General features: G+C 59.8%; 49 protein-coding genes and 1 tRNA gene (1 of these 50 running past the window's edge). 22 read left to right on the top strand and 28 right to left on the bottom strand.

The features are described 5' to 3' along the window. On the top strand, positions 1-193 hold the 3' end of the coding sequence (locus OXI69_14350) for a UvrD-helicase domain-containing protein (GenBank protein ID MDE2667322.1). It extends 2,018 nt beyond the left edge of the window; 193 of the gene's 2,211 nt are visible here — the last part of the coding sequence; its start codon lies beyond the left edge, outside the window; its stop codon occupies positions 191-193. Here the strand turns inward: OXI69_14350 and OXI69_14345 are convergent. Further along, the gene (locus tag OXI69_14345) at positions 165-1,688 is read right to left on the bottom strand and encodes a hypothetical protein (protein MDE2667321.1); all 1,524 of its coding nucleotides are present in this window, start codon (positions 1,686-1,688) and stop codon (positions 165-167) included. The two genes, OXI69_14350 and OXI69_14345, sit on opposite strands and share 29 nt — an antisense overlap. A gap of 829 nt (positions 1,689-2,517) precedes the next feature. On the opposite strand from OXI69_14345, the gene lon reads away from it, so the two are divergent. After that, the gene (lon, locus tag OXI69_14340) at positions 2,518-4,977 is read left to right on the top strand and encodes an endopeptidase La (protein ID MDE2667320.1); all 2,460 of its coding nucleotides are present in this window, start codon (positions 2,518-2,520) and stop codon (positions 4,975-4,977) included. Positions 4,978-4,987: 10 nt separating this feature from the next. On the opposite strand, the gene OXI69_14335 is transcribed toward lon, so the two are convergent. Next, entirely contained in the window at positions 4,988-5,833 is an 846-nt protein-coding gene (locus tag OXI69_14335) for a hypothetical protein (protein ID MDE2667319.1), read from the bottom strand. A 361-nt stretch (positions 5,834-6,194) separates the two neighbouring features. Here OXI69_14335 and OXI69_14330 point away from each other — a divergent pair, with 361 nt between their 5' ends. Continuing rightward, the gene (locus OXI69_14330; GenBank protein ID MDE2667318.1) at positions 6,195-6,734 is read left to right on the top strand and encodes a TlpA disulfide reductase family protein; all 540 of its coding nucleotides are present in this window, start codon (positions 6,195-6,197) and stop codon (positions 6,732-6,734) included. Here OXI69_14330 and OXI69_14325 read toward each other — a convergent pair. From OXI69_14325 to tsaD, 3 genes are read right to left on the bottom strand one after another with little or no spacing between them, the layout of a single operon-like run. Next, positions 6,718-7,755, bottom strand: a complete 1,038-nt coding sequence (locus OXI69_14325; protein ID MDE2667317.1) for a peptidylprolyl isomerase — start codon at positions 7,753-7,755, stop codon at positions 6,718-6,720. The genes OXI69_14330 and OXI69_14325 overlap by 17 nt on opposite strands. 20 nt (positions 7,756-7,775) lie before the next feature. Next, positions 7,776-9,104 carry a threonine synthase gene (thrC, locus tag OXI69_14320; GenBank protein MDE2667316.1) on the bottom strand — a complete coding sequence of 443 codons (1,329 nt, stop codon included), beginning with the start codon at positions 9,102-9,104 and terminating at the stop codon, positions 7,776-7,778. 41 nt (positions 9,105-9,145) lie between these two features. Continuing rightward, positions 9,146-10,237 carry a tRNA (adenosine(37)-N6)-threonylcarbamoyltransferase complex transferase subunit TsaD gene (tsaD, locus tag OXI69_14315; protein ID MDE2667315.1) on the bottom strand — a complete coding sequence of 364 codons (1,092 nt, stop codon included), beginning with the start codon at positions 10,235-10,237 and terminating at the stop codon, positions 9,146-9,148. Between the two features lie 146 nt (positions 10,238-10,383). Here tsaD and rpmB point away from each other — a divergent pair, with 146 nt between their 5' ends. Then, entirely contained in the window at positions 10,384-10,575 is a 192-nt protein-coding gene (rpmB, locus tag OXI69_14310) for a 50S ribosomal protein L28 (GenBank protein ID MDE2667314.1), read from the top strand. A gap of 31 nt (positions 10,576-10,606) precedes the next feature. Here rpmB and OXI69_14305 read toward each other — a convergent pair whose 3' ends face one another. From OXI69_14305 to OXI69_14290, 4 genes are all read right to left on the bottom strand, one after another. Then, on the bottom strand, positions 10,607-10,993 hold the full coding sequence (locus tag OXI69_14305) for a RidA family protein (protein MDE2667313.1): 387 nt from the start codon (positions 10,991-10,993) through the stop codon (positions 10,607-10,609). 20 nt (positions 10,994-11,013) lie between these two features. After that, positions 11,014-13,167 (bottom strand): bifunctional (p)ppGpp synthetase/guanosine-3',5'-bis(diphosphate) 3'-pyrophosphohydrolase, encoded by a 2,154-nt coding sequence (locus tag OXI69_14300; protein ID MDE2667312.1) that lies wholly within the window; start codon positions 13,165-13,167, stop codon positions 11,014-11,016. Positions 13,168-13,731: 564 nt separating this feature from the next. Continuing rightward, entirely contained in the window at positions 13,732-15,192 is a 1,461-nt protein-coding gene (pabB, locus tag OXI69_14295) for an aminodeoxychorismate synthase component I (GenBank protein ID MDE2667311.1), read from the bottom strand. A gap of 99 nt (positions 15,193-15,291) precedes the next feature. Continuing rightward, entirely contained in the window at positions 15,292-16,164 is an 873-nt protein-coding gene (locus OXI69_14290) for an FAD-binding oxidoreductase (protein ID MDE2667310.1), read from the bottom strand. 217 nt (positions 16,165-16,381) lie between these two features. Between OXI69_14290 and OXI69_14285 the strand changes: the two genes are divergently transcribed. Next, positions 16,382-17,428 (top strand): alcohol dehydrogenase catalytic domain-containing protein, encoded by a 1,047-nt coding sequence (locus tag OXI69_14285; protein ID MDE2667309.1) that lies wholly within the window; start codon positions 16,382-16,384, stop codon positions 17,426-17,428. Between the two features lie 5 nt (positions 17,429-17,433). Here OXI69_14285 and OXI69_14280 read toward each other — a convergent pair whose 3' ends face one another. The 4 genes from OXI69_14280 to OXI69_14265 are packed head-to-tail and all read right to left on the bottom strand — an operon-like array spanning position 17,434 to position 24,498. Continuing rightward, positions 17,434-19,782: a DUF1549 and DUF1553 domain-containing protein gene (locus OXI69_14280; protein ID MDE2667308.1), complete on the bottom strand. Its 2,349-nt coding sequence runs from the start codon at positions 19,780-19,782 to the stop codon at positions 17,434-17,436. A 43-nt stretch (positions 19,783-19,825) separates the two neighbouring features. Next, positions 19,826-20,332, bottom strand: coding sequence for a hypothetical protein (locus OXI69_14275; GenBank protein MDE2667307.1), 507 nt, complete (start codon positions 20,330-20,332; stop codon positions 19,826-19,828). Between the two features lie 48 nt (positions 20,333-20,380). Then, positions 20,381-21,835, bottom strand: coding sequence for a DUF1501 domain-containing protein (locus OXI69_14270; GenBank protein MDE2667306.1), 1,455 nt, complete (start codon positions 21,833-21,835; stop codon positions 20,381-20,383). A gap of 53 nt (positions 21,836-21,888) precedes the next feature. Further along, positions 21,889-24,498, bottom strand: coding sequence for a PSD1 and planctomycete cytochrome C domain-containing protein (locus tag OXI69_14265; GenBank protein ID MDE2667305.1), 2,610 nt, complete (start codon positions 24,496-24,498; stop codon positions 21,889-21,891). A gap of 186 nt (positions 24,499-24,684) precedes the next feature. Between OXI69_14265 and mqnE the strand changes: the two genes are divergently transcribed. Beyond that, complete coding sequence (mqnE, locus tag OXI69_14260; GenBank protein MDE2667304.1) at positions 24,685-25,770, top strand: aminofutalosine synthase MqnE; 1,086 nt, start codon at positions 24,685-24,687, stop codon at positions 25,768-25,770. Positions 25,771-26,362: 592 nt separating this feature from the next. Here the strand turns inward: mqnE and OXI69_14255 are convergent. Continuing rightward, a complete protein-coding gene (locus tag OXI69_14255) occupies positions 26,363-26,746 on the bottom strand; it encodes a DUF309 domain-containing protein (GenBank protein MDE2667303.1) in 384 nt (127 codons plus the stop codon). 88 nt (positions 26,747-26,834) lie between these two features. On the opposite strand from OXI69_14255, the gene OXI69_14250 reads away from it, so the two are divergent. Then, positions 26,835-27,749 carry a redoxin family protein gene (locus tag OXI69_14250; protein MDE2667302.1) on the top strand — a complete coding sequence of 305 codons (915 nt, stop codon included), beginning with the start codon at positions 26,835-26,837 and terminating at the stop codon, positions 27,747-27,749. A gap of 155 nt (positions 27,750-27,904) precedes the next feature. Here the strand turns inward: OXI69_14250 and OXI69_14245 are convergent, their stop codons facing one another. Together OXI69_14245 and OXI69_14240 are read right to left on the bottom strand one after the other, a co-directional pair. Beyond that, positions 27,905-28,534, bottom strand: coding sequence for an MBL fold metallo-hydrolase (locus OXI69_14245; GenBank protein ID MDE2667301.1), 630 nt, complete (start codon positions 28,532-28,534; stop codon positions 27,905-27,907). A gap of 13 nt (positions 28,535-28,547) precedes the next feature. Beyond that, positions 28,548-29,822, bottom strand: a complete 1,275-nt coding sequence (locus tag OXI69_14240; protein ID MDE2667300.1) for a serine hydroxymethyltransferase — start codon at positions 29,820-29,822, stop codon at positions 28,548-28,550. 379 nt (positions 29,823-30,201) lie between these two features. Between OXI69_14240 and OXI69_14235 the strand changes: the two genes are divergently transcribed. Further along, a complete protein-coding gene (locus tag OXI69_14235; GenBank protein ID MDE2667299.1) occupies positions 30,202-31,917 on the top strand; it encodes a proline--tRNA ligase in 1,716 nt (571 codons plus the stop codon). Positions 31,918-31,968: 51 nt separating this feature from the next. Here the strand turns inward: OXI69_14235 and OXI69_14230 are convergent, their stop codons facing one another. Both OXI69_14230 and OXI69_14225 read right to left on the bottom strand, forming a co-directional pair. Further along, positions 31,969-33,369, bottom strand: coding sequence for a hypothetical protein (locus OXI69_14230; GenBank protein ID MDE2667298.1), 1,401 nt, complete (start codon positions 33,367-33,369; stop codon positions 31,969-31,971). Then, complete coding sequence (locus tag OXI69_14225) at positions 33,359-34,534, bottom strand: serine hydrolase (protein ID MDE2667297.1); 1,176 nt, start codon at positions 34,532-34,534, stop codon at positions 33,359-33,361. The genes OXI69_14230 and OXI69_14225 overlap by 11 nt, the downstream gene beginning before the upstream one ends. A 211-nt stretch (positions 34,535-34,745) precedes the next feature. Between OXI69_14225 and OXI69_14220 the strand changes: the two genes are divergently transcribed. The 4 genes from OXI69_14220 to OXI69_14205 all read left to right on the top strand — a co-directional run bounded on the left by OXI69_14220 (position 34,746) and on the right by OXI69_14205 (position 38,175). Next, complete coding sequence (locus OXI69_14220) at positions 34,746-35,336, top strand: sigma-70 family RNA polymerase sigma factor (GenBank protein ID MDE2667296.1); 591 nt, start codon at positions 34,746-34,748, stop codon at positions 35,334-35,336. Between the two features lie 74 nt (positions 35,337-35,410). After that, positions 35,411-36,094: a zf-HC2 domain-containing protein gene (locus OXI69_14215; protein MDE2667295.1), complete on the top strand. Its 684-nt coding sequence runs from the start codon at positions 35,411-35,413 to the stop codon at positions 36,092-36,094. Between the two features lie 471 nt (positions 36,095-36,565). Beyond that, on the top strand, positions 36,566-37,453 hold the full coding sequence (locus OXI69_14210) for a Cof-type HAD-IIB family hydrolase (protein ID MDE2667294.1): 888 nt from the start codon (positions 36,566-36,568) through the stop codon (positions 37,451-37,453). A gap of 53 nt (positions 37,454-37,506) precedes the next feature. Further along, the gene (locus OXI69_14205) at positions 37,507-38,175 is read left to right on the top strand and encodes a lytic transglycosylase domain-containing protein (protein MDE2667293.1); all 669 of its coding nucleotides are present in this window, start codon (positions 37,507-37,509) and stop codon (positions 38,173-38,175) included. 262 nt (positions 38,176-38,437) lie between these two features. Here the strand turns inward: OXI69_14205 and OXI69_14200 are convergent, their stop codons facing one another. Beyond that, complete coding sequence (locus tag OXI69_14200) at positions 38,438-39,037, bottom strand: class IV adenylate cyclase (GenBank protein MDE2667292.1); 600 nt, start codon at positions 39,035-39,037, stop codon at positions 38,438-38,440. 312 nt (positions 39,038-39,349) lie between these two features. Between OXI69_14200 and OXI69_14195 the strand changes: the two genes are divergently transcribed. Beyond that, a tRNA-Gln gene (locus OXI69_14195) sits at positions 39,350-39,423 on the top strand. 92 nt (positions 39,424-39,515) lie between these two features. Here the strand turns inward: OXI69_14195 and OXI69_14190 are convergent. The 3 genes from OXI69_14190 to OXI69_14180 form a co-directional block, all read right to left on the bottom strand. After that, complete coding sequence (locus OXI69_14190; GenBank protein ID MDE2667291.1) at positions 39,516-39,935, bottom strand: hypothetical protein; 420 nt, start codon at positions 39,933-39,935, stop codon at positions 39,516-39,518. A 193-nt stretch (positions 39,936-40,128) separates the two neighbouring features. Next, positions 40,129-40,302: a hypothetical protein gene (locus tag OXI69_14185; protein ID MDE2667290.1), complete on the bottom strand. Its 174-nt coding sequence runs from the start codon at positions 40,300-40,302 to the stop codon at positions 40,129-40,131. A gap of 1,014 nt (positions 40,303-41,316) precedes the next feature. Then, a complete protein-coding gene (locus OXI69_14180) occupies positions 41,317-42,045 on the bottom strand; it encodes a pyridoxine 5'-phosphate synthase (GenBank protein ID MDE2667289.1) in 729 nt (242 codons plus the stop codon). Between the two features lie 851 nt (positions 42,046-42,896). Here OXI69_14180 and OXI69_14175 point away from each other — a divergent pair. The 5 genes from OXI69_14175 (at position 42,897) to OXI69_14155 (ending at position 47,929) form a co-directional block, all read left to right on the top strand. Beyond that, positions 42,897-43,454, top strand: coding sequence for a hypothetical protein (locus OXI69_14175; GenBank protein MDE2667288.1), 558 nt, complete (start codon positions 42,897-42,899; stop codon positions 43,452-43,454). 55 nt (positions 43,455-43,509) lie between these two features. Further along, entirely contained in the window at positions 43,510-44,517 is a 1,008-nt protein-coding gene (locus OXI69_14170; GenBank protein MDE2667287.1) for an exo-alpha-sialidase, read from the top strand. Beyond that, a complete protein-coding gene (locus OXI69_14165; protein MDE2667286.1) occupies positions 44,514-46,049 on the top strand; it encodes an Nramp family divalent metal transporter in 1,536 nt (511 codons plus the stop codon). Before OXI69_14170 ends, OXI69_14165 begins: the two co-directional genes overlap by 4 nt. A 15-nt stretch (positions 46,050-46,064) precedes the next feature. Beyond that, positions 46,065-47,072 carry a sugar phosphate isomerase/epimerase gene (locus OXI69_14160; protein MDE2667285.1) on the top strand — a complete coding sequence of 336 codons (1,008 nt, stop codon included), beginning with the start codon at positions 46,065-46,067 and terminating at the stop codon, positions 47,070-47,072. A gap of 134 nt (positions 47,073-47,206) precedes the next feature. Beyond that, on the top strand, positions 47,207-47,929 hold the full coding sequence (locus OXI69_14155; GenBank protein ID MDE2667284.1) for an MBL fold metallo-hydrolase: 723 nt from the start codon (positions 47,207-47,209) through the stop codon (positions 47,927-47,929). Here the strand turns inward: OXI69_14155 and OXI69_14150 are convergent. Then, positions 47,912-48,697 carry a TIM barrel protein gene (locus OXI69_14150; GenBank protein MDE2667283.1) on the bottom strand — a complete coding sequence of 262 codons (786 nt, stop codon included), beginning with the start codon at positions 48,695-48,697 and terminating at the stop codon, positions 47,912-47,914. The two genes, OXI69_14155 and OXI69_14150, sit on opposite strands and share 18 nt — an antisense overlap. Positions 48,698-48,919: 222 nt before the next feature. Here OXI69_14150 and OXI69_14145 point away from each other — a divergent pair, with 222 nt between their 5' ends. Beyond that, positions 48,920-49,693, top strand: a complete 774-nt coding sequence (locus OXI69_14145) for an aldolase/citrate lyase family protein (GenBank protein ID MDE2667282.1) — start codon at positions 48,920-48,922, stop codon at positions 49,691-49,693. 26 nt (positions 49,694-49,719) lie between these two features. Here the strand turns inward: OXI69_14145 and OXI69_14140 are convergent, their stop codons facing one another. The 5 genes from OXI69_14140 to OXI69_14120 form a co-directional block, all read right to left on the bottom strand. After that, positions 49,720-50,571, bottom strand: coding sequence for an aldo/keto reductase (locus tag OXI69_14140; GenBank protein MDE2667281.1), 852 nt, complete (start codon positions 50,569-50,571; stop codon positions 49,720-49,722). 5 nt (positions 50,572-50,576) lie between these two features. Next, positions 50,577-51,821 (bottom strand): CoA transferase, encoded by a 1,245-nt coding sequence (locus OXI69_14135; protein ID MDE2667280.1) that lies wholly within the window; start codon positions 51,819-51,821, stop codon positions 50,577-50,579. Between the two features lie 2 nt (positions 51,822-51,823). Beyond that, entirely contained in the window at positions 51,824-52,603 is a 780-nt protein-coding gene (locus OXI69_14130; protein ID MDE2667279.1) for an enoyl-CoA hydratase-related protein, read from the bottom strand. A 254-nt stretch (positions 52,604-52,857) separates the two neighbouring features. After that, positions 52,858-54,309, bottom strand: a complete 1,452-nt coding sequence (locus OXI69_14125) for an ATP-binding protein (GenBank protein ID MDE2667278.1) — start codon at positions 54,307-54,309, stop codon at positions 52,858-52,860. 26 nt (positions 54,310-54,335) lie between these two features. Further along, on the bottom strand, positions 54,336-55,040 hold the full coding sequence (locus OXI69_14120; GenBank protein ID MDE2667277.1) for a response regulator transcription factor: 705 nt from the start codon (positions 55,038-55,040) through the stop codon (positions 54,336-54,338). Positions 55,041-55,273: 233 nt separating this feature from the next. Here OXI69_14120 and OXI69_14115 point away from each other — a divergent pair, with 233 nt between their 5' ends. From OXI69_14115 to OXI69_14105, 3 genes are all read left to right on the top strand, one after another. Next, positions 55,274-55,819 carry a Spy/CpxP family protein refolding chaperone gene (locus OXI69_14115; GenBank protein ID MDE2667276.1) on the top strand — a complete coding sequence of 182 codons (546 nt, stop codon included), beginning with the start codon at positions 55,274-55,276 and terminating at the stop codon, positions 55,817-55,819. Between the two features lie 161 nt (positions 55,820-55,980). Next, positions 55,981-56,571, top strand: a complete 591-nt coding sequence (locus OXI69_14110; GenBank protein ID MDE2667275.1) for a hypothetical protein — start codon at positions 55,981-55,983, stop codon at positions 56,569-56,571. A 196-nt stretch (positions 56,572-56,767) separates the two neighbouring features. Further along, on the top strand, positions 56,768-57,671 hold a 904-nt coding region (locus OXI69_14105), incomplete at its 3' end, for a M48 family metallopeptidase (protein MDE2667274.1).

Here is a 57,671-nt window from a genome sequence, read left to right as displayed (position 1 = left end):
CCTGGCTCCACGGAAAACGGCGATTGAAGTCGGCCGCTTCAAGCAGGGCCAGACGGTTCGCCACCGAAAGTATGGCATCGGCAATGTGATCCGTTGCCAGGGCGAGGGAGATGACTGCAAGCTTACCGTGCTCTTTCCCCGCCACGGCTTAAAGAAGCTCCTGGTCAAGTATGCAGGCCTGGAACGGGTTTAGACGGGAGGGGCCGGCCCAGGAGTCGAATGACCAGCAGACAAGCTGCCACTCCGCATGGAATCAGTACCCAGGGGGATACCCCCAAACCCACCGGAAGGTAACCCAAGAGCAGAGCCACCGCCCCCACGGTGCAGGCATAAGGTAGTTGGGTCCGGGTGTGGCTGACCACGCCGACCCCGGCGCCCGCGGCTGACAAAACCGTGGTATCGGACAGAGGCGACATGTGGTCTCCCAGGGAGGCACCGGCAAGGACGGATCCGGTGGCTGCGTAGAGGACGATACCATCGTTGCCTGGACCCAGGGCGACCCCCAGAGGGAGGATGATGGGGATCAGGATCCCCATGGTGCCGAATGAGGATCCTGTTGAGAAGCTCGTGCCGGTCGCCAGCAGAAAGGACAGGCTGGGCAGTATCCAGGCAGGCACGGTGGCCTGCAGCAGTGAGGAAAAATAGGTGGCCGTTCCGGCTTCCTCAAGTGCATTGCCCAGCGTCCAGGCCAGATAGAGAACAGTCAGTGCTCCCAGGATTGAACGAAATCCGCCCCCGACGGACCGGAGTAGACGGTGCAAGGAGTGTAATTTCAGTTTGAGGGAGGAAAGGGTGGCAAAAACGAAGGCGGCAGTCGAGCCTACCAGGATGGCTTGAAAGGGATCCGAGTTTCCGACGATCTCCAGAACGGTGACCGATCCGCCGGCGCTGACCGTACGAGACCAGCCACTGAGAACCAGCGTGGCGACAGTCAACAGGACCAGCAGGCCGATGGTGGTCAAGGCAAGCCAGGCCAACCCTGGATCCGGAGTGGGCTCTTGCAGATCCCTTTGGGATTGCGGTCGTCGGGCAGCCTCGAGTTCCACCCGGGCCATCGGCCCGAAGTCTCTGCCGGTAAAGGCAATACAGGCTACAAAAGCCAGGGTGAAAATGCTGTAAAAGCGAAAAGGGATGGACTGCAGAAAGACAGAGAATGCGGAGCCCGGCGCCTGCAAGCCTTTCAAGGCCTTGTCGATGAGGTCCAGCTCGAAACCGATCCAGGTGGAAATTACCGCAATCGAGGCGATGGGAGCAGCGGTGGAATCGACAATGTAGGCCAGTTTCTCACGAGAAATACTGCAGCGATCGTAAATTGGGGCAAACGACTTTCCGACAATCAGACAGTTGGCGTAGTCGTCGAAAAAAACGACCAATCCGGCCAACCAGCTTGTTCCCATCAGACTCCGGCGCCGGCCGCTCAGGTTTCCCATTCGAAGAATCAATGCCGTGACAGCGCCGCTGTCGGTGAGGATGTTGGCCGTGGCGGCGACCAGAAAAGAGAAGATGACGATGGCGGCATGACTCTGGTCGAAAACGGCGGAAAAGAGATAGCGGTAGATCGCTGCCAAGGAGCCGCCAGGATCGCCTCCCTGAGCCACAAGGGCGCCCGCGACCACACCGATTCCCAATCCAAGGAAGATTTTGCGGGTGAGAAGAGCTACCGAGATCGCCAGCACTGCCGGTAGCATTGATTCCGGCCCTGCGGTCAAAGGGGAATCGGTGCTCATGAGCGAGAACTGTGTTGCATCGCGGCTCCGTTTGCTGCTGCCTCGAAAGAGTCAATCGCCCGCCCTGCCGGGCGGTTCATTCGAGAGTGAAGCACTAAACCTTCACGGCCAATTGGGAACAAGGAACATGTTCCCTCAATCCGGTTTTCTATGAGCTTTTTGCAAAATTCGCAGTGGGGCAGGTCATCTTGCCGGCAAACCTGAGGTTCTACCTTATTCAATATTGGGTGCGACCCGGAGAAAAATGCTGTCTAACCACAAAAAGCACAATAGTCACAACCAATATTTTTGTGCCTTTTGTGGCCATTCCCATTAAACGTCCCGCTACCGAATTTTGCTAAAGGCTCCTATGTCAATTTGTTGAACATGGATTCACAGGATAGTCAGGACTAGAGGCTACGTCACAGGGAGCGGGCTCGCTCCATGATCGGGTTCGTGTTTGAGCTGTTCCATGAGTTTGGAGGGGGGGCTTGGAGTGCTTGTTGACGCATGGGCTATCGTTGAACTCAAGAGGGTGGTAACTCTCGCCCAATAATCCTGTCCATCCATGTTAACCATCGACTCATACTTGGCTTTGAACCGGTTTCCCGGCACCGCGGCACTGTTTCAGTTCAGTATTCTAGCCAGGATGGGCTTCAATCGAACAAGCAATGAAGGAAAAAAGAAATCCAAGAAGGTGTACGAAGAACCACGAACGGGCACCAAGCCAGGGACTTCTTGCTAAGATGAGAATTGTCGCCGGTTCCGGAGCGGGCTTGGCAATCCTGGAACTGAGGCGCGGAGGAAGTCGATGAGCAATGGCAAGCGAGGATCCGGTCCTGAGGACGTTGTCGCCAACGGCGCCGACCCAAGAGAGTACCCCGACCCCGATCAAGAGGCCGACTCCGAACCATCCAGGCAAGAGGATTCCGGACTGGTGCTCGCCACCAAACTCTTGCCCTCCAGGATCCCGATCCTGGGGGTGAGGCCGCGGCCATTCTTCCCGGGGCTTCCCGTCCCTCTGGAGGTCACGGGAGAAGTTCCTCTGGCGTCGCTGAAGAAAGCGGTGGAATCCTCAGATCAGACGTTGGGGTTGGTGCTCCTCAAGGATCCGGAAGCCGAGGAAAAGCCGGAGAATCTCCATCGGGTCGGTGTGGCGGCCAGGATCGTCAAGGCTGTCCAGGTCGAGCCGGAGGTCACCCACGTGCTGGTGAATTGTCTGGAACGCTTCACTGTCCGACAGATGGATTTGGGAGAAACGGGCCTGTTTGCCCAGGTGGACTATCACTACGCTACGGAACTATCGATCAACCTGGAGCTCAAGGCCTATTCGATGGCCATCGTGTCCAGTCTCAAGGAACTGGTCAAGCTGGACCCGCTGCAATCCGAGGCCATCAAGTTGTTCTTGAGTCGGTCCAGCCTGGAGGATCCCGGGAAATTGGCTGACCTTGCCGCTCATCTGACAACGGCAGAGGGTCGGGAACTGCAGAAGATTCTGGAGACGTTTGATGTTCGCCACCGGATCGATCGGGTGCTGACCCTGCTGCGAAGAGAGGTGGATCTCTCCAGGCTTCAAAAAAAGATCACCACGCAAATTGAAGAGAAGATTTCAACTCAGCAAAGAGAGTTTTTTCTCAAGGAGCAACTCAAGGCGATCAAGAGAGAGTTGGGTCTGGAGAAGGAAGGGAAAACGGCCGAGATCGAGAAGTTCGAGGAACGTTTGCAGTCGCTGAAGCTGACACGCGAGGTCCGGACTTCGATTGAAGAGGAACTGGGCAAACTGAAAATCCTGGAAACCACCTCTCCGGAATATATGGTCAGTCGGAACTATCTGGAGTGGCTTACCGTGCTTCCCTGGGGGAGGCACAGTCGCGATTCCTATGACCTGGGCCGTGCGCGAAGGGTGCTGGATCGAGACCACTACGGTTTGGAGGACGTCAAGGAACGAGTCCTGGAATTCATAGCCGTCGGCAGGATGAAGGGAGATATCTCCGGGTCGATCATATGCCTGGCAGGACCTCCTGGGGTGGGCAAGACGTCCGTAGGGAAGAGCATTGCCGAGGCACTGGGGCGCCGCTTCTACCGATTTTCCTTGGGAGGCATGAGAGACGAGGCGGAAATCAAAGGGCACCGCCGCACCTATATCGGAGCGATGCCCGGGAAATTCATTCAAGCGCTGAAGACCGCCGGCACCTCCAATCCGGTCATCATGCTGGACGAAGTCGACAAGATCGGTGCTTCATTCCGGGGCGACCCTGCCTCGGCCCTGCTGGAAGTCCTGGATCCGGAGCAGAACGCCAGCTTCCGCGACCACTATCTGGATGTTCCCTTCGATCTGTCCAACGTCCTGTTTGTGGTGACCGCAAACCGAACCGATACGATTCCATCGCCGCTCTTGGATCGTATGGAAGTGATCCGGCTCTCAGGGTACATCCTGGAAGAGAAACTGGAGATTGCGAGGCGCTTCCTCATTCCCAAGTCGATTCGCAACCACGGTTTGACGCGGACCCAAATCGGTATTCGAAAGGCAGCACTGCGCTCCATGATCGACGGCTATGCGCGCGAGGCCGGAGTGCGCAGCCTGGAAAACCTGATCAGGAAGATTGCCCGCAAGGCTGCGCTTGAGTTGTCTCGGGACTCAGACAGAAAGATTGTCGTCACGCCAAGGAATATCGAAGCCTACCTGGGAAAACCCATCCACAAGGCGGACGAACTTGCACCGCACGCCCCCGGGGTAGTGACAGGCTTGGCCTGGACCAGTTTGGGTGGTGTGACCTTGCAGGTGGAGGCAACAGCCGTGGCCAGCCGGCGCAAGGGATTCAAGCAGACGGGACAACTGGGAGAAGTGATGGTTGAGAGTTCCGAAATAGCCTACTCCTACATCATGTCACGAGTTGCGGATCTGTCGGACGATGTCGAATTTTTTGACCGGCACTTCGTTCACTTGCACGTTCCAGCCGGTGCCATTCCCAAAGACGGTCCCTCCGCAGGGATCACCATGGCCACGGCTCTGGCTTCGCTGGTCCGGAAAAAACCGGCCAGCCAGGGCATGGCCATGACGGGCGAGTTGACGCTGACCGGGCGAGTGCTGCCGATTGGTGGAGTAAGAGAGAAGGTGATCGCAGCGCGGCGGGCCGGTCTGGGCCATTTGATTTTTCCTGAAGGCAATCGCAAGGACTACGAGGAACTTCCGGACTATTTGAGGAAGGGTCTGTCCGTGAATTTCGCCGACCACTTCGACGACGTCTGCCGATGGGCACTGACCGGGTGAGAAATGCGGACTACTTCGGCAGGGTATTCCTGAACCGGTCGATGGTCTTGGAAACGGCTTCAAGGAGGGGCGGGGAAGGAGTAGTCAGAGGATGACGGGTCTGAAAGGTGTGGCCGGCATTTTCGACGATATGGAAACGGCAGAGTCGGGGATCGGCACATTGCCACAGGCGTTCACCTTCCGACAACGGCACCCGGCGGTCCTGGCGGCCGTGCAGAAACATAATGGGAATGGTGGATTCTCTCACAGCGTTCAGGACCTCCAAACGGCGATCGTTGCGCTCCAGCGCCTCCAAGGCAGCCACCCTCATTCTCAGAGGCGCTAGGTGCTCCTCCCTGGGGACCTCCAGAAATCCCTGCTTTCGCCAGCGCCGGCGTGTTTCGGTATCGAACCGATCAAAGGTGCCAATGGCTCCCCAGGTGACGATCGATGCTATCTGCCGCACCTGGCGCGATAGCAGAATGGCGTAGCTTCCACCTCGACTGTGTCCGATCACTCCGAAGGCATTCAGGCGCATTCGGTCGGCCAGAGGCACCTTCCCCAGCAACAAGGCATCCACCACCAGATCCCAATCCCGCAGTTCCTGAGTGGTTGAGTTCCTGGAGAATCCCTCCGGATCGTCAATCTTCCAGGGATTGTCCTGGATTCCCGAAAGCGCGTGGTTGAAGGTGATGGCGGCGAATCCGGCTTCGCTCAGACGCCGCCCCAGGTAAGGGAAGAATCCCCAGTCCTTGAAGCCCAGAAACCCGTGCGCCACAACGACCGGAGTGACGATCCCCTTGCCCTCCCGAATGCGGAGGGTGCATCGCACCTTCAACTGGTTGAAGTGGCTAAGGGTGAAGTCGGATTCGATCAAGACAGGAAGTGGCCGCTCTCAATCCACAAAGGGATGGAATGGACAAGGAAGTATCCACATCGTGGCCGGGGTGGGTACATCGCCGGGAGTATACCATGAGACTCCGGCGGCATGCCCGGCGCCAGGGGGATGGCACGGGGACGGCTGACGCTTTGGAACAGTAGTATGGGACAGAACACCAGCGGCCGGCGTTGCCCGGGGCTAGGGGATGGGCTATGCTATGAGAGTCCGTACGGTTCGGATTGGCACCTGTTTTGGCTGGGAGCGGTTGCGTCGGTCCCCACTCTTGCCAATGACGATGTCTCCTCCTCCCCGACAAACCCCCAAGCGGGGCCGGTCCGACGGTTGATCGGAGGTGGAAGTGTTGCGGAATCGATGGTTTTTTGCGATTGGGCTGGCGATTGCCCTATACGCCGCAGGGGGCTCCTGGGCCGTGTCGCTGCAGAAGAAGGTGGAGACGGAGCCCGCCCCTTACTTTATTTTGCCCACCTGGGATGGCCAGGTCATCAAGTCAACGAGCCTGAAAGGGCAGGTCGTGTTGATGGCCTTCTTTCAGACCTGGTGTCCGGATTGTCAGCGCACCAACCCGCTCCTGGAAAAACTGTATCGGAAGTACAAGGATCGGGGGTTTGTGGTCCTGGGGATCTCCCATGATCGGGGAAAAGCCAAAGATGTCGAGCCCTACATCAAGAAGTACGGGTTGACCTATCCCATCCTCCTGGGCGACTTTTCCATCGCCATGAATTACGTCAAGGTGTCCCCACAGCGCCCCAACTTCAGCATTCCCTACCTGGTGCTGGTGGATCGAAAGGGGAACATCGTGGGTCGATTCGTGGAGGGCAGGAACGAGGAGACCCACGACCTGAAGAAACTGGAAGAGCGCATCACTCCGCTGCTTTAGCGGGGGCGCTAAATTCGACCCGGGTTTCGAAAAAGGAGGGGTCGATAACGATGCCGTGCTTAAGCCGCATTTGTTGATACCAGTCCTCCAGCTTTTGATTCCGGATGCGCGCCTGGATCTCAGGGTGGGCTTCGGCCAGGCTCATCTTCCTCTTTTCGTCCAGCTTCAACAGCGCAAATCCCATGGGCGTTTGCACAATCGGGCTGAGGTCCCCCGGCTCCAAACTGAACAGCAGGTCAACCTCGGGCGGAGTCACCAGGGTCTTGTTGGGTAGTCCGCGGCGCACGATACCGGTGTCTCCGCCGACGCCGGAGGTCAGCGGATCCTCGGAATGCCTGGCGGCCATGACCTCGAAGTCGGCTCCTTCCTGAATTTCCCGGCGCAGCTTCTCCGCCTTGGTCCTGGCTTCCTCGTCGGACAAGATCTGATCCTTGGGTCTGTTGTCGCCAAAGAAAACGTTGGAAGCCTCCGAGCGGATGACCAGCCGGCGGCCTCTCACCATGTCGAAGACGGCGCCATTTTCCTGGTAATAGCTCCCGACCTCCATGGCCGAGACCGCCAGTTCCTTCTTCAACTCGTTTTCCGCCGCCTTCATGAGCAGACTCTCCTTGAAGAGTGCCAGGACTTGCTTCCGGTCTTCGTCATCCTTGATCGGCAGTCTCCCCACCCGGTTTTTTTCCAGCATGGCCTGGAATTGGCGAATGGTCTGCTCGACTTCCGGCCGAGCGTCCAAGCCACGTTTCCTTGCTTCCCGACTGTACAGCTTGGAACGGACGATGTAGTCGGCAAAGGCCTGCTTACCCGCCGGTTTCGAGAACAGGGAGCGCTGTTGCGGAGGCAGCAGTCGGAGCATGTCGGCCACCTGTGCCCGGGTAAGCGTCTCGTCTCCAATGGTGACAATGGCCTTGTCGGCGGCAGCGGCGGACTCGCCTTCGGGCTGTCCAGGGACAGGCGTTCCGGGAGCGAGGCCCAACATGAGGGTGAGGGATAGGAGAACGGTTTGGGTTGTTAGGGTCAGCATGTGTCCTCTCTGGCTTGACACTACAGATTCAGGATCTTCAGGATCTCTTCCTTGTCGGCCCTTACTTTGATGGGGGCATTGGCAAAGGTGGAGCGCACCTTGTCTTTTTTCTCCAGCAGCTCGTTCCTGTAGGTTGCCTCTTCATAAAGGGAATCCTGATGGTAGTTGGTGGCATAATCGGGGTCCTTCAGCAGATTGCCGGTCAGGACCGCCACCACGTCTTCCTCGGGATCGATTTCCCGCGTCCCGATCAATTTCCTGATTCCGGCAACTGTGGTGGCGGAGGCGGGTTCGCAACCGATGCCGTCCCTGCCGATCATGGCCTTGGCATCGGCAATATCCTGCTCGCTGACAAAATCGCACCATCCCTGCGTCCAGTCCATGGCACGGACCGCTTTCTTCCATGAGACCGGATTGCCGATCTTGATGGCGGTGGCCAGGGTGTGGGCCTCGACACGGACCAGCCTGGGGGAATGGTAGATCAATGTCTGGTAGAGAGGATTGGCCCTCTGGGCCTGGATGATGGTGACCATGGGCATCTTCGGGATAAAGCCCAAGTCGTGCAACTCCTTGATGGCTTTACCGAAGGAGGCGCTGTTCCCGAGGTTTCCCCCGGGGACCACGACCCTGTCGGGCACTTGCCAGTCGCGCTGGCACAGCATCTCGATGATGATCGCCTTTTGTCCTTCCAACCGAAAGGGATTGATCGAATTCAGCAGGTAGACGTCGGTCTCCTGGGTGATTTCCTTCACCAGCTTCATCGATTCGTCGAAATCTCCCTCCAACTGCAGCGTCAGAGCACCATAGTCCAGGCTCTGGGCCAGCTTTCCGAAAGCGATCTGTTGGTCGGGGATGAAGATCACGGCCTTCATGCCGGCGCGGGACGCATAGGCCGCCATGGAGGCCGAGGTGTTTCCCGTGCTGGCGCAGGCCACCATTCTGGAGTTCAGGAGATTAGCCTGGGTGACTCCGGCAGTCATGCCGTTGTCTTTGAATGATCCGGTGGGATTCAGCCCCTGGTGTTTGAGGTGCAGTTTCTTCAGCCCCACATATTCCGCGCAGCGCGGGGCCTCGTAGATGGGAGTGTTTCCCTCCTGCATGGACACCACCTTGGAAAGGTCCGTGCAGAATGGAAGCAGTTCCCGGTATCTCCAGACGCCACTGAGGTCGAGGAGATGGTTGGAAAGGCGCCGCTGCAGGAAGAGATGCTTGATCTTCTCCGGGTCGTCGAATTGAAAGTCGTAGGCCACGTCCAGCAGGCCTCCGCAAGCCGAACAGACGTATGCCTTGGACATGGCGGAGACGACGTTGCGGCAGTTTTCCTCGATGCACTTCAGAAAGGCGGCCATGACCCGAATCTACTGAAATCGAAACCAAAACTCAATCGCATTCAGGCTAGCTTCAAGCGGGCGTCGGCGTTGATGCTCAGATTGGCGAACTGCCGCTTCACGAGCTTGGGATGACCCGCCGCCGCAATCATGGCGGCGTTGTCGGTTGAAAGGATGGGGGTCGGAAAGTATACCGGCAAGCGACGCTCTGCAAAGAGTTCCTGCAAGTGTTGGCGAAGGGCTCGGTTGCAGGCGACACCTCCGGAGACCATGATGGAACGGGGCGGGTAGTCACGACTGGCGTCGAGCAGCGTCTTGCCAAGGATCTTGATGGCGGTGTGCTGGAAACTGGCCGCCAAATCGAGAACGGACCGGGGCACGGCATCTTCGCTCTGCCAGTTTCTGGCGGACAGTTCCCTGCTGAGGTATTTTTGGGTGTAGCGCAGTACCGCGGTCTTGATTCCGGAAAAGCTGAAATCCAGCTTTCCGTTGTCAATACGAGGGATGGGCAGCTTGACTGCAAGGGGGTCTCCGCGCCGCGCCAGCCGCTCGATTACGGCTCCTCCGGGATAGCCGAGACCAAGGAGCTTGGCGACCTTGTCAAAGGCTTCTCCGGCCGCGTCGTCTCGGGTCCGTCCGATTAGCCTGTAGCTGGCCTCTTCCTGAACCCCAAGGCCCAGGCCATCTATCCAAAACAGGCTGGTGTGTCCTCCCGAGACAACCAGCGCCAAGGCGGGAAGGAGTCCCTTCAGGTCTGCCGCCTCTGCTTGCCGTGGTTCCTGCCAGAGGGTCAGCGGAACGGAAAAAATATGTCCTTCCAGGTGATGCACGGCTACCAGAGGAAGATTGAGGCTGAAACAGAGTGCCTTGGCGTAGTTGATCCCCACCAGGAGCGATCCGACCAGTCCCGGGCCCTGAGTTACCGCTACACCATCCAAATCTCGAGGTCCGATTCCGGCATCCGCCAGAGCGGCCCTGACGACTGGGGAAATGTTCTCAAGGTGCCTTCGTGAAGCCAACTCGGGGACCACTCCTCCATATCGCTTGTGGACATCCTCTTGCGATGCCACGATATTGGCGAGGATTCGCCTTCCGTTTTCCAGGACGGAGGCTGCCGTTTCATCACAGGAAGATTCAATACCAAGGGTCAACATGGGGATCGAACGGGCTGGGATGGCCTCATCGGTGGTCTGAGAATCTGTACGCTCCGGGGGCACAGTTTCGGCTTGACGACATTTGACCTCGGGGAGGGCTTTTGCTATCCTCCCGGACTCGTGACCTTGTTTGATGGAGGCTAGTCATGGCTGCCCGTTGTGAATTCTGTAGAAAGGCTCCGATGTTTGGGAATAATGTCAGCCACGCCAACAATGCAACCAGAAGAAGATGGAACCTCAACCTGCATCGAGTGCGAATCGTAGTTGACGGGCGGCGCAGGCGAGCCCGAGTGTGTGCTTCCTGCATTCGGTCCGGGCGTATCGTGAAGTCTCATTAAGCTGCTATTCCTCCCCCCGTGCCAGGGGGAATCACCCCACCACCGCCAGGGCTTCGACCTCCACCAGAGCTCCCTTGGGCAGCGAGGAAACGCCAACCGTGGCCCGGGCGGGAAGGCTTTCACCGAAGAATTTCTCGTAGACCTTGTTTACCCGCGGGAACTCGTCCATGTCGGTCAGGTAAATGGTGGTTTTGACTACATGATCGAGTGAACTGCCCGCGGCCCTCAGGACTCCCTCCAGATTCCTCAGGACCCGCTCGGTCTGGGCCTCGATATCTCCCGGAACCAATTCGCCGGTTTGGGGATCCAGCCCGATCTGTCCGGAAAGAAAGAGGAATTCGGATGCCCTGGCTCTGACCCCTTGCGAATAGGGGCCGATGGCGGCGGGTGCGCCGCCGGTTTGTATGATGAATTTCATGGTTCCCTCTCAAGCCGGGACTATTGCCAGACGATTTCGTTGACGCCCTTGATCTTCTTGATCGAATGGACGGCCCTTTCCAGGTGCTTGAGGTCGCTGATTTCGATGGTGACGTGAATGAGTCCGTGACGGTCTTCGAAGGCCTGAGCTTCGATATTCTTGATGTTGGTCTTGATATCGGAGATGCGGGAAGTAATCTCCGCCAGCATCCCCTGCCTGTCGTCTACCGAGATGGAAAGCTTGACGGCATAGATTCCCCCGACCGTTCCGGTCCACGAAACATCGATCTTGCGTTCGGCTTCATAGAGGAGGTTGCCCACGTTGGCGCAGCGCTTGGCATGGACGGCGACTCCCTTGCCCCGGGTGATGTAGCCGACAATCGGCTCGCCGCGAATCGGGTTGCAGCACTTGGCCCGATAGACCAGAATCCCATCGATGTCCTTGACCTTGAGAGACCCGTCCGAAGAGAGCCCGAGGACCTTCTTCACGGCCGAGGTGAACTTGCCGGGCTTGTCCTTTTGCGCCCGGGTCAATTCGCCCGGCGGCACCAACTTGCTCAGGAGCATCCGCCCCGAGATCTTGCCGAAGCCCAATGCGGAGTAGATTTTCTCTATCTTGTCGCACCGGTAAGGCCGGGCGGCCTCCAATAGCGACCCGTCTTCCATGTGCTTCTTCAGGTTGATCTTGAGTCGCTTGGCCTCCTTCTCCAGAATGCGCTTGCCCAGCTCCATGGCGCGTTCTCGGCGACTGACGTTCAGAAAGTGTCTGATTTTGTTGCGTGCCCGCGAGGTCTTGACGAAGGACAACCAGTCCCGGCTGGGCACGTGGCCGGTTTGCGTCTGGATTTCAACGATGTCCCCGTTCTTGAGTCGAGATCTGAGGGGAACGATGCGGCCATTCACCTTGGCGCCGACGCAACAGGCCCCGACTTCGCTGTGGATGGCATAGGCGAAGTCGACCGGGGTGGCGTCACGGGGAAGAATGATCACCTTGCCCTTGGGAGTGAAGGCGTAAACCTCTTCGGGGTAGAGGTCGATCTTGAGTGTGCTCAGGAAGTCGCTGGGATCCTGCATCTCCTGCTGCCATTCCACCAGGTGCCGCAGCCAGAGAAAGCGCTGGTCGTCCTTTTCGTCCATTCCCCGGCCCATTTTGTACTTCCAGTGGGCGGCAATACCCTCCTCGGCAACCCGGTGCATCTCGACGGTGCGGATCTGTACCTCGAAGGGTTGCCCCTGGGGGCCAATGACCGAGGTGTGGATTGACTGGTACATGTTGGGTCGTGGAATGGCAATGAAGTCCTTGATTCTTCCCGGCACTGGTTGCCAGAGGTTGTGAATGATGCCCAGAGCCGCGTAGCAGTCCTTTACCGAGCCGGTAATGATGCGCAAGGCAAGCAGGTCGTAGACCTGCTCAATGGGAATTCGCTGTCGCTTGATTTTCTGATGGGTGCTGTAGATTCGCTTGATACGGGATTCCAGAGTGCAGGGGATTTCCTGTTCCTGGAGCTGATGGGTCAACCTGTACTTGATCTCCTCCAGCAGGTTTTGCCGAACTCGTCTTTTCTGCTCAATTTCCTCTTTGATCTGGCGATGGGCCTCTGGATCCAGGGTGGCGAAGGCAAGATCCTCGAGCTCACCCCTGATCTTGCCCATGCCCAGGCGGTGAGCAATGGGGGCGTAGATCTCCATGGTTTCCTGGGCAATCCGCTGCCGTCTCTCCATCGGAAGGAACTCCAACGTCCTCATATTGTGGAGCCTGTCGGCCAGCTTGACCAGGACGACTCGGATGTCGTCCACCATGGCCAGGAACATCTTGCGAAAATTCTCCGCCTGCCGGGCTTCCTTGGAGTAAAAGTGGAACTGGCTGATCTTGGTGAGCCCGTTGACGATGTTGGCAATGTCTTTGCCGAAATTCTCTTCGATCTCCTCCAGTGGAACGACCGTGTCCTCCACGACGTCGTGCAGCAGTCCGACACTGACGCAACTGGCGTCAAGCTTCATGTCGGCCAGGATATCGGCCACCGCCAGGGGATGGTTGAAGTAAGGCTCACCCGATTCACGGGACTGCCCATCGTGCTTTTTGGACGAAAAGCGATAGGCCTTCCTCAGCACCTCCAGGTCGTCGGAAGGATGGGATCTCTCGACTTTGGCCAACACCTCGTCAAAGCGGATCATGGCCCTAGTTTAAGGGAAAGGCTGGCGGCTAGCAACCGGCGCGGACCGCGGTTCAGACGGCCCACATTTCCCGCCAATGTCAGGCAATGTTGGCTTTCAATACACAACGGAAGCGTTTGAAAAATGCGGCAGCCGGATCGTTGCCGGGAATGGCCACACAAGGCACAAAAAGAGCAGAAACATGAGAAACGACCAGGGCATGCGGGCCTTGTGGGATCAGATTCGGCAGACGGCCTCCGACCTGTTCAGATATTCGTTTTGTGGCTTTTGTGCTTTTGGTGGTGAGCCCGCATTGCTCGCACGTCGCACCCGTTGTCGAAAAGGGCAAGACGTCACGATCGCCGGCAATTTGACCTGACCCGCTGCGAATTCTGCAAAAAACTCAACGGACAAAGAGACATCCGCGTAGCACCATGCCCTGCTAAACCGGTTTGCTGCACAAGGAACGTGGATTGACAGGATAGTCAGGATGATTAGCTGCTACGGGCGAAGCTCGTTCGCTTGTTGATTGTCGAGCCTTGACCGCTGATTCTGTCTCGAATCCAAAATCAACAATCCACAAGTCTACAATCCGCGTTGGCGGTCGCCGACAGGGGCTTTCAGGCCGTGGCGCGAGGGTTCGCCCAGATTCAGGGCCCTCAGAAAGGGGCGCGCCTTGTGGAGAGTTTCCATGTATTCGTCATCCGCCCGGGAATCGGCCACGATGGCCCCACCAGTCGAATAACGGGCCCAGCCATCCCTGAGGATGAGCGTTCGAATGGCGATGTTGAGGTCGAGGTTTCCATCGAACGCCAGGTAACCGATGCTTCCCGTGTAGACGCTCCGTGGCTGGGGCTCCAGTTCGTCGATGACCTGCATGGCGCTTACTTTGGGAGTCCCGGTGATGGACCCGCCGGGGAAGGTGGCCTGAACAAGCTCTTCCAACCTGCAGTTCGGTCTCAGCTTGGCTTCGACGGTGGAGGTGAGGTGGTGGACTGTTGGAAAGGTCTCCAGGCGACGGAAATCGGAAACCCGTACCGTTCCGTAACTGGCCAACCGTCCCAGGTCGTTGCGTTCCAAGTCCACGATCATGACATGCTCGGCGGCGTCCTTGGGACTCTGCAACAGAGCTTGCCGAAGCGCCTGGTCCTCTTCGGACGAAGCCCCGCGCGGGCGGGTCCCTTTAATGGGTCGAGTCTGAATCCGGCGTTGCCTGGGCCAGTAGCGCAGAAACCGCTCCGGGGAGAGACTGAGCACTGCCCAATGCCTGCCCTGGAGGTAGGCTCCGAAGGGCGAAGCTCCCGTCTGGCGCAGTTCTTGATAGAGTTGCGGCGCCGTCATGGAGGAGCGGCACCATAGTTGCTGCGACAGGTTGACCTGGTAGATCTCTCCATCGGCAATGTAGCGCTGGGCCTTTCTCACCGCTGCCGAGTAGTCTTCATAGGTCAGGCTGCTCGTCCAGGTTTCCGGGCTCGATTGCTGCGCACTGCGCAACCTTGAGCCTGCAAGTCCGACCCGACGGATTCTGTCCAGAGTGGATTGCAACCGCTTTCCGGCTCGGGGTTGGTTGCGGACGATGGCCCAAGTCTGGTTCATGCTGTGGTCGTGGGCCAGCAGCGCGTCAAAGAAGAAGAATTGCAGGTCGGGCAGGTCCGGCTCCTCTTTGGAGCGGCGCGCAAAGGGTTCCACGAAGCGACCCAACTCGTAAGAAAGAAACCCGATGGCGGCTCCGGTCCGGAAGGGCAGGTGGGAAGCGTGGCTCGCCGGCTCCTCCACCGGAAGGGTCTGTTGCCGGATCAATCGGGAGAGGATCTCAATCGGGTTGCCGTTCATGAGCTGCCGTCGGTGTTCTCCAACGATTCGAACCGACGCACCCCGTGCCGACACAGTCAGGAAGGGCTCGCAGCCAAAGAACGAGAATCTGCCGAAGGAGCCGTAACCGGGTCCGCTATCGAGCAGGGCGCCATTGGTGCCGGCCGCCCGGACCAGTTGCAGAGGGTCCCATGAGAGAGGAAGGGGTTCGATGGTGTAGGGCGGAGAGGCCACGGGCGCCAAAGGAGTGGAGGGGAATACGAGCTGCCCGGAACCGGGTTGAGTGGAGGGACTAACGAGAATAGCCGCTTCGGGTGCTCTCGCTCTCTCGAGCTAGCGGGCTTCGATTTCGTCGTAGTGTGTTCGGTCCTTGGTAATCCCCTTGGACCGGAGCACCTCTTCAACAAACTTGATCATGATCGGTGGGCCAGCCAGGTAGGCGTGAGCTCCCGTAGGCCCCTTGATGCGCTTGCCCAGGGGTATTTGGACGTAACCGGTTTCTCCCTCCCAGTTATCTTCCGGTCTTGGATGGGACAGGGCGGGGATGTAGTGAAAACGGGGCTTGCTCTTGTCCCAGGCGAGGAAGCGGTCGTGAAGAAAGAGATCGCGTTTGGCTCGAACGCCGAAGAAAAAGTAGATCTCGTTGTTCTTGTCGAATCCCCTTTCGAAAAAATATTCCAGCAGGGACACGAAGGGCGCCGCCCCCGAGCCGCCGGCCACGATGACGATCGGCTCGCCCGTGTCGGCGCGCAGGTAAAGATTTCCCGTGGGCTCGGTGATTTCGAGCACATCGCCCACTCTCAAGTGCTGGTGCACGAAGCTGGATGCGATCCCCGGGGGAACGTCCTTGTCGCGAGGGGGCCGGGCCCACTTGATGATCACATCGAACCGGGGCAGCTTGCTGGAGCTGGAGGCGAAGGAATAGGGACGCAAGACCTGTTCGTAATCGGTACCGTACTTCTGGTTCCATTGCTTGATATAGTATTTCGGAATGTTGACAAAGACGTACTGCCCGGGCGTGAAGGTGAACCCCTCGGACTCTTCCAACTCCAGTCCGACCCGGCGCACGTCATGCGTCAAGTCTTCGATCTTGACCACTTTGGCTCGATAGTCGAACTGGGCCTGCAGTGTTCCGACCAGTGCGATCACCGTCACCGCGAGCACACCGGCCATCCGCTTCACTGTCCTAGGCGTTCCGTTTCTCATTCCTTGATCACCTGCGAGGCTTTGGATTTGGGAGAGTCGATCTATTCCGGCAGGTCTAGCGACTGTCCACGCGGCTTTTAAAGGGGTCTGTCTGGGCGTGAAGTCTTGCGGCAACTCCGCCACCTGTTTTGATTCAGGCTACTTTGATCCTGGAAGCGAGTCAAGTCGTAATGGTTTAAACTATTGGTTCCAAACCGTTGAGCTGTTGGGGGTGCCGATGCCGGAAACCATGCAAGCCGTTGTGTTTCATGCTCCTTGGGAAATGAAGCTGGAGAGACTGCCGAAGCCCGAACCGGCGCCGGGAGAGGTCCTGGTCAAGATGAAGGCGGTCGGCATCTGCGGCAGCGACGTCCATGGCTTCACCGGAGAGAGTGGCCGCCGGGCTCCCGGCATGGTCATGGGGCACGAGGCCGCCGGCGAAGTGGTCGCCCTGGGTGACGGAGTCCGTTCTCCCGAAATCGGAGACCCCGTGACCATCTACAATATCATCGCCCATTCGGCCCCTGACCCCGATGAGGGCGACCCCTCCTTCCTCAACAAGAAGATGATTGGCGTCAACCTGGCCAAGCGCGGAGGCATGGCGGAGTTCCTGGCGGTTCCGGCGGAGAATGCGATTCCGCTTCCGCCGGGGATTCCTCCCGAGATTGGACTCCTGGCCGAACCCCTGGCCGTGGTGACCCGGGGGTGGCGGCGGTTGGAGACGCTTGGGGTCCGTACCTCGCGGCTGGCCATCGTCGGCGCCGGGACCATTGGGCTGGCGGCGGTCCTGATGGCGCGCGCCAGGGGTCTCTCCCGTACGGTGGTACTGGATACGGTGGCCGAGAAGGCCGATCGCGCAGCCGAGTTCGGGGTTGGTGCCGTTCATGTGGCCTCCGGAGACCCGGGCAGGGAAGCGGGAGAAGTCGAATCCAGTCTGGCAGGGAAACCGGAGGTTGTCATCGATGCTGTCGGCACGCGGGAGTCGTTTTCCCTATGCCTGGCTTTGGTGGAGGCTGGAGGGACTCTGCTTCTGATCGGGAATCTGGCCAGGGAAGTCTCGTTGCCGTTGCAGGATGCAGTCAGCAACGAGGTGTGTCTGGTCGGGACCTACGGTTTCGATCGGAGCGACTTTGCGGCGGCCGTAAGCATTCTGCCCAACATGAGGTCCGAGTTGTCGACATTCATCGAAGGCCGCTGTCGGCTGAGCGAGACACCTCGGGTCATGACTTCGTTGGCCAGGGGAGAGAGCCAGGCGTTGAAGACGGTAATTGTCTTCAAGGATTGAGCGCCCTAATCGATCCGGAGGAATTCATCCTTATTGAAGAGGTTCCCGCAGAATCGAATCAGGGCACCAGCTATTGGGAGTTCCAAGCTCTCCAAATCCTTCTGAGGAGGGGAGGTCTCGGTTGCCGGGCCATTTCTTGAGACTGCCGGCTCCAGAAGTCCCATGGCCTTCCGCTTTTCCCGTTCCGTAGGCATCCGCGCCAGGGTCAATTGCCAGGCCAGATCAATCTGCCGGGAAGCATCCTTCCCCGCCTCACGCACCAGGCGGGAAGCCAGATTGCGGGCCTGGCGGTAAAGACCCTCACGGTTCAGTTTCCAGAACGATTGAAGGCCTTCGTTGCCGGCCTTTTTGACAGGGCAGCCGTTGGAAGCCGGGTCGGCGGTTGTATGGTGGAACCGTGAAGCAGCCCGGCGAGTCAAGAGGTAGACCGCGCGGCGCCGACCCTCGGCGGGGTCGTCAGAGGCGGGCCAGCGAGTTTTCATTCGAGAGGTAGCCCCTTCCACTTCCGCCAGGGGTGGAATTGCCGGGCGACCTCCAGTCTTCAGATTCAGGGTCCCCGACACCTGGTGGATGGCATCCCAAACAGCCGTCCTCTCCAACCTGCGTGGATTCATGCGCCACCAGTAGCGATTCGAGGGATCTCGTCGCTGATGCCGGCCCGTAGTAAACCGACTGGCCCTTCGATAGGCGTTGGACAGCATGATCAGCCGGTGCATCGATTTCACGCTCCAACCCTGATCCACGAACCGGCAGGCGAGCCAATCGAGCAGTTCCCGATGTACGGGGGAGTCTCCTTGATGACCGAAGTCGCCGGCAGTGCGCACCAGGCCTTGTCCGAAGTGACCCTGCCAGATGCGGTTGACCATAACGCGGGCGGTCAGCGGGTGGGTTGGCTCCGTTAGCCAGAGGGCCAATTGCTTGCGGTACTGGAGACCGTTGAGTCCCCGGGACAACCTGGCCGAGACCGAGTCAGACCTGAGGACCCGGGGCAATCCCGGGTGTACGAGGTGTTGCTTGCCTGCCAGCTCGCCTCGGCTCAGAAGGTGGGTCTCAGGAATCAACTCCGTCTTCACCCCAGCCAGCACCGTGGCTGACGGAACATCGTAAAACCCGTCGTAGTCAACCAGGTGCGCCAACCCCTTGGCAGGAATAAGCACAGCCGCCTTGGCCAGTTTCCCGGTCAGCTCCCGGTGGCGTTCGGCCTCTTCAGGGGAAAGGTGCTCTTCAATATTCAACTCTCGGTGCAGTTGGACCAACGGAGTCGCCAACTCCGTTTCGCGGGCAGATCGTTCTTTCGCGGGAGTTTCGTAGGCCTGCACCACTTCCGAGGAATAGTCCTTTTTCCTGGTTTCGACGACTCGATCCCTTACTTGCCCTGCAAACCTCAGGTAAGCGTCTCTGGCCTCCGCCAGTGCAATCGACAGATGATAGGCCTCGTCACGGTGGCCCATGGTGGTCGACGCCACTACCGGAACGCTTGAGGGCCGGCTTGCGGCAAAGATCGCCTGCAGCCTGAAGTAGTCTTCCTGGGAGAAAGGGTCGGACCGGTGGTCGTGGCAACGGGCGCATTCCAGGGTCAACCCGAGGAATGAGGAGGTTGTCTTGTCGACGACCTCTGTCAGCCAGCGGTACCTGGCGACTTCGGCGTTCAGTTCCACCTCGCGGCCTCCGGTCCCAAGGGCGAAGATGGTGGTTCCGATCCAGGCTTCCAGGTGCTCCAGCTTCTCGGGAGAGAGGTCGTAGAAGCCTTCCAGTTCGAGATTGTTCGGAAAGAGCTCGTCTCCGGCAATCTGCTCCTGAACAAAACGGTCGTAGGGCTTGTCTTCGTTGAAGGACTTGATCACGTAGTCCCGATAGCGCCAGGCGTTGGGATGGTAGTCGTCGGTGTCCGATCTGCTGTCGGCGTACCCGACCACGTTCAGCCAGTGGTGCCCCCAGCGTTCCCCGTATCGGGGCGATTCGAGCAGTTCCTCGATGAGTCTTTCATAAGCGTCCGCTGATTCATCCCGCAGGAAGCGCTCGGCTTGGGCGGGAGTCGGAGGCAAGCCCCACAGATCGAAGGTGGCGCGGCGCAACAGTACGGACCTGGTGGCGGCGGGACCGGGCTTCAGTCGCTTCTTCCGGAGCTTCGCCAGCACAAACGCATCGATGGGGTTGGAGGGTTGGCTGCCTTGCTTTAGCCGGGGAACCTGCGGCCGCCGGAGCTTCTGGAAGGACCACCAGGAAGCCTCGCGGGCATCGGGACGGGCGGCCACAGAGAGGTTGGAGGATTCCGCCCAGTTTGGTGAAAGCAGGGCGGCCAGGGTCATCGTCGCCACGGCCACAACTGCCTGCCGGTAGGTGCCGTGCCGCATCCCGGGTGCTCCCGATGTTCGGAAAGGGAATTTCAGGTCGAATTCAGGGGGAGGATGTCCGCTGCAACCTGAAGTTGGAGCGGCTCCAGTGCCGCATTTTTCGCCGCTCCTTGAAAACGAAGTACACAACGCCGTCTTTCGGGGACAGGTACACCCTCATGGTTCCGTCCCAGAGATGCTTTTCCTCCTGATAGCGGGCCAGACCCGTCTGGCTGTGCTGACGCTCCTTGGCGGGAGCCAGCTTGACCGCCGTGGAACGTAGCAGGTGTGTTCCCACCAACGGCACCTCGGCGGAATCCAGGGCCGGGTCTTGTCCGACCGACTCCCTGACCGTGGCCTTCACCGTCCCGTTCAAGGAGAAAATCAGCCAGCGGTCCGGAGCCTCCCCCTTGACTTCCAGGTGATAGTGGGCAGCCGGCAGCCGGATTCCCTCGGCTGTGGCAAGGGCCGCGGGGACCCGCATCCGCCCCTGGTAGAAAGGGGCCTCCTCGTCGGTCGCCAAAAGCAGGGCCGGGAAGAGCAGGAGCGAAAAAATGGGGGGGAAACGCATTGAAGTCGCCTTCGTGCAAGCCGCTGCCGGCCTGCTGTCCCGAGCCGGCTAGCCGGCCAGCAGCCGTTTGGCCACGCTGTGGTTCCCGTCCTCTCCGACTCCGGTCAGGCGCTTCTCCAGTCCGGAAACCTCGACGTTCAGCTTGCGGTGGTCCAGTCCCAGCAGTTCGAGCATGGTGGCGTGCATGTCGTGGACATGGACCTTGTCTTCGGCGGCGTAGAAGCCCAGCTCATCGGTGGCCCCGATGGCCTTGCCGCCCTTGATGCCTCCTCCGGCCATGACGACCGAGAAGCCGTAGGGGCTGTGGTCCCGTCCCTCCTTGCCCTGCATGATGGGGGTGCGGCCGAACTCTCCGGAAAGAACCACCAAGGTGCTGTCCAGCATGCCCCGTTGTTTCAGGTCTGCCAGAAGACCGGCCACCGGGCCATCCGTCTTCACGGCATTCTCACGGTGGTTCTTGTCGCACTCTCCGTGCCCGTCCCAGTCGCTGTTGTAGAGGTGGACAAAGCGAACCCCGCGCTCGACCATCCTGCGTGACAGCAGGCACATCCGTCCGAAGTTGGCGGTCTCCTTGGTGTCCAGGCCGTACAACTTGTTGATGTGCTCGGGCTCCCCGCTCAGGTCGATCAATTCGGGACCGGCCATCTGCATGCGGAACGCCAATTCGTAATTCTTGATCCGGGCCGCCAGGCTGCTGTCGTCCGGGCGGTCGGCCAGGTGGCGCCGGTTCCATTGCTTCAGTTGATTCAGAATGGCCTGCTGGTCATCCCGGCTCACCGTAGTCGGGCGCTGCAAATTTTCCAGCGGGGCGCCTTGCGTGGAAAGCACGGTTCCCTGGTAGACGGCCGGCAGGAAACCCGATCCGATCACCGACTTGCTGTTGCGCATGTAGTCGTCGGCCATCACCATGTAGGCTGGCAGGTTGTCGGTTTCGCTCCCCAGGCCATAGAGAACCCAGGCCCCCATGCTGGGTTGTCCCATCAGCAGGGACCCCGTGTGGATGATGGTGATGGCGGGACCGTGGATGAAGGACTCGTGGTGGCAGGAGCGGATGATCGCAAGGTCGTCGGCGAATTCCGAGAGTTTCGGGAACAGGTCGGAGATTTCCAGGCCGGACTGGCCGTGCTTTCTGAAGACACGCCGCGTCCCCATCAGCTTGGATTCATCCGCCTTGATCTGGGCCAGGCCGATGCCCTTTTTCAAGTAGCTGGGAGGAAGGTACTGGCCGTCATATTTCTGCAGCTCGGGCTTGGGATCGAAGGTTTCAAGCTGGCTGGGGCCACCTTGCAGAAAGATGAAGATGACGCTCTTGGCCTTGGCCGAGAAGTGGGGCGGCTTGACGCCCAGGGGATTGTAGGCCGCGGCGGCCGGCGCATCGGCGCCTGCCGATTCCGCCTGCAGCATGCAGTTGAGGGCCAGTCCTCCGAATCCCAGCCCGGAACGGGTCAGGAATTCACGCCGCGAACTGGCGGGGGCGCGGCGGTTGCAGGAATAGGGATTCATGTTTGCCTCCCGAACTGAGGGGATCCGGGTCGCGTTTCGGTTCGGCCCCGGTGTCAATCGATGTAGAAGAACTCGCTCAAGTTGAACATGGTCAAGCAAAGCTGGGTCAAGGCGTCACTGTGCCGGGTCTTCGTTTCGTCGCCTTCGCCGGCGGGATGGGGTGCCTGACTTCCGTTGCTTGAAGCCAGTCTTGACAAGAGCGTCATCGCCTCCTGCCTTTCTTCAGCCGACGGCAACCGGGCCAGCACCAGCCGCCAGGCCAGGTCCACCTGGTCGGCGGGACTGGCGCCGGCTTCGCGAATCAGCCGGTCGGCCAGCACCCGGGCCTGCCTGAAGGAGGCGTCGTTGTTCAGGGACCAGAGCGCCTGGGGGGCGACCGTCGTCACTTCCCTTCCGGCGCAGCTCACCGAGGAGTTGGGCACGTCGAACTTGTCGAACATGGGGAAGGTGAAGTTGCGCCGGGCCAGGATGTAGACGCCACGCCGCCTGCCTGCTGCGGGGTCTTCCGAAACGGCCCACCAGGGCTTGATGCGCAGGGAACTCATTTCGACCTTGGAAAGCGGGGGAATCGCAGGCCGTCCCCCCATGGTCGGGTTCAGATTGCCGGCCACCGCATGCAGCGAATCCCACACCGCCTCCCCTTCCAGGCGGCGGCGGTTCATGCGCCACAGGAGGCGATTGTCGGGGTCCTGCTGCCGGTGAGCACCGGTGGTGAAGCGGCTGTCGCGCCGGTAGGCGTCAGAGAGCATGATCAGGCGGTGCATCGACTTGACGCTCCATCCCCGATCGACGAACTCGGTGGCCAGCCAGTCCAGCAATTCGGGGTGGGAGGGCCGGTCGCCCTGGCGTCCGAAGTCGTTGGAGGTGCGGACCAGGCCTTGTCCGAAATGGCCCTGCCAGATGCGGTTGACCATGACCCGCGCCGTGAGGGGATGGGTGGGACGGGTCAGCCAGAGCGCGAAGTGTTTGCGGTAGCGGGGTCCGTGAGGTCCCATGGACAGCCGGTCGGGAACACTGTCATCGCGCAGCGCCGCCGGCAACCCCGGCTCGACGATCTCTCTTTTCAGAGACAGCTCGCCGCGGTTCAAGAGGTAGGTGTCGGGAACCAGCTCGGGCTTGAGGTGTCCCAGAACCGTGGCCGAGGGCACGTCGAAGAATCCGTCGTATTTCACCTTGTGCGAAGCATCCTCAAGAGGGATGTCGAGCACGGCCCTGGCCAGCTTTTGCATGGTGTTTTGATGGCGGGTCTTCTCCCCATCGGTGAGATGATCCTCGATGTTCATCTCCGTGTAGAACTGGGCCAGGGGTGCGGCCAACTCCAGCTCCCGGGCGGTACGCTCCTTCATGGGCACCTCGTAGGCGCGCACCACCTCGGGTGGGTATTCCTTCTTCTTGATTTCGATGACCCGGTCCTTGACCTGCGTTTCGAACCTCTGGTAGGAAGCTCTGGCTTCTGCCAGGGCGATCATGCGGTGGTAGTCTTCGCGGCGATGACCCGTGGACAGGCTGCTGACCACGGGGATGGTCTTGCGGGAACTGGCGGCGAAGACGGCCTGCAACTGAAAGTAATCCTTTTGGGTGAAGGGATCGAATTTGTGGTCGTGGCAGCGCGAGCACTCCAGGGTCAGGCCCATGAACGCCGCCGAGGTGGTGTCGATCGCGTCGGTGAGCCGTTCGTAGCGCAATCGTTCCGAGTCCAGGTGGGATTCCTGGATTTCCGGTCCGAAGGTATAGAGAGTGGTTCCGATCCTGGCTTCCATGTGCTCCAGCTTTTCCGGGGCGATGTCGTAGAAGCCCTCCATCTCCATGTTGTTGGGAAACAGCTCGTCTCCCGCGATCTGTTCCTGGACAAAGCGGTCGTAGGGCTTGTCTTCGTTAAAGGACTTGATCACATAGTCCCGGTAGCGCCAGGCGTTGGGATAGAAGACATCGCCTTCGAACCCCGCGCTGTCGGCGTAGCGGACGACATCCAGCCAGTGGCGCCCCCAGCGTTCGCCATAGTGGGAGGAATCCAGAAGCTCGTCGATGAGCTCTTCGAACGCGTCGGGGGAGGTATTCTCAAGGTACCGATCCACCTGGGCCGGAGTCGGCGGCAGACCCAGCAGATCGAAGTAGGCCCGGCGCAGCAGAGTGGCCTTGTCTGTCGCAGGAGCCGGTTCGAGTCCCTTCTCCCGCAGCTTGGCCAGGATGAAGGCGTCAATGGGATTGGAGGGGGCCTCGTCCAGTTCCGGTACAGCGGGACGGCGCGGTTTCTTCAATGACCACCAGGAGGGTTCTCCGGCGGCAGCGCCCGCTTCGGGGTAAGGCGCCCCCGCTTCGATCCATTCCTTCAGGATGGCCAGGTCTCCCTGGGGCAACGGCCGGCGGCTTCCGGGCGGCATCTTGGGTTCGCCGAGATGGGCGGCGGAACGGTAGAGCAGGCTCCGGGCGGCATCGCCGACAACGACGGCCGGCCCGCGGCCGCCTCCTTTCAGCAGGGCCTCTCTTTGCCTCAGGTCCAGGCCCGACATCTGGCCGGCTCCGTGGCAGGAGAGGCAGTGCTTCTGCAGAATGGCATGAGCCGCCTGGGCGGTGGAATCGGCGGCCGTGACCAGGCAAGGAATTCCCAGTAGAGCCAGAACTGCAAGACATTGAAGGGCTCGCACCGGAATACAGCCTCGCATGACGCTCCTCTGGAGTTGGAATCAGCCGTAATTATAGGATGGCAGACGCCGGTTTTCCACCACTAACCCGCATCTCCCCAGGCTGTTTGACAGCACTCGCAAGCGTCGGATATGATCGCTTTCGACTGGCCGGGACGGAAGGATGCCCGCTCGGGAAGGGAGGGTCCCCAATTGAGTACTCGCCGGATGGGTTCCGAGCTTACACGGATCAGCGACAAGGTTTTTTCAGGGGAGAGATTGTCTTTCGAGGAGGGAGTCACTCTCTATCGGACTTCGGACCTGCATTCCGTGGGGGCTCTGGCCAACCGGGTCCGGGAAAAATGGAACGGGAACGCCGGGTACTTCAACGTCAACCGGCACTTGAACCCCACCAACGTGTGCGTGGTTGACTGCAAGTTCTGCGGTTTCGCTCGCAAACCCGGCAAGGGCGGCTATACCATGTCGCTGGAGGAGGCCTATCATCACGCCTCCATGGGGTATAGCGAATCCGTGACCGAGTTTCACATCGTGGGCGGCCTGCATCCCTACCTCCCCTTCTCCTACTACACCGACCTGCTACGTGGCTTGAAGGAGCGTTTTCCCAAGGTTCATCTCAAGGCCTTCACCATGGTTGAGCTCGATTTCTTCTCCCGCCGAGCCAAGTTGTCCATCGATGAGACCATTCAGGCACTTCGGGAGGCGGGAATGGACAGTTGCCCCGGGGGAGGAGCCGAGATTTTCGCCGAGCGTCCCCGCGACATCCTCTGCGACCACAAGGTGTCGGGCGACCGCTGGCTGGAGATCGCCAAAAGGGTGCACCTCTGCGGATTGAAGTCGAACGCCACCATGCTCTACGGACACGTGGAGAGCGTGGAGGATCGAGTCGACCACCTGATCCGGTTGAGGGAGTTGCAGGACGAGACCCAGGGCTTTCAGTGTTTCATTCCGCTGGCCTTCCACCCGGCAAATACGCAACTGGATCACCTGCCCTCGCCAACCGCCATGCTGGACCTTCGAACCATCGCGGTCAGTCGTCTCCTACTGGACAATTTCCCCCACATCAAGGCCTATTGGATCATGATCGGCGCCAAGACAGCCCAGATCGGACTCCACTATGGGGCCGACGACCTGGATGGAACGGTGGTGGAGGAAAAGATCGTTCACATGGCCGGAGCCCAGACTCCCCTTGGCCTGACCCGCACGGAAATCGAGCATCTCATCCGCGAAGCCGGCCGGGAACCGGTTGAACGGGACACTCTCTACCGGCCGGTCAACCGCGTCGCCGCCGCCTGACCGGTAGTGCTGAAGCCTCGCCTGAAACATCCCCAAAAAGATATCCACGAAGGGCCACGAAGCAAGACGGCTCTGCTGCATGGGCAGGGCAGCAGCCCGGCAAGCCGGCGCGCGCCGCCTCCAGGAGCAAGAGAGATGGGGGGAGGCGCCCACCCGGGAGCGCGGGCGTCTCGCCCGCATGCTATGCCGTTGCGTGCCGCTCAGTTTCCCCGCGATGGGGCACCCGGGCACCCAGCTGGCGGGAACGGCATGGGCTGGGCCGAAGCGGGATCTTGACGCCGTTGCCGGTCGAGCCGGGTCGAGGAGATGGGCGAGGCTGTGCCGGATTTGTGCGGGCGGGACGCCCGCGCTCCCGGGGGACTTCATTCCGTGACGCCGTCGCGGCAAAGTGAAAAGTGAATTGTGGATAGTTATTCGAACCCCACGTGACGCATCTTGCCGGTCGTGCCGCAGTCCTTCAAGAAGGGTAACCAGGTCATCGGGCACTTGCCTGTTCCAGAATCCCACCTCCGACCACCCTTCACCCTTCAAACTTCACCCTTCAAACTTCAAACTTCGCACTTCAAACTTCTAAAGCCCCCGCTTCCTTAGCTCAGCCTTCAAGTCGAATGGTAGGAGGCGGTCTGTCCCGCAGTTCCCGGGTCCAACGGGTATGCTCGACCGAAAGGCCACGGTAGAAGGCCTCCATCTCGGCCAGGAATTGTGAAACATTGAGGCATAGGAAGCGGTTGGGGAGTTGCTGGAACCGCTCCCTTGCCTTGCGGTGGCAACTCAGGGCGCCTTCCAGATTCTCGTTCCCATAGTGATAGAGTGACACTGCCGACATGATGAGGGCCTGATAGAAAAGCTTCTCCTTTCCTTTGGCCTCCGCCCAGACCTCCTCCCAATGGTCGTGGCATTCGTAGTAGAAACGGCGGTTGAACAGTTCCAGTCCCCGATAGAAGTCGGCTGGATGAGGCTTGTTTTCCGAGTCCACTGGAGAAATCCTCCTCCCTCTGGCAGCGCGCCTGCCTTTGTTGCATAATCATGGAGAGTTTCGCAAGGGTGATGAAGAAGAGGTTGAAATGATCGGGATATCGAAGCAGATGTTGACGTTGGTCCTGTGCCTGTTATTCGTGGTTGGAACCCTGGTGTCCGACGACGTTCAAGACAGGGAACGAGCCGCCGAGGAAAGGATTATCGGCTTTCTGAAGACCCATCTCGAGCCGGGCAGGGCCGTACTGATTACGGAGCTCCACCAGCGTTTCACCGAACCGGAGGAGCGCAGGGTTCTCAGTCGACTCTACAACATCTTCTTCAAGGTGCCTCACTTCGTGGCCCAATACTATGCCGTCCACAAAAGGCCGCCCCTGCTTCGCGAAATCGCCGAGCAATTCAATTTGCGTATCCAGGGTGAGGTCGACGTGATTCTCCGGATCGTAGAGTACGATCGGAGGGTGCCCCAATTCTTCAAGAGGGACCCGGAAAGCGGTGAGATCGCCTCGGTGGACTTGGAACGAATCAAAGCCGACCCCCGCTTCAACAAGATCGTCGAGCGTTCCATCGCCGGTTGGGAAGGGAAGGAGGCGCCTCAATTCAACGTCCGGCTTCTGGACGGGGACGAGCTCAGCCTCGATTCCAGGCAAGGAATCCGCCTGGTCTACTTCTGGTTTACCCACTGTCCCCCCTGCGTCAAGATCACTCCCCACCTGGTTTCCCTGCAGGAACAGTTCGGATCGCGGAACTTTACCGTCATCGGTCTGAATGCCGACCGGGTCTTGGACTTGGGATACCCCGACTCGGAACGCGCTGCCTATCTGGACAAGCACAAGATCAATTTCCCGGTGGGTCATCTGACCGCGGAGGTTCAGGAGGCGTATGGAGGGATCCAGCTGTTCCCCAGCTTGTTTCTGGTAGACGAGAACGGGTTGATTCGCCACCACTTCGTCAACTATCAGGATGAGCCAACCTTGGAAAAAGCAATCCGATCCGTTCTTTGAACGATCCTCCGATCCTTGCGGAGCGCAACCGGCCGCCTGTCTCCGCAAACCTTCCGAAGAGCGCTTGAACAACAGCCGAAATTTCAGCCGACAGTGAGCAGTGGGAGCCGGATGCCTGTCTTGGGGCGGTACGGCGGGGTCGATCTCGATCGAGTCTACTTCAGAAACGGGTTGTGGTGTTTCTCCTCTCCTATGGTCGTGGGTGGACCGTGGCCGGGGTAGACCAGGGTACGGTCGTCCAGTTTCAGGAGGCGGTTCCGAATGGATTCGATGATGTCTCTGTAGGAACCTCCCCAGAGATCGGTTCTTCCGATACCCATTTGAAACAGTGTGTCTCCGGCGAACAGTCGGCCGGTTTGCTCTGCCAGATGCAGGCAGAGGCTGCCCGGGGTGTGGCCCGGGGTAAAGAGCACCTCCCCGGATTGTCGTCCGAATGAGATCCGATCGCCCTGGTGGACAAAATTGTCGATCTCGGTGGTGGGCGGTGTCGACACTCCCATCCAGGAGGCTTGCATCGGCAGGTTTCGGTACAAGGCCAGATCCCTTTCATGCAGTAGGGCCTCGGCGCCTGTCTTTTCCTTCAAGGCCTCCAGATCTCCCACGTGATCGATGTGGGCATGGGTGCTGAGCAGATACCTGACGCTCAAGCCATGCTTCTGGATGAGAGGAAGAATCAGCTCCACCTCATCCCCGGGGTCGATCACCAGGGCCTCTCGGGTTTCCTCACACCCCAGGATGTAGCAGTTGCACTGCAAGGGCCCCACGGCCACCTGTTCAAAAATCACTTGCGACCTGCCTTCAGACTGCGGCGGGAGCCAGTCTGGATGAGTAGAGGGGAAATTGCTCCGATAGATCTCTGACTTGATCCCGAATTTTCTTCTGAACCTCCACAATTTCAATATGGTCCAGCACCTCTCCGATCCACCGGCCGATGAGTTGCATTTCGGACTCGCCCATTCCTCGCGAAGTGAGCGCGGGAGTGCCCAATCGTATCCCGCTGGTCACCAGCGGGGGATGGGGATCGAAAGGGATGGCGTTTTTGTTGATGGTGATTCCGGCCCGGTCCAGGGCGAGTTCCGCCTGCTTGCCGGTGATTCCCTTGGAAAACACATCGACCAGAATCAGGTGAGTGTCGGTTCCCCCGGACACCAGGCGGTACCCGCTCTCCAGGATGCTGGAGGCCAACGCCTCCGCATTTCGCTTGACCTGCCGGATGTAGCGTCTGAATTCGGGTTGCAAGGCTTCCTGAAGGCAGACGGCCTTGGCAGCGACGACATGAACGAGGGGGCCGCCTTGAGTCCCGGGGAACAGCAGGCGGTTCAGGTTCCTGGCATGGGCCTGTCGGCACAAGATCATTCCTCCGCGCGGTCCCCGCAACGTCTTGTGGGTTGTGGTGGTGACGAAGTCGCAGTGGGGAACCGGACTGGGGTGCTCGCCGACGGCGACCAGGCCTGCAGTGTGGGCCATGTCCGCCATCAGCAGGGCGCCGCTTTCGCGAGCGATCTCACCCATTCGCTTGAAGTCGATTTCGCGGGGGTAGGCGCTGGCTCCGGCCACGATGAGCTTGGGTCGGTTTCGCAGGGCCAGTTCAGCCAGGGCATCGTAGTCGATCGTTTCCGTGTCCTTCCGGACCCCATAAGGAACGATGCGATACATCCTGCCGGAGAAGTTCAGCGGATGGCCATGGGTGAGGTGTCCCCCGTGGGACAGGTCCATGCCGAGTACCGTCTCCCCGGGCTTCAAGACCGTCATGTACACGGCTACGTTGGCCTGGGTTCCGGAATGGGGTTGCACGTTGGCATGTTCGGCGCCGAACAGTTGCTTGGCCCTGTCGATGGCCAACTGCTCCACCACGTCGGTAAACTCGCAGCCCCCGTAGTAGCGGCGTCCGGGATAGCCCTCCGCATACTTGTTGGTGAACACGCTGCCGGTGGCCTCCAGGACGGCCTCGCTCACGAAATTCTCCGAGGCAATAAGCTCCAGTTGGTTGGCCTGACGCCGAGTTTCCCGGTCGATGGCGTCGGCAACCTGCGGGTCGACCAGCGCAAGGCTCTTGGCAAGTTCGGGGTTGATGGCCACGGATGCTGCCCCTTGAGAATGAATGTATTCCCGGACGCCAGCCCGGGGAGGTATCCTCACCAAGTCCGGCCTCTCAGCATTCAAATGTTAACCAACAAACCCAATGCTGACAAACCAATAATCGGAGGGGATTGGCTCTCTTTCCGCTTCTGGCGGGGGCTTTCGGGAATTCGGGCCGGCTCCGAATCTTTTGCCGTCAAATATGTTATCTTCTAGCCCGGCCTTCATTTACCTGGCTGTCGGATGAACGTACCAAGGCCGAACCGGGGCGGTGAGTGGTTCCCGGCGGGAGAGCCTTGAGACGCCATCCACGCTCGAGGGCTTCCGGGTGCCGACGGTCCGATTGGATGGACTTTCCTGCTGAGGAGTCGGAATGCGCTGGAGTCAAATTTTCATCCCTACCCTGAGAGAGGCTCCTGCCGAGGCCGAGGTGCCGAGCCATATTCTGCTCCTGCGAGGGGGATACGTTCGGCAGCTGGCTTCGGGGATTTATTCCTACCTGCCTCTGGCCCAGCGGGTGGTGCTCAAGATCACCCGGATCATCAGGGACGAGCTCGATCGCATGGGCGCCCAGGAATTTGCATTGCCCGCCCTGCACCCGGCTGAAATCTGGCAGGAGAGCGGCCGGTGGGAAGGCATGGGACCGAACATGTTTCGTCTCAAGGATCGCTCCGACCGGGACATGTGCCTCGGTATGACGCATGAAGAGGTCTTTGCATCCATCGCTCGCAACGAGCTGCGCTCTTATCGCCAACTGCCCCAGATCTGGTATCAGATACAGACCAAGTTCCGGGATGAGCCTCGGCCCAAGTCGGGCTTGCTGCGTGTGCGGCAGTTCACCATGAAGGACTCCTACTCGTTCGACGTCGACTGGGAGGGCTTGGATCGGAGCTATCGAAAGCACTACGACCTCTATTGCCGCATTTACGACCGCTGCGGGCTCCGGTATCGAGTGGTCGAGGCCAGCAGCGGCATGATGGGCGGAAGCCAGTCCCATGAATTCATGGTGCTGACCGATGCCGGCGAGGACATGGTCGTCCACTGCGCCTGCGGTTACGCCGCCAATCTGGAGAAGGCGACCGCGGAGCTGGAACCGCTACAGGATGAAGCAGGACCCGATTCCCCCCAACCGGTTCCCACTCCCGGCCAGAAGACCATTGACGACATTTCCCGATTTCTGGGAATTCCTGCTTCCCGTCAGATCAAGTCCCTAATCTATCGGTTTGGCAATCAACCCTTGCTGGTTCTGGTTCGAGGAGACCATCAGCTCAATGAAGCCAAGCTGCATGCGGTGTTGGGGGGCGAGGCCCATCCGGCCCTGCCGGAGGAAATTCCGGCGGTGGCTGGCGCCGACGCCGGTTCCCTGGGTCCGGTGGAGGTGGCGGGCCTGCGTATCCTTTCCGACCACGCCCTGCATGGAAGACGGAATCTAACCTGTGGAGCCAACCGGAATGACTTTCACCTCTCCGGTGTGACCCCCGGGCGGGACTACCAGGCCGAGTATTTCGACTTGCGTGTGGTTCAGGCCGGAGAGGCGTGCGCCCGATGCCGCTCGCCGCTGAGTATCCACAAGGCCCTGGAGGTCGGTCACATTTTCAAGCTCGGAACCAAGTACTCGGAGAGCATGGGAGCCACCGTTCTCAACTCGCAGGGCAGGGAAGTTCCCGTGGTCATGGGGAGCTATGGGATCGGAGTGGAAAGGATTCTTGCAGCCGCCATCGAAAGCGGTCACGATGACGACGGAATCATCTGGCCACGTGCCATCGCCCCCTTCGACTGCCTGATTTGTGTGGTCAATGCCAAGGACGGCGCCGTGGTCGAGGAAGCGGAGAAGGCCTACCGCGATTTACAGGAACTGGGAGTCGAGGTTCTGCTGGACGACCGGAAGGAGCGTCCGGGGGTCAAGTTCAAGGATGCCGACCTGGTAGGGATTCCCTACCGGATCAATTTCGGGAGCCGCAAGCTGGCCATGGGAAAGGTGGAGTGGGTGGAACGAGCTACCGGAAAGATTACGGAAGTCGATCTGGTCAAGCTGGGCTCCCATGCACGAAGCCTGCTTTTGGCCGACGGCTGTCCGACAGTCGCATAGAGCCGGTAAACATCCCCGCCTGCCGGGCTGAGGCTTTCGGGCACGGAGCCGTTACCGGGGTTGGTTGGATGACACCCGTCGTATCGATGCCCGCAAGGTATGGATACTCCTGGGAGCGAGGGCGAGATTCAATTTGGACCCGGCTTCCGGAGTGAGTTCGACAGCCCGAATGTCTTCTTCCGCGGAAGTTCTGAAGACCTCGATGTCTTCCAGCCTGTATCCGCGGAGCTCGATTACTTCGTCGACCGCTTCTTCCTTTGCATTGACCAGGACCACAACCAGTTGACGCTCGGTTGGGTTTCGGAAAGCCGCTGCTGGTGTGCTGCCTCCGGTTGAGAAAACCCGAGCGGCGCCTCTGGGGATGAACCGGCTGAACTGGACAAGGGCGCGGAAACGCTTGGGAGCGCGGAATCCGGTGCCGGTGCCTTCGAGCAAGCCCAGGCGTCCCGGCTGAGTGTCGGTGGCCAATATGGGGCCGTAGAGCCAGGCCCGACACCCCCGCAACAGGTCGCCAATCAGGGTTTGGGCCAGGTCGAGCGCGTCATCCATTTCATCGCTGTTGCCCGCCGGAGATGTGAATTGAGTCTGCCACAGGTTGAAGTTATGGCGTCGTACCAGTTGGTCGACAGCATCGGCCCCGGGGTTCGGCTCCACTGAAGACTGGACTCCCACATGGGAGAGCAAAGGCCGAACCTCTCGATCATCCATCATCGTTTTCAGGAAGGGTAGCGTCTCTCTCCAGTCTGCCTCCGGAACCATGAGTCGGGTCCGGATTCTTTTCTCCCGGAACCTCTCGCCGACCCTCTTGACCAGGTCCCTCAGTTGGTTTGCCCCATACTGGCAACCCACGGGCAAGTCCTCTCTGTCGGGCCGGTTCTGCAAGCTCACCACGTGGACGGGTTGGCCTCGCAGCTTCTCATAGTACTCGACGTAACCCACCAGGTATTCCGCCAGGTCACGGTAGTGTTGAGCCAGGAGGGACCCCGAGCCATCCAGCGCCTGATTGCTCTTCCAGGCGGGCGGGGGAGTCCAGAGACAACTGCTTAACAGCACATCCTGACGCTTCCTGGCCTGTCGAAGCAGCGAGAACTGCGCATTCTCTCTTTCGTCGCCTCCGAACGAAAAGGTCAGGCCGGTCAGTCTCAAGCGGGCGGTAATGGGGATTCGTTGTCCGGTCCACCCGATTTCGTTTCTCAGGATGTTCAGGCCCGCTTCCCTGGGGCTGAAGAGCAGGTCGAAGAGCCTGAGGCGTTCCGCCGAGGGGAGGTTGTGGATTTCCTGGGCGCTGCCGTTGGAACCGCTGACGCCAAACCCGTCGATCCGCTGAAACCGGATCTGGGGTTGAATCAAGATGGGCTTGGATTGTCCGGATAAGGCCGGAGCCCAGGCCAGAAGAAGCAGGCCCAGAACCGTTGTTGGAAGGAGCTTGCCTGTAGAAGTCTTACCTTGCACGGGAAAGCGCCTCGCCGACGATGGTTGCGATCTCTTTGCGCAGGGCTCGGACGTCGCCCTTGCCGTCGGGGTGGAGACGGCTGGTCAGAACGATGAGGTAGGACTGGATTTCAGGGTCCAGCCACAGGGAAGTTCCGGTAAAGCCCGTGTGTCCGTAAGAGTGTGGCGAGAAATGTGCACCCTTTGGCGAAGAATAGCGGGACTGAATGTCCCATCCCAATCCTCGAATGTCCGATTTGCCCGGCGGAGATTGCGGGGAGACCATTTGCCGGACCAACCGGGGTTCAAGCACCCTGGAGTCCTCCAGCCATCCCTCGTTCAGCAGCATCCGGCAGTAGCGGGAAAGGTCGCGGGCGTTGGAGAAGAGGCCGGCATGACCGGCAACCCCGCCCATTGTGGATGCCAGGGGATCATGGGCCTGACCTCGCAGGAAACTCCCGTCATCCCCTTTTTCGGTGGGAGCGATACGGTGGTGTTCGCCTGGGGGAGGGCTGAATCCTGTCTCAACCATTTTGAGCGGGGAGAAGACTCGGGAGTGAACGAACCGGTCCAGGGGTTCTCCGCTCACAACCTCTATCAACTTGCTCAGCAGGATGAATCCGAGGTCGCTGTAGATGAAACGGCTTCCCGGCGTGGCTGACAGGTCGGAGTGGTAGATCTTGTCAATGACCGCTGAGGCAGCTTCGGGCCCTTTTGCGCGGAGACGGAAATAGGGCGCCAATCCGGAGTAGTGGGTCAGCACCTGCCGGAGGGTGATGGTCTCTTTCCCGCTCCTGCCGAAGCCCGGGAGATACTTGGACACCGGGTCGCCCAACCTTACTTTTCCGTCCTGAACCAGGATCAGGACGCCCGGCGCGGTGGCCACCACCTTGGTCAGGGAGGCCAGGTCGAATCGGGTTGCCAGGGTCATCGGCTCGGGCCGGGGTTCCAGGCAGCGGTGGCCATAGGCCTTTTCAAAGAGAATGTGGCGGCCTTGTCCCACTAGCACCACCGCGCCGGGTATCCGGCCATTGTCGATGGCCCGGTGTACGACGCCGTCGATCTTGGCCAATGGCGAGGGGCTGTCTCGGGGGCCGGCCACTGACCGAACGGAGAGCGATGGGCCTGAAAGGACGGCGGCCAACAGGAGGAGGAGCGCCGGGTATTTCCGATGGAGATCAGACAACGGTTGGGCTTCCACGGTGGATTCGAGCGGTTGGCTATCTTAGTGTTTTCAATTTTTCGGAGCAAGCTCTATTCAGCGGGAACATTTTGGCTACCGGCGCGGTCTATAGGGTCGAGTCTTGTCTTTCAATCCGAATGCTTGGTATCTTGGACGAAACACCCGAAGACAAGGCAGGCTGGGAGAGAGGCTCTTGCTCAATTGCGAGATAGGGTTGGATTTCCTGGAAAATGAACCGGCCCTGGTCGATGGATTGCAGGTTGGGTCCCAGGAGGCGTTCGAGACACTGGTTCGTCTCTACCAGGCTCCCATCTACAACCTTGCCTACCGGATTCTGGGAGATTCGGCGGAAGCCTCGGAAGCGACCCAGGAGGCCTTTGTCAGGATTTACAAGGGTATCGGTCGTTTCCGCGGAGAATGCGGTCTCAAGACCTGGATCTACAAGATTGCGGTTTCAGCCAGCCTGAACCGCCGTCGTTGGTGGAAGCGCTGGAAGGACCACGTTCCGGTATCGCTGGATAACCCGCTACCCTCGTACGGCGAAAGCCCCAGGTTGCTGGAAGTCCCCGATCGAGGACAAAGCCCGGAAGCCGTCTGCGCCAGGCGGGAGATCGAGCAGGCAGTCCAGCGAGCGCTGGACGCCTTGCCTGCCGAGTATCGTACAGTCATCGTCTTGAGGGATGTCGAGGGGCTTACCTACGAGGAGATTGCAGAAACCTTGGCTATCTCCATGGGGACAGTGAAATCACGTTTGTGGCGTGCCCGGTCCCAGCTCAGGCAGAGGTTGCGCGGCCTGATCGAATAAGGGTCCGGAGTGTCTTGGGGAAACCGAGACCTCCGAGGTGTCAAACTCGAGGGAGACAGCAAATGACCTGCAGAATGGCCCTCAGAGCGATTCAGAGCTATCTGGATAACGATTTGTTTGGGCGACGGAGGTTTGAGATGGACCGTCACCTGGAGGATTGTGCATCCTGCCGGCGGACATTGGACGAGTTTCGGTCACTGCAGCAGGTGATGCGAAAGTTGGATCGCCAGCCTCCTCCGCCGGAGCTCGAGATAAGGATAAGGGTGGCTGCCTCGATCCACGGAGAGAGAATTTCTCTGAAGCAACTGGTCAACAAGCTGGGCGATCTGATGAATCCCCTGGCCGTTCCGGCCTTCAGCGGCGTTTTCCTGACCTGCCTGACCTTTGTCGTCCTTTTGAGCACCCTGTTCAGCGGCGCCAGCCTGGGCTCCGGCGACTCCGACTCGGCCCTGGGACTGTTCACCGAGCCTCGCGCCAGGTCTCTGACAATGATGCCTGTCGTGTTTGGCGCCGATTTGCCGTTTGTAACCCAGCCGGTCACCGTGAGGACTCTGGTCGGCGAGGATGGCCGGGTGATCGACTATACGGTCCTGAGCGGGCCTCAAGATGAACAGAGTCTGGAATTCCTGGATCGATTCCTCTATTTCGGCGTAAACATGGACCCCGCCACGTTTCTAGGTCGTCCCACCGTCGGCACCTTCGTGATGACCTTGAGTTTCTACCCCACCACCCAAGACAGGATCGACGTCCGAGGCTAGCCCGCGTTTCTGTCCGTCAAAGCCCTTTTTGGGGGGAGCCGGGTCGCGACAATCCATCCTGTCCGTCCATATCAATCCATCTGCCCCGCTCAAGGCCAGGATCAAACGCCGGGGATCGTCGATTCCGGAATTCTGATGCCTGATCGGGGAGTCTCGGCCACAGATTTCGCCCCAAGTCCAAAATCCACAATCTACCGAGCCTTTTGCGACATTCGGCAACGGGACGTTTACCGGGAATGGCCACAAAAGGCACAAAAACACAAATTGTGTGCCTTTTGTGCTTTTTGTGGTTTGACAGTTTTTTTTCACCAAGTCGCAACCAAATTTGAAAAAGGCAGAACCTCAGGTTTGCCGGCAGGATGACCCGCCCCGCTGCGAATTTTGCAAAAGGCTTTACAATCAACCGGGCCGGCATTCCCCGCGGGTCCCTCATGGTATGATTCCGGGTTTGTCGGCTGGCGCGGAGACTCAATGGCTCTCAAGTGGATCGCTGCAGACATCGATGGCACCATCCTGGATAGTTCCAGCCGACTGCCTTCGGGAAACGTGACGGCGATTCGCCAGGCTCGGGACCGTGGAGTCGAGGTGGTTCTGGTGACCGGCCGTCGCTATGGCGCCGCCGTCTGGGTTGCCGAGGCTCTGGGGTTGTCCTCTCCGCTCATCGTCAACAATGGAGCCATGATCGTGTGTCCGACTCGGTCGCGGCGGCTGGCCCGGTGGTTTCTGGCGCCCGAGATCGCGACCGCCATACTGTCCGCCACCTCCGACTACACCCACTGCACGGTCTTGCACAAGGACAGGCCTGCCGCTGGACAGATGGTGGTGTGTTCCCGACCCCGGACGAACGGACAGTTGCACCACTATCTGAACAAGGCTCCAGGGGTGACGGTTCAAGTGGAGTCACTCCAGAGCGAGATTGACGGCGATTTGATCGAGATCATGTTCAGCGGTCCGCTCAGAGTGATGGAAGCCGTAGAAGGGCGGCTCAAGGAATCCGGATTCGAGCAGCATGTGAGAGTCGCAAAGACCTATTACCGGGAAAAGGACCTGGGAATTATCGATGTATTGAACAAGGATTGCTCCAAGCGTTCCGCCCTGGACTTTTTGGCGAGGTCTCATGGCGTTCGGTCAACCGAAATCATGGCCATTGGAGACAATCACAGCGATCTGGAGATGCTGGAATATGCCGGGGTGGGTGTGGTGATGGCTAACGGCGTGGCGGTGCTCAAGAATCGCGGGTTTTACGAGACAGCATCCAATAACGATTTGGGTGTCGCCCGGGCGATTGGTCGGTTTGTTTTCCAGAAAACAGTGGGGTGCGGGAGCGGCTCAGCGCCACCGAGGCCTTCCGGCGGCTGACCGGCCCCTGACTGGGAGGTTTTGTTCTCCCTATTCTATTACAGGAGCCTTTCATGGGATCGTCATGGCTGCCCAGGGTCGGCCTGGTGCTGATACTGTGTGGATCTGCCGCCAGCCTGTCCGCCACGGAGATGGTCTACTTCAAGAATGGACGCAATATGACCATACAAGGCCACCGGATGGGAACGGACACGGCCGTGCTGACTCTCCTTGGCGAAGGTCGCTTGGAGGTCCCTGCCGATTGGATCGAACGTGTCGTCCCGCTCCACCGGGAGCCGCCGCGCTCCGAGGCACAGGCAGTGCCGGTCGGACCGTCTCCCCAGACTACGCTCTCCCAAGGAGAACTCGATCGGATCATCCGACAAGTTGCCGGCAGGCACGGCCTGGACGCAGAACTGGTGCGATCGATCATTCGTGCGGAATCCAATTTCGATCCTCTGGCGGTGTCCGTCAAGGGCGCCAGCGGACTGATGCAGCTCATGCCGGCAACCGCTTCAACCTATCGTGTCAAGGACGTTTTCGATGCCGAGGAGAATGTCGAAGCAGGGGTCAGATATCTGAAGCATCTGATGGGTGAGTTCAACCGGAACCTCCTGATGGTTCTGGCCGCATACAATGCCGGCCCTTCCACCGTAAGGAACCATCAGGGGATTCCGCCCTTCGCCGAAACCCGCGAATACATCCGCAAGGTCCTTCAATTTTATCGGGGCGAGCGACGGTAGTTGGCGCTCTCATTCTCACCGTGAGGTGCCTGCGCCCTGTGCCCTGAAGTTTCCCCACAAAGCACTGCAGGACATTGGGGACGAGTTGGTTCCCATCCTCTTGCCCACATTTCTCACCAGGGCACGCCCAGCGCCGTGTGTAACCGCAAGACGTACCAATCAGACCGATGAGGTGCTGAAAACAGATGGACTTTCCTCTATGAATCGAGCGGCCTGGTGAGAAATGCGGGCTAGCGCACGGCCCGTGAGAAATGCGTCTGGTCTAGCCTCGCTTCCGGAAGATCATGGAGGTTCCGGAAGACCTGGGGCGCCGCTTCCGGAAGAGCTGCCAATAACTGTCCTGGATAAAGTCGGTTGGTTTGTAACCGAGTTTGGCCGACAACGCCAGAATGTCTCGGGCAGATCCCTCGATTTCGAGAAAGTTGCCGATGGGGGTTTCGTCGAAGGTCACCGTCAGTTTCTTTCCGGAGGTCTTGACGGACTCGAGGACAGTGCGAAACTTCTGGTATCGGAAGCTGGGTTCGAAGCCGAGACTTCGCAATAGCTGCCGGACAACCTGGGCATCGCCGAGCTCCGTTTCCAGTTCCTGACGTATCTTGTAGCGGGTGGAGTGCCGTGATGGAGTCTTCAGAGTGATCCAGGCGCGGTCGCCGAAGGATCGTACCCGCAGGAGTTGGCGGCGCCGGGCCAGGGACCGGTCCGGGTAGTCGAAAATCCAGTTATCCTCGAAGGCTCGAGGCATTCGGATCCGGAAACCGAGTTGAACGAGTCGATCACGCACCTTGGGAAGGTCGGCCAACTCGATTTTGACTTCGGTCTCGATGGACTTGCCCGGCGCGTTTTGATGTGCTCCGGATTTCATTGGCAAGGCTCTCCAGGTGGGCGACCGACGCCGAACCTATTATGGCTGAGCGGTCAAGGCATTCCAATCCGCATGGGGTGTCCTCCGGGGCCATCGCGCGCTGATCCACCAACGCAGGGGCAACGCCGGTGGGTGCCCGACTGTTCGCGGCCGCCCCATACATCCCGAAGTCGGGTGTCCACAAGGGATGCCCCCACATCCCGGATCGTGTGCGTCATGGACGTGTGTTGTGAACGTTGACAACGATTTGTGGAGATGCTACAACCGCCGGGTAGCGTTGGTCGAATCTTCTTCCTGTCGGTTCGCGTCTTCTGGGAGGTCGTCTAACGGTAGGACAGCAGACTCTGGATCTGCCTATCGGGGTTCGAATCCCTGCCTCCCAGCCAAATTCCTCACGCGCTTCCCGTTCCGGTTGCCTGCCCCGTATTCACTTCGTGGACAATCTTCGTTTCCAGTTGGGGAAAGCGAGCAATGCGGGCTATTGCAGCATTGCGCGGCGAGTGGCTGCCAACGTCGACCGCAACGATTCCTGGGGTACCTCCCGAATAAACGGTTTCATCAGCCAAGCCAATCCCATGGGAATATCCCGGGAGGGTGAGATCGTAGACAACTCCACATAGAGCCCCCGGTTTGTCTCCTCCAGCCTCCAATAGGCGTTGAGTCTCCAGAGGAATCCACTGTCTTCCTCAGACGGCAGTTGGATTTCGTCGGGTTCGCCGGCATTCCTGACTTCAGTGATACGAGTGCTACGAGACCGAATGTAGGCGCGTCCGGCGCCTGCCTCACGGATTTGAACTTCGTGTTCCGTGTTAAGCACCACCGTCAGCACGTTTTTTTTCACCAGCCGCAGATAGGTCGTCAAGCGATCGCCGTTGCGGGACAAGAGCCTAGCCCGCATTTCTCACCAGGGGGCATGATCATGGCGCAGGAATTATCCCTTCAGCGCGTGCTCGCGACCGAAGAGCGTAGCGGTTTCTACGGTCGAGGGAGCCTGTGCGCGCTGAAGGGAAAAGGACAAGCCAGGGCATGCCCAGCGCCGTCTGTGATGCGCAAGCCCTTGACATTGAGCCAATCAAGGTGTCGAAGAGAATCTACTTCTTGTAATGCCTCCAGCGGCCTGGTGAGATATGCGGGCTAGAGTCGACAACGTCCGGATAGATGTCTCGGTGGCGGTCATAGTCCTGAAGCAGTTTCAGAGTCTTGGGCAGCGACCCTCCGGGGATGAATACGGCCCCGGTCCAGTTCTGGATGATACCGCCCGGCACGGCCACCTCCCCCCCCGGCGTCCTGCTCAATCACGATCTCACCCGTTTCAACCATGGATCGGTTGCGCGGCGGATCGTCATTCCATAGAAACGGCCGCCGGCCGTTCATCCCTTGTTGGTAAAGATCTTCCTGGATTCCTATATATCCTTGGAAGGCCTGGACCGTTTCGGCCCCCAGCTTGACGGTTGGAAGGGATTGTCCGGAGCAAGGAAAGATTGCCGCCAGGAAAACCGGGAAAACCGTCAACGCACACAGGAAATGTCCGCTGATTCTCACCCTGATACTCCCTGTCGCCATGTGGCTACGAGGCGCCTTTCATGGAGATGTATGCTCTTGCGTGGGGGTTTTCCATGCCTGAGGTCGGGGGTAGGGCTATGCGCCATTCCCGGACTCGCCTGCAGCACTCTGCTCTCACCTGTTCCGCGTCGTTGGGGAGGGACAGCGCCTGCCGACACGCCACTACTCAATACTCGCTTATCCGGATACGGGAGGGACAGGATTTTTGTGAGACACCCCCCCGAGCGCACGCCCGGGGGCTCAAAAAGGCCGCAAATCCGTCCTGCGGATGCAGCCGTAACCGTAGGTCCAGGGAGGCTGTGAGCTCAATTCACAGTTCTTGTGGAAAATCCTGTGGAAAAACAGGGTCTGAGGACTGGAACTCGTTGATTAGCAATGAAAAAGACCAAGCTGCACACAAATAGGTGTATTGTTGTAAGTTATTGAATATAAACATCTTAATAAATCACGCCAAAATCAGCGTTCCTGTCGGAGAACATTCCGTCGGAACCCCTGCAATAACTGGGTTTTCCACAATCGGATTACGGGAATGCCCCACTGGGAGGGGGTTTTGGAGGTCCGATCCGTGTAGATCCAATAGCTGCAAGGCTTTCGCCCGGAAGGACGTGAAAAAGAGATGTCTTCCATGTTACGGATCGTCTCGCGGGAGGGTGCCGTTATGGGTGGCCGGAAAGGGGTGCCGGCGGGAGAGAGCGGGGAACGACGGCCAGGCTTGATCAGGTCGCTTGAACGATTGTGAGATACCTGTGGAGGCAATTTTCCAGGCCGTAGTCGAGGGAATCCACGGCGATGGCATGGCCGATGGAAACTTCGAGGATTCCGGGGATGGTCAGGAAGAGGCTCAGGTTCTTGAGGTTCAAGTCGTGTCCTGCATTGACTCCCAGGCCGAGTTGCCGGGCATGGAGCGCAGCGCTCCGGTAGTTGTGCAGTACTTCGTCCTGAAAGGCTCCTCCGAACGCATCCGCATAGGCCTCGGTGTAGAGCTCGATGCGATCGGCGCCCGTTGGCGGTACCCGGTCCACTTGAGCCAGGTCAGGGGCCAGGAAGAGGCTTGCACGGATTCCGGCTTCCTTCAGGTCCGCGATGATGGGCTGAAGTCGGTTTCCGTCCCGGCGCAGATCCCATCCGTGATCGGAGGTCAGTTGCTGGGGAGCATCGGGGACCAGCGTGCACTGGGTGGGCTTGACCTTCTTCACGATGTCCAGAAAAAAGGGCGTTGGATTTCCTTCGATATTGAACTCGACCGATTGCTCGGCGGCTACCGCGGCCAGATCGAACACATCCTGGTATCTCGTGTGGCGCTGGTCGGGCCGGGGATGAACGGTGATACCGTGAACACCGGTCCGGACGCAGCGCTGAGCCATGGCGACCAGGTTCGGCAGGTCCTTGTCTCGAGAGTTTCTCAGCAGAGCGAACTTGTTCAGGTTGACGCTGAGCTTGGTCATGGTTTCTTTTGGGTGCCGGGCCCGAGACTTCATTCCACGGCCAGACCGAAGCGGGTCGCCCTCGCCTGTGGCCGGCGCCTGTGGAAACGAACAACAGCCTTGGGCGAAAAAAGGCTCCAAGACATCCTAATGATCTTGCCTCGGATTTTCCAGGCTCGGATTCAACCCGAAATAGGGGAGAGTCCCATCGGGTTGGCCGTGCCCCCGTCTCCGACGTTGGGTGCGAGCTGGTGAACAATGCTGTCTAACCACAAAAGGCACAATAGTCACCATTGGTGTTTTTGTGCCTTTGTGGCCATTCCCGGCAAACGTCCCGCTGCCGAATCTTGCAAAGGCTCTACTTGATTGAACATGGATACACAGGATAAACAGGATAGTCAGGACGAGTGGCTGAGGCACAGGAAGCGGACTCGCTCAATGATCGGGTTCGTGCTTGAAGTCCTCCATGAGCTTGGAACCGGGTTTGGGAATCCTTCTTGGAAGCAGGGGCGATCGTTGAACTCAAGACGGTGGAAACTCTCGCCAAATAATCCTGTTTATCCTGTCCATCCATGTTGATAAACCATCTACTGATGCTTGCCCTTGAACCGGTTTCGCGATACCTGGCGCCAGGGAAAGGAGATCGGTCGGGTCAGCTTGATTTTCCGAAGTTCTCCGGCGGAAGACACCTGACGGTTGGTTCAAGAGGAGGGTTCAACTGCGACGCTCAGACGGCTATTGAAAGAACGCTGTCCGCAGACATAGAATGCCTGAGCGGGCGGACGGAACTTGCCGGGGGTGGGCGCGAGTGGCCTTGAAGGGCTCCAGGGGCTGAGGGTCAGAGCTCAGTCCCGGGTCGGTAAGGAGAAACGATGGTGCAAATCCCGTCAAGTCATCCTCTGAGTCAACTGTTTCGGCATCTGGTCGGGAGACGATTTTGCCGCGATGCCGGTGTCCGGGATGCCGAGGCCTGCAGTTACGTTTCGGAGGTCCTGATCCGGTTCACCCATATCGAGAACCTCTACAGAATTCGCAATGCTCGAGGACGCAGGTTGGAAGATGTGGCCGAAATGCTATTGGAATCCAATCCCCTGCTGGACGGGCGCTCGTTCGACCGCGAGCGCGAGGTAAGGCGCCACATAGGGGACTACACTCTATTTTTTGCAGGCATATTTCCGGAACGATTGGAGCACTTGCCTCGACTCAAGCGGCTGTCCCTGGACGTGTTTGTCGACTATATCCGGGCCGGAAAGGAGTCCTACGGTATAGTTTCCGCTTTCAACCTCTTCGAATATCGAAGAGAAGCGTCGCTGTTCCGGCGCCTGGCCGATGGCTTCGAGCAGTGTGTCTACGGTTTGAACCTGGTCAAGAGAGACCTTGAAACCCTGCAGCGAACACATTATTGCCTCTGGCAGGAAGCCCTGGATTAACCCTGAGCCGCTATTGAAAGCGGCTCCAAGATGAGTCACGCAATGGGGGAAGATGATGAAATCCGCTATTAGACTGATGTCGGTGGCCGGGCTCCTGGCAGGATTCTGCCTGCCTCTGACGGGAGCTGAACCGGAACTGGTCTCGGTGACAAAAATTTGGGATCGGGCGCCCCACAACGCCTTCACCGACCTGATTCGTTTCCGCGACCAATGGCTGTGCACCTTTCGCGAAGGCGACTACCACGGAAGCCGGCCGACCCGGGAGGTGATGCCCGAAGGGAAGTCGGGCAGGCCCGGTCAGATCCGGGTCATCGTTTCCAAGGACGGGGAGCGCTGGGAATCGGCGTCCCTGCTGAGTGAAAAAGGAGTGGATCTGCGCGATCCCAAGCTTTCGGTCATGGAAGACGGCCGCTTGATGCTTCTGGCCGGAGGGTGTATCGACGATCCCCTCAAGGAGGAGCAATGGGGCTATGTGACCCGAGCGCCGCGAGTCGCCTTTTCCCGGGACGGCCACCAGTGGACGCCGACACGCAGGCTGCTGGCCGAGGACCATTGGTTGTGGAGGGCTACCTGGCACGAGGGCAAGGCCTACAGCCTTTCCAAAATGGGCGAAACGCCCAATCCCCGCCGCGGTTTCCTTTACTGGACTCGCGACGGCCTGAATTGGCATTGGTTGACTGAATTCAAGCTCAAGGGAGTCAGCGAGACAACTTTGCGGGTCATGCCGGACGGTGAGATGATCGCCCTGATTCGGCCCCACTACCTGGGCAGAAGCCGACCGCCCTACAAGAAATGGCAGTTCCGCAAGATTGAGCACAGCATCGGTGGACCCAATTTCATTCGAATTCCGGACGGAAGCCTGTGGGCCGGCAGTCGGCTCAATGGCAAGACGGTCCTGTCGAGGATGACCCCGGAGAGCTTCGAACCCGTGTTGACCCTGCCCAGCGGCAGCGACACCAGCTACCCCGGCATGGTGTGGCACGATGACCTGCTGTGGATCAGCTACTACTCCTCACACGAAGGCAAGACCAGCATCTACCTGGCGAAAGTTCGATTCCGATGAATGCAACCGAGCCTCAACTTCCCCCACCGCCGCGGGCGCTGATTTCAACCAACCCCCTGCAGTGGATTCGATTCTTCGGGCCCGGAGCCATTCTGGCGTCGGTGACCGTCGGCAGCGGAGAAATCCTGTTTCCCTCGCGAGGGGGAGCCATTTTCGGTTTCAGCATACTGTGGGTCATCCTGTTCGTGGCATTCCTGAAATGGATCTTCGTCTACACCAGCATTCGCCACATGATTCTCAGTGGGGGGCATCCCCTGGAGCGATGGCGCAGGATCCCCGGGCCCAGCGGCTGGTTCCCGCTTTTTCTGATCGTGATCGTCGTCCTGGCCACGCCCCTGTGGTTCTCGTTTCTGACCGGACTGACGGGCCAGATCTGCACTGCCATCGCCGGGGTCGGGGACCAGTACCTCTGGGCGACCCTTGCGGTCGTGGGGGCCATTGCCCTCCTGTCGTTCGGCGGCTACCAGTTTCTGGAGAAGGCCCAGACGATCATATTGGGACTGATGGTGGTCTGCATCGTGGTGGCCGTGTTCTACGTGGCGCCGCCGTGGTTGCAGGTGCTCCAGGGCTTTTTCCCGCAAGCTCTCAGCTATCCCGATTGGTTGTACTCAATGATGCCTCAGATGAAGGATCGCTCGGTCTGGGTGGAGGTGGTGGTCTATTCCTCGGCCATCGGAGGGCAGAGCTACGACTACCTGGGATACCTTTCGTTTCTGAGGGAGAAGAAGTGGGGCTGGAGTCATCTCGAGACGGCAACGCCGGAGCAGCTCGAAGGGATAGCGGCCCGCAAGGATCACCCGGCACGGTTGTGGCTGCGGGCGGCTCTGGTCGACACCAGCGCCAGCTTTTTCATGGTGGTCTTTATCGGCGCCTGCTTTGCCATTCTGGGAACGGTGATATTGCAGCCGGACCAGCAGGTGCCGGAAGGCCTCCGCATGTTGACCTACCAGGCAGCCTTCCTCACCACCCTCCATCCCTGGCTGCTGCCGCTCTACCATCTGGCCGTTTTCCTGGCTTTCTTCGGAATCCTTTACGGAGGGCCGGAACTTTCCTATCGAGTTCTATTCGAATACCTGAAGTCCATGCCGCGCTTCCGGAACAGGCTGCCGTTGCGGGGTCTGAGAACCGGCTGGATTCTCTGGGCCCTGGGAGGGGGCATTCTGGTTCTGTGGTGGAGCCGGTTCAATCCCGAGGTTCGCCTGTTGGATATCGTAACCCCGGCCGGCATCTACACCGGTGTCCTCTCCTGCGGGTTCTATGCTCTGGCCAACCTGTGGGTGGACCGCCGCTTTCTGCCCCTTCCCTTGCGAATGGGAAGCTGGCTGGTGGCTCTCAACGTCGCCTCCGCCATCGCCCTTTCCAGTTTCGGACTCAAGGCGCTTTGGGATTACGATCAGTTTCGGGGCTACCTGGTGCTGGCTCTGTTCCTGGCTCTCTGTTTCCTGTTGGCCAGATTGCTGCGGTTTGTGGATCGTGCGGCGCTTCCCCATGAGACCGCCGGGAGCCCTGAGATCCGCGAACCCAATCCCTGAGATGGAGAAAACGCCATGAAGCTGGGGGTCATTTCATCGAATCTGATGCAGTATGAGTTCGAGGACGGTCTGCGCTACGCGCGCCAGCTCGGATTGGGGGCCATCGAGGTGGGAGCCTGCGGTCTGGCCAGCAACCGGAAGTACTGCGATCGAGAACGGCTGGTGGCCCACCGCGACGAAATTCCCCGCTGGCTCGAGGCCTTTGAACGCAATGAACTCGAAATCAGCGCGCTTATCGGACATGGGGCTCCGCTGATGCCGGACAAGGCGATTGCTCAGGAATACTCCCGCCAGTTCCGGCAGACCTGCCAGCTCATGGAGTGGGCGGGGATCCGCCGGATGACCCTTTTGTCAGGGCTGCCCGAGGGTGCAGAAGGCGATCGAACCCCGGTTTGGGTCACCTTTGCCGATCTCCCCTTTCTGCGGGACACTGTGGAGTGGCAGTGGGAAAAACGATTGATTCCCTATTGGCGGGAGCACGGCAAGATAGCCAGCGATCACGGGGTGACCCTCTGCTTTGAGATGCATGGCGGGGACCTGGTTCACAATCCGGTAACCCTCAAGAGGCTCCACCAGGAAGTCGGACCGGTGGTGGCCTGCAACTTCGATATTTCTCACATGTGGTTTCAGAGCATCGACCCTTGCGAAGCGGTCCGTTACCTCGGCAACCTGGTACAGCACGTGCATGCCAAGGATGCCCATATTCAGGCCCACAACCTCCGCCTGAGGGGTTTTAATGACTCGTCCTCTGTAGAATCCCCCGAGCAACGGCCCTGGAACTTCACCATTCCGGGTTGGGGTCACGGAGAGTCTGACTGGAAGGAATTCGTGACCGCCCTGCAGTTTGCGGGCTACGACCACGTCCTGTCGATCGAGATGGAGTGTGAATATCTCAATGTCGAGGAGGGGCTGAAGAAGTCGATTGATTTCCTCAAGCCCATCGTGTTCGAGAAGGAGCCGGGCCCGAAGTGGTGGGAGCTTGCCGGCATGAGCGATGCCGGCAGCTTGTGGAAGGAGGACTAGCCCGCCTTTCTCGCCAGGGAGCGCCCAGCACCGTGTGTGCAGGCTGAAGACTCCATACAAAGCACTGCAAGAGGTTAATGACCAACACTTTTTTATCGAATGCTCAACGGCCTGGTGAGAAAAGCGGGCTTGGGATGTCGCTGGCGATCGAGTGGGTGGGACTGGCCTGTTTCAGGTTGTGGCAGGACCATCGGCCTGTGCTGGTAATGGATCCCTATACTCCTTCCGCCGTGGGGCTGGGAGGTCCGGATGTCCCGTTCCTCCAGGCTGACAAGGTGATCGTCAGTTCCCTCACCGACCGGGGTCACGCCTGCATTCAGGTGGTTGAAGGGAATCCTCCGGTGATTAACGCCCTGGACCTGGCTGAGGGTCGGGGTCGGGCGGAGATGAACGGAGAGCCGGTTGTGACCCTCAAGGCAGCCGAGGCTCCAGACCATCCGGAAGGCGCCGATGACAATGCCTTGTACGCCTTCAGGGCCGGAGACCTGTGGATTCTGCACATGGGAGACCTCGGGTATGAGTTGAGTGCCGACCAGTTGGCTCCCTTTGCCGGTCGTTGCGATGTCCTGTTGGCCATCGTCGGCGAAAAGCTCACCCTCACTCTGGACGAATTGGACCCGATGATCGAGATTCTCCAGCCCAAGTGGATCCTTCCGATGCATTACTACCTCCCTCCCATTGACGGGGACATGACGCCGGTGGAAGTCTTTCTGAAGAGGCGTCCCCGAGATCCCTTGGTCCATGTGCGACACCACACCGTGCCTCTGCCGCCCCCCCGTTTCTCCTCCGATCGGCCTACCCTGGTGGTGCTGGAACCCTCTGGCTATAGACCAGGGCTTTCAGGAGGAGGACTCTGAAAATACCTGGCGAAAGCGCTCCAGGGCCAGATGGCTGTCCCCCTCCGGAAAGGCCTCCAATCCCACCGTGCCGTGATAGGCGATCTCCCGGAGAGCGGCAGCCACCCGGGGGTAGTGAATCTCGCCCGTGCCGGGCTCGTGGCGCCCGGGGACGTCCGCCACATGCACGTGCCCGATGACTTCCCGATGGTCTCGAATTGCCTGGACGACGTTGCCTTCCTCCACCTGAGCGTGGTAGACATCGACCAGCAGCCGGATGCGCGGGCTGTTGACCTGCCGGATCAATCGAGCCCCGTCTTCCAGATGGGGGAAGGGGTAACCGGCGTGGTCGACCTTGGTATTGAGCACTTCGAAGTTATACGATACATCTTCCTTTTCGGCGATTTCCGCCAGTTCGCACAGGCACCGGTAGGCGGTAATCCATAGGTCCGCGGGATGCTCGGCGATGGCGTGCACTACCCGGCCCTCGCGGTCGAGCTCGCCGGAAGCGACGGCCAGGTTCCTGCATCCGATCCTCCGGGCCACCGAAAGGTTTTTCCTGGCGCCTTCCAGGAAGGTCGCTACTCCGTCGGGGTGAACCATGCTGCCTGGACCCCACCCCGGCATGGAAGCGATTTGAATGTCCGGATCGGCCGCGATGGCATCCAGCGCCTCATCTTCCCAGCCCCAGAGTTCCACCGAGAAACCGGCAGCCGCGACTTCACGGACCCGCTGCCGGAAGGGAAGATTCGGGAAGACAGTGCCTTCGCAGACGGAGAGGTGGAACATGCTGGCTCCTTTCGGTGCTGGATGACGGGTCGAACGGCTGCTCGCGTCCGATTCCTCCAGCTTGCAGACCGGGTCGGTCCGCTCGGTCCTACGCTTTCTTGGATACCGCGCAGTGGACTTTACGCCACCCCCGGCGTGTTTGCAAGGATCAGCTCCGGCTGTGGTGTCCAGCCGGCGCCTCATAAGTCAATCCATTGAAGGGTTGCTGAAAGGAAGGAATCGATGAGCAGTCGCTTGAGGGAGTTGCTGAAGACTGAGGAGATTCTCTACGGGGTCATCTGCCGCGATACCACCATGACCGACCTGGAGTTGATGGCCCAGCTGGGCTACTCCGTCGTCTTTCTGGATCTGGAGCACGGTCCGCAATCGACGGCGGAGGTGCTCAGGTTGGGCCGGACGATTGCTCATCTGGGAATGGTACCGATGGCCCGCATTCCCGAGTTGACGCGGACCCAGGTGCAGCGGCTTCTGGATGGAGGCATGGAAATCCTGACCTTGCCCGATGTCAGGAGCGCCGCTCAGGCCGCCCGGCTGGTGCAGTTGGGCAAGTTTCCCCCCTTGGGCGAGCGAGGCGTGTCGAGTTCCTCGGCCGGCACCGGCTTCACGCTTGGAAGCGATCCCAGGCGTGCGCTCGGCGAGGCCGACCTCAGGACCTCACTGATGGTGATGATCGAAAGCGACGAAGGCTACCAGGCCCTGGATGACATTCTCGAGGTGGAAGGGATCGACATGCTGACCGTCGGAGAAATGGATTGGTCGGTCAGCCTGGGTCTCTTCGGTCCGGAGGCCAAGCGGGCCCTGGCTCCCAAGATCGAACGGGTGCTGGAGGCAGGCCGCCGCAGCGGCAAGATCCTGTCGATGGGCGGAGGGCACCCCCAACAGGCGCTGCAGTATCGAGCGCTGGGGGTCCGTCTCTTTTTTGTGGGCGTGGATGTCAACCTGAAGCGCAGGATGCTGTCGGAATCGCTGTCCGCATTCAGGGGAGTGCTCGGCTGAGAAATGCGGGCTGCCATCCGGTCGGGTCAGAGCATGCCGAGCGGCACCTCGTGGTCGGGAGCGGGAAAGGCTTGATCGATGGACTTGAAGTCCTCGCTGGAGAGTTCCCAATCCAGGGACCGGCTGTTTTCCCTTACATGTTCCTCCCGGCTCGCCTTGGGAATGGTGAACACTTCCGGATGGCGGGTCAGGAAGTTCAGAACCACCTGCCTGGCCGTTCGTCCCTGTTTCCGGGCGATGGCCGCCAACACCCCTCCACCTCTGCTTCCCGGCGAAGGGAAGCTTGAATGGCCGAAGGGGCTGTAAGCCACCACGGCGATCTGTTGCTCGGCGCAGTAGGGGAGAAGCCCGTACTCGATGCCCCGGTCCCCAAGGTGGTAGAGCACCTGGTTGCAGGCCAGTCGTTCATGGCGCAGCGCTTGCTGGGCTTCTTTCAATTCCTCCAAGTCCAGGTTGCTGACCCCGATGAACCGGACGCAACCCCGCTGCACCAGGGTTTCCATGGCTCGCATGGTTTCCCGGATGGGGTGACGGCCGCTCCAGTGGAGCAGGTACAGGTCCAGGCTGTCCGTTTGAAGCCGCTTCAGACTTCGCTCGCAGGCCCTCAGGGTTCCGTCGTAGGAAGCGTTGTAGGGGAGCACCTTGCTCACCAGAAAGACATCGCTCCTCCTGGCGCCGATTGCTTCCGCCGTCAACTCTTCCGCCCGGCCGTTACCGTACATCTCGGCGGTATCGATGTGAGTCAGCCCCAGGTCAAGCCCCAGTTGCAGGGCCGCCACGGCCCGCTGCTCCTGAGCCTGACTGCCTTCGATCATCCAGGTCCCCTGGCCGATAATCGGAACCTCAACGCCAGTCCAGCCGAATTTTCGTTTGGTCATGGGCATTATTGATCGTCACATTTTGTCCGGTCGCTGAGAATGGCGCCTTGGGCTTCGAGTAGTTCGGTTTCTCTATCGCTGTAACCGACTTCGCGCATCACATCCCGAGTGTGCTCTCCCAGCAGCGGCGCTCCTCGGGTCAACGAGGTCGGCGTCGCCGAAAACTTGACCGGCGTCCCCAAGGTTGCTACCTGACCCAACCGACTGTGCGGGACGTCGGTCACCATGCGGCGCGCCTTCACTTGCGGGTCGGCATGCATGGCCGCGATGGAGAGCACCGGTCCTGCCGGGATCCCCGCGGCTTGGAACTTTTCCAGCCATGAAGCGGTGGTTCGAGATCGAAAGTAGGGAGTCAACTGCTCGACCAGCGCGGCCAGGTGATTCATACGCCCGGCATTGTCGGCGAATCGCGGATCGCGTCCCAGTTCCGATGCTCCGAGAGCCTCCAGCAGCCGCTCCCAGTTGGCCTGGTTGGCGGCCCCAACGTTGACCCAGCCATCCCGGGTTTCAAACGATTGGTAGGGAGCCATCAGGGGATGGGCCGACCCCATCGCGGTTGGGGAGATACCCGTCGCCAGATAGATTGCCGACTGCCAGTAGGTGTGAACGATTCCGGCTTCCAGCAGGGACGTGTCCACCAGTTGCCCCTCTCCGGTCCGCTGCCGGTGAGCATAGGCCGCAACGATTCCAAGGGCCGCCAGGATGCCTGCGGTGATATCCGTCATTGGGGCCCCAACCTTTACCGGAGCCCTCCCGGGCCCTTCACCGGTAATGCTCATCAATCCGCTCATTCCCTGGGCAATGAGATCGAATCCTCCCCGGTCGGCATAGGGCCCCGTCTGTCCGAAGCCCGACAGGGAGCAGTAGATGAGTCCGGGATGATCCGATTTCAACCGGTCATAGCCCAGACCCAGCGCCTCCATCATGCCCTTGCGAAAGTTTTCGATGACGACGTCGCTGTTTCCGGCCAGGCGGCGGAAGACCTCCCGCCCTTTCTCGGACTTCAGATTGAGTCCGATGCCGCGCTTGTTGCGGTTCATCATCAAGAATGCAGCCGACTCTCCCTGGATCTCGGGTGGAACGGCGCGCCGGGTGTCGTCGCCTCCGGGGAGGCGCTCCACTTTGACGACGTCCGCTCCCAGATCGGCCAGCATCAATCCACAGGTGGGACCGGCCATGACGTGGCTGGCTTCCAGGACTTTCATGCCGAGCAGGGGACCGGTGCGATCGGAGGTTGGCTGCGGGTTCATGGTCAACCGGCCTTGAATCGCGGCTTGGTCTTGGTGAGGAAGGCCCGGTATCCTTCCCGGTGGTCCTCGGTGCCGACAATCTCGAAACCCTGGTCCACTTCAGCCTCGGTCAGCGGCTTGGGATCCAGGAGGCGGTAGGCAAATCTCTTGTGCAGGCGGTTGGCCAAGGGGGCCCCGTCCGCGATGCGGCGAGCGGTGGCGTAGGTTTCCTTTTCGACCTCGCCGTCGGCAACCACGCGGGTGACCAGGCCCTTGGCCTTGGCCTCTTGGGATCCGAAGACCCGCCCCTCCAGAAGAATCTCCAGGGCCGTTGCCCGGCCCACCAGGTCGATTAGAGCCCGGATTTCAGGGTAGGCCATGGTGATGGCGATCCGATTGACAGGCACTCCGAATCGGCTGGATTCCCCGCAGATCCGGAGGTCGCACATGGACGCCAACTCCAGACCCCCGCCGACGCATACACCCTGGATCATGGCGATAACCGGATGTTGGCAGTCCCTGATGGATTGCATGGCTTCCTGGATCAGGGCGCCGTAAGCCCGTGCCTGCTGGCGATTAGAGCGGTGCGCCGAGAATTCGGAGATATCGGCACCCGGCGAGAAGGCCTTTTCGCCGGCTCCGCGCAGGACAATGCAGCGCAGCGCCTCATCCGAGGAAAGCTCTTGCATCGCCTTTCCCACCCGCAGCCACAACTCCCGGCTGAGCGCGTTCAGCTTGTGCGGGCGGTTGAGAATAACCGTTGCGATGTCTTTTTCCCGCCGGGTCAGGAGAATGTCGTCCATTGGATTCAAGTCAGCCCTGAAATCGGTGGCAGGAACCAGCCAATTTCGAATCGATTGCGGATAGGGTCATACCAGGACAATTCCCCTGGGTGCAATCCCAGGGGTTTCGGTAAGCCGCCAGGGCGGCCGCAGCACATAGCCGTGGGCGCCAGCCCATGGAAGCCGCTGAAGCCCTCACAGATATCCTTTCAGCGACGGATCTGTCAAGGAAGCGCCACGGACGGCGAGCCTGCTCAGCGAAACATTTTCCCCGGCTACAGTGGCTCGGCCGAGCCCGTGCTTCCCGGACGGGCGGGCAGTCGTATTTCAATTCGCAGCCCTCCTCCGGAGGCGTTGGAAGCGGCCACGGAGCCGTTGTGCAACTGCACGGCCTGCCGGGTGATGGTCAGCCCCAGTCCGGTGCCGCCGCTCTGTCGTTCCCGGGCCGCGGCCACCCGGTAGAAGGGTCGAAAGATCTCGCCGAGTTCCGACTCGCGCACTCCGTCTCCCCTGTCGCGAACCGTAATCACGGCCATGTCCCGGTTCGCTCCAGCCAGTTTCAGTTCAACCTCGACCGCGGTTTCGTCCGCGGTGTAGTAGACGGCGTTTCGGACCACGTTCTCAACGGCGCTTCTCAACAACTCTCGATTGCCCAGGGCCACGCAGGCCTGGCTGCAGAGGATGCGTACGGCCTTTCCCGAACCGCGGGCTTCGTATTCGGCATCGGCCACCACCTCCGCCACCAGTTGGTCCAGGGCAATGTCGTTGCGGGCCGGCGCCATCGTGCCGCTCTCGATGCGGCTGAGAGTCAGCAGGTGGCCTATAAGCTCGTTGAGGCGTCCCGCTTCCAGCTCAATACGGTCCAGTTCATCGTCGGATCGACCCTTCATGCGTTGGCGAATCAGCGCCAAGGCCACATTGAGGCGAGCCAGGGGCGAGCGTAGCTCGTGGGAGATGTCACTCAACAGGCGACGCTGAGCTCCCACCATGATCTGGATGCGTTCGGCCATTTGGTCGAAATCGTGGCCGAGTTCGGTCAGTTCGTCTTGGCGGCCGCCCGGCGCTTTTCCGACCCTGGCGGCCAGGTCCCCGTCCGCCAGTTTCCGGGTCGCTGTCCGAAGCTTCTTCAGGGGAGCGGTCAGATAACAGGCCAGGCCATAGCAGACCAGTCCGGCCGTCAGAAACACGGCCAGGATGCGAAGCACCTGGGTCTGGATGTCGGCGTCCAGAATGCCCAGGGCTCTGAGGATGGGTAGCGGCCGCCGGGGGCGTCCGGGTGGGTTTCCCGGAAGTCGGGCCCGGATGTCTCCCGCCAGGACGAACCGGCGGCCGGCGGGCGAGACCACGCTCTGGGCCACCAGGCGTTCTCCCTGTACGATCTCCACCAGGCGATCGTTGCTTCGCGCGGCCCTGGCCGCCAGGTTCCTGACCCGACTTGATGGAACCGGCCCGGCCAGGAGCTCTCCCGCTTCGTTGAGGAAGGAGACATTGAAACGACGCCGGCGATTGAGTCGATTGATGTTTCGCCTCAGGCCCGAGGGGCCGTCCCTTTCCAGAATGTCGGCCGCCCGTTGCGCAACCAGGGGCATGGTCATCCCGATCCATTGGCGCTCCCGGCGCTCGACCTGCTCCGAGATGGTGGCTCGGGTAGTGAAATAGAGGGCCATGCCCACCAGGGCCATGGCTGCCCAGAACCAGATGAAGATTTTCAGTACGAGACTACGCATGATTCCAATTAGTCTGTTCCCTGTTCCTAAGGTCCGGGATTGGGATAGACGTAGCCGACTCCGCGGACCGATTTGATTCGTTCGACTCCATTGACGTGACGGCCCAGTTTCTTCCTCAGGTTGCTGACGTGCATGTCGATGCTGCGGTCGAAGGGGTCGAACTCGCGTTCCAGCAGGGTCTGAACCAACTCCTCACGGGGCAACACCTGTCCGGCCGACCTGAGCAGCATATCAAGGAGGTTGAACTCCAGCGTGGTCAGCACCACCGGTTGGCCGTTTCGCATTACTTTCCAGGCATTCCTGTCCAGCTCGATGTCTCCCACTCTCAGGAGCGGATGACGATCGGTGTCGGGCTCGAGCTCTCTGTTGGGACGGGAGCGGCGGGAAACGGCCCGGATGCGCGCAACCAGTTCGTGTGGATTGAAGGGCTTTCCCAGGTAATCGTCGGCGCCGATCTCAAGTCCCACGATTCTCTCCACGTCCTCGGCTCTGGCCGACAGCATGAGCACCGGGATGCGCGATTCAGCTCGGATGCGGCGCAAGACGTCGAAACCGTTGACGCCGGGCAGCATCACGTCCAGCACTACCAGCGAGTAATCGCCCGAGAGGGCTCGTTCGATGCCCTCCTGCCCGTGGTTGACGGAGTCCACCTGAAACCCTTCCGCTTCCAGATATCTGGTGACCAGCGAACACAATTCGGTATCGTCATCGACGACCAGCAAACGATCCATGGTGACCCCGACAGGTGGTGGGCGCGGTCCGGTATGCCTCCGTATAACTAAGGGTACTGTTTTGGATCGGTGCACCTCAACTGTCAAGAAAACGGATTGACAAAACTCTACAGAACGCTGACGCACTCTTTACACCCCCTTCCCCGGGAGCGACGTATATATGGGTAAGAGTCAGGCGAGGAGCGAGGTTGCTGTCAAGGCTCTTGAAAATTCCAGAAAAGGAGGAAATTCCAATGTTTCAAACTTCAAGCAAAACTCAAACCGGAAGGATCCTGGCAAGAGGCGTGGTGGTCTCGGTCTTCGCTCTGGCGTCGATTCTCCTGGTGGAATCCGCGTTTGGCCAGTTCGCGGGCTTCAGGGGTGGAGGTGGTCGGGGGGAGGGTCCCGGCGGCAAGGGCAGGATCGGGATGCGGGGTGCGATGATGGTCGAGTTCCTGGGTTTGACCGAAGCCCAACAGGCCGACATCAAGAAAATCCGAAAGGCCGCCCGGGATCAATCCAAACCGATTCGCAAGCAACTGCGGACCAACCGCAAGGCTCTGGGAGAAGCCGTCAAGGCAGGGGACACGACCAAGATCGACACTCTGGCCACCAAGCAGGGAAAGCTCCAGGGACAGTTGGTGGCAATCGGCGCCAACACGCGGTTGGATGTCAAGAATGTCCTGACGCCGGAGCAGCAGCAGAAGTGGACTTCGTTTCAAGAGAAGCTTAAGGCCCGTTGGGAAGAGCGCAGGGAACGCAGACACCAGCGTCGCGGCGGCGGCCCCGGCGGAGAGTAATCGCTGGACATCGCCCCCACGGGGTTTGCCATTCTGGAAACGTTGGTTTGGGCCCGACTCTCCGGTCGGGCCCAATCTTGTTGGTGTGGGCTCGGACTGGAGAGGATCGAACGCAATGATCGGCGGTCAACCAGAAATGAAATTGAAAAAGGGAGGAAGAGATGGGAACCAATAGAGCCGTGGTGTTCTCGGCGATCCTGGTTTTGGGGCTGTCCGTGGAGCTGCTGGCGGGTGAAAAACCCAATTTCTCCGGCACCTGGATCCTGGACCCCGAGAGGAGTGAGATGGGCAGGGGAGGACGCGGTTCCGGCACAGGCCGTTTCGGGGCCGGCAGATCCCGTGAAGGCGGCCGGCAGAGGGGCGGCGGTCCCGGCAGGCGCGGCATGGGTCGCATGGGCCGGGGAGGCCTGAGGGGTCCCTTGACCATCGATCACAAGGAGGGGATGCTCGTCATCCGACAAACCCTGAATTTTGGGGGCGAAGAACGGGTCCGGACATCCAGGTTCGCCACGGACGGAAAAGAGTCGACCAACCCGGGGTTCGGCGGCATGTCCACACCGTCCAAGACCTATTGGGAAGGGAATCGGCTGGTGACCGAATCCAGCATGGAAACCCCCATGGGGCTAATGCAGTCAAAGGAAGTTCGCAGCCTCTCCGATGACGGCAGGACCATGACCGTGGTCAGAACCACCACGGGCGGACCGCGGGAGCGAACTCAGAGGTTGGTCTACGTGCAGCAAGCGGCTCGCTGAACCGCCGGCGATCGGAAAGCCCGATACTAGGGGCCTCTCCCAATGGTCTTTCCGCAAGGCCATTGGAAGAGTGGGTCCGGTCTTGACGAATCTTTACGAAACGTTGACCGACTCTTTACCTCGCTAGCGCCTCGATCGGCATCTGATCCTGTGGACCACAAATCTACGGGATATGAAACCCGAGAAGGAGGGCGTCATGCAGTTTCTCAAGAAATTTGTGCTCATTCCCTGCTTGACATTGAGCCTTGCCGGCGGTGTGCCGTCGTATGCCAAGGCCCGCAAGAACTCCGATCTGGACGAGATCGGGAATCGAAACGTCAACAAGGGGAACTTGAACATCATCTCGATCGAGAAGGAGATCGCTCTGGGCCGTCAGCTCTCCCAGCAGATCGAACGTCAAGTCAAGCTTGTCGAGGATCCTGAAGTCACCGAGTACATAAACCGGGTCGCCCAGAACCTGGTGCGCAATTCCGACGCCAAGGTGCCCTTCACCATCAAGGTGATCGACTCGGAAGAGATCAATGCCATGGCTCTACCTGGGGGATTCCTCTACGTCAACAGCGGACTGATCACCGCCGCCGACAGCGAATCCGAGATTGCCGGCGTGATGGCCCACGAGATTGCCCATGTGACCGCCCGGCACGCCACCGAGCAGCAAACCAAGGCCACCATCGCCAACTATGCCATGATCCCTCTGATTTTTCTCAGCGGAGGGATTGCGTCGGCGATCTACAATGCATCCAGCTTCCTGATTCCGATGCAGTTCCTGCGGTTCAGCCGCAAGGCGGAAACCGAGGCCGACTACCTGGGGCTTCAGTACATGTACAAGACCGGGTACGACCCCACCGGGTTCGTTTCCTTCTTTGAGAAACTGCAGTCCAAGAAGAAGAAAAAGAAGGGCAAGCTGGCCACGGCGTTCTCGACTCATCCGCCTACCCACAAGCGCATCGAGAAGACTCAGGCGAATATTGAGGAGATTCTTCCGGAACGGGAGCAGTACGTGATCAACACCACCGAGTTTGACAGGATCAAGGCCAAGCTTATCGCCATGGAAAATGCCAGGAGACCCTCCTCGGGAGAGACGAAAGGGCGACCGAGCC

This window comes from Acidobacteriota bacterium, assembly GCA_028875575.1.
In the GTDB taxonomy this organism is placed as follows: domain Bacteria; phylum Acidobacteriota; class Terriglobia; order Versatilivoradales; family Versatilivoraceae; genus Versatilivorator.
The sequence above is the reverse complement of the archived record's forward strand: the minus strand, read 5'-3'. Positions and strand labels throughout refer to the sequence as shown.

Coding starts and splice junctions, on each gene's coding strand:
- OXI69_14200 (MDE2667292.1), bottom strand. CDS start 39,037: ATGAAATCCGGAGCACATCAAAACGCGCCGGGCAAGTCCATCGAGACC.
- OXI69_14175 (MDE2667288.1), top strand. CDS start 42,897: ATGGTGCAAATCCCGTCAAGTCATCCTCTGAGTCAACTGTTTCGGCAT.
- OXI69_14190 (MDE2667291.1), bottom strand. CDS start 39,935: ATGCGGGCTAGGCTCTTGTCCCGCAACGGCGATCGCTTGACGACCTAT.
- OXI69_14145 (MDE2667282.1), top strand. CDS start 48,920: ATGAGCAGTCGCTTGAGGGAGTTGCTGAAGACTGAGGAGATTCTCTAC.
- thrC (MDE2667316.1), bottom strand. CDS start 9,104: ATGGCCGCCTTTCTGAAGTGCATCGAGGAAAACTGCCGCAACGTCGTC.
- OXI69_14125 (MDE2667278.1), bottom strand. CDS start 54,309: ATGCGTAGTCTCGTACTGAAAATCTTCATCTGGTTCTGGGCAGCCATG.
- OXI69_14270 (MDE2667306.1), bottom strand. CDS start 21,835: ATGAATCCCTATTCCTGCAACCGCCGCGCCCCCGCCAGTTCGCGGCGT.
- OXI69_14165 (MDE2667286.1), top strand. CDS start 44,514: ATGAATGCAACCGAGCCTCAACTTCCCCCACCGCCGCGGGCGCTGATT.
- OXI69_14160 (MDE2667285.1), top strand. CDS start 46,065: ATGAAGCTGGGGGTCATTTCATCGAATCTGATGCAGTATGAGTTCGAG.
- OXI69_14305 (MDE2667313.1), bottom strand. CDS start 10,993: ATGAAATTCATCATACAAACCGGCGGCGCACCCGCCGCCATCGGCCCC.
- OXI69_14285 (MDE2667309.1), top strand. CDS start 16,382: ATGCCGGAAACCATGCAAGCCGTTGTGTTTCATGCTCCTTGGGAAATG.
- OXI69_14300 (MDE2667312.1), bottom strand. CDS start 13,167: ATGATCCGCTTTGACGAGGTGTTGGCCAAAGTCGAGAGATCCCATCCT.
- OXI69_14280 (MDE2667308.1), bottom strand. CDS start 19,782: ATGCGGCACGGCACCTACCGGCAGGCAGTTGTGGCCGTGGCGACGATG.
- OXI69_14130 (MDE2667279.1), bottom strand. CDS start 52,603: ATGGACGACATTCTCCTGACCCGGCGGGAAAAAGACATCGCAACGGTT.
- OXI69_14205 (MDE2667293.1), top strand. CDS start 37,507: ATGGGATCGTCATGGCTGCCCAGGGTCGGCCTGGTGCTGATACTGTGT.
- OXI69_14215 (MDE2667295.1), top strand. CDS start 35,411: ATGGCCCTCAGAGCGATTCAGAGCTATCTGGATAACGATTTGTTTGGG.
- OXI69_14275 (MDE2667307.1), bottom strand. CDS start 20,332: ATGCGTTTCCCCCCCATTTTTTCGCTCCTGCTCTTCCCGGCCCTGCTT.
- mqnE (MDE2667304.1), top strand. CDS start 24,685: ATGGGTTCCGAGCTTACACGGATCAGCGACAAGGTTTTTTCAGGGGAG.
- OXI69_14115 (MDE2667276.1), top strand. CDS start 55,274: ATGTTTCAAACTTCAAGCAAAACTCAAACCGGAAGGATCCTGGCAAGA.
- OXI69_14325 (MDE2667317.1), bottom strand. CDS start 7,755: ATGCTGACCCTAACAACCCAAACCGTTCTCCTATCCCTCACCCTCATG.
- OXI69_14345 (MDE2667321.1), bottom strand. CDS start 1,688: ATGCTACCGGCAGTGCTGGCGATCTCGGTAGCTCTTCTCACCCGCAAA.
- OXI69_14135 (MDE2667280.1), bottom strand. CDS start 51,821: ATGAACCCGCAGCCAACCTCCGATCGCACCGGTCCCCTGCTCGGCATG.
- OXI69_14265 (MDE2667305.1), bottom strand. CDS start 24,498: ATGCGAGGCTGTATTCCGGTGCGAGCCCTTCAATGTCTTGCAGTTCTG.
- OXI69_14150 (MDE2667283.1), bottom strand. CDS start 48,697: ATGTTCCACCTCTCCGTCTGCGAAGGCACTGTCTTCCCGAATCTTCCC.
- OXI69_14155 (MDE2667284.1), top strand. CDS start 47,207: ATGTCGCTGGCGATCGAGTGGGTGGGACTGGCCTGTTTCAGGTTGTGG.
- OXI69_14170 (MDE2667287.1), top strand. CDS start 43,510: ATGAAATCCGCTATTAGACTGATGTCGGTGGCCGGGCTCCTGGCAGGA.
- OXI69_14140 (MDE2667281.1), bottom strand. CDS start 50,571: ATGACCAAACGAAAATTCGGCTGGACTGGCGTTGAGGTTCCGATTATC.
- OXI69_14235 (MDE2667299.1), top strand. CDS start 30,202: ATGCGCTGGAGTCAAATTTTCATCCCTACCCTGAGAGAGGCTCCTGCC.
- OXI69_14210 (MDE2667294.1), top strand. CDS start 36,566: ATGGCTCTCAAGTGGATCGCTGCAGACATCGATGGCACCATCCTGGAT.
- OXI69_14180 (MDE2667289.1), bottom strand. CDS start 42,045: ATGACCAAGCTCAGCGTCAACCTGAACAAGTTCGCTCTGCTGAGAAAC.
- OXI69_14110 (MDE2667275.1), top strand. CDS start 55,981: ATGGGAACCAATAGAGCCGTGGTGTTCTCGGCGATCCTGGTTTTGGGG.
- OXI69_14290 (MDE2667310.1), bottom strand. CDS start 16,164: ATGAGAAACGGAACGCCTAGGACAGTGAAGCGGATGGCCGGTGTGCTC.
- OXI69_14250 (MDE2667302.1), top strand. CDS start 26,835: ATGATCGGGATATCGAAGCAGATGTTGACGTTGGTCCTGTGCCTGTTA.
- lon (MDE2667320.1), top strand. CDS start 2,518: ATGAGCAATGGCAAGCGAGGATCCGGTCCTGAGGACGTTGTCGCCAAC.
- OXI69_14120 (MDE2667277.1), bottom strand. CDS start 55,040: ATGGATCGTTTGCTGGTCGTCGATGACGATACCGAATTGTGTTCGCTG.
- rpmB (MDE2667314.1), top strand. CDS start 10,384: ATGGCTGCCCGTTGTGAATTCTGTAGAAAGGCTCCGATGTTTGGGAAT.
- tsaD (MDE2667315.1), bottom strand. CDS start 10,237: ATGTTGACCCTTGGTATTGAATCTTCCTGTGATGAAACGGCAGCCTCC.